This window comes from Micromonospora sp. WMMD1082, from assembly GCF_029626175.1.
In the GTDB taxonomy this organism is placed as follows: domain Bacteria; phylum Actinomycetota; class Actinomycetes; order Mycobacteriales; family Micromonosporaceae; genus Micromonospora.
This window is the reverse complement of the sequence record NZ_JARUBM010000002.1, coordinates 4,903,446-4,961,116: the sequence shown is the minus strand read 5'-3', so window position 1 is coordinate 4,961,116 and position 57,671 is coordinate 4,903,446. Positions and strand designations below refer to the sequence as shown.

51 protein-coding genes (2 of these 51 cut by a window edge) are annotated in these 57,671 nt (G+C 71.6%); 18 read left to right on the top strand and 33 right to left on the bottom strand.

The genetic code is table 11. The features are described 5' to 3' along the window. The 5 genes from sufC to O7615_RS22885 all read right to left on the bottom strand — a co-directional run. A protein-coding gene (gene sufC, locus O7615_RS22905) for a Fe-S cluster assembly ATPase SufC (protein WP_278179850.1) crosses the window boundary here: on the bottom strand, positions 1 to 401 show its 5' portion. It extends 373 nt beyond the left edge of the window; the window shows 401 of its 774 coding nt (coding positions 1–401); it begins with the start codon at positions 399 to 401; its stop codon lies off the left edge, out of view. Then, entirely contained in the window at positions 401 to 745 is a 345-nt protein-coding gene (locus O7615_RS22900) for a non-heme iron oxygenase ferredoxin subunit (protein WP_278179849.1), read from the bottom strand. The genes sufC and O7615_RS22900 overlap by 1 nt, the downstream gene beginning before the upstream one ends. Continuing rightward, positions 745 to 1,887 carry a Fe-S cluster assembly protein SufD gene (gene sufD / locus O7615_RS22895; protein ID WP_278179848.1) on the bottom strand — a complete coding sequence of 381 codons (1,143 nt, stop codon included), beginning with the start codon at positions 1,885 to 1,887 and terminating at the stop codon, positions 745 to 747. Before sufD ends, O7615_RS22900 begins: the two co-directional genes overlap by 1 nt. Before the next feature lie 87 nt (positions 1,888 to 1,974). Further along, positions 1,975 to 3,405, bottom strand: coding sequence for a Fe-S cluster assembly protein SufB (gene sufB, locus O7615_RS22890; RefSeq protein ID WP_278179847.1), 1,431 nt, complete (start codon positions 3,403 to 3,405; stop codon positions 1,975 to 1,977). Continuing rightward, positions 3,402 to 4,196 (bottom strand): transcriptional regulator, encoded by a 795-nt coding sequence (locus tag O7615_RS22885; RefSeq protein ID WP_278179846.1) that lies wholly within the window; start codon positions 4,194 to 4,196, stop codon positions 3,402 to 3,404. The genes sufB and O7615_RS22885 overlap by 4 nt, the downstream gene beginning before the upstream one ends. Positions 4,197 to 4,312: 116 nt before the next feature. Between O7615_RS22885 and O7615_RS22880 the strand changes: the two genes are divergently transcribed. Further along, positions 4,313 to 5,260: a COX15/CtaA family protein gene (locus O7615_RS22880; RefSeq protein WP_278179845.1), complete on the top strand. Its 948-nt coding sequence runs from the start codon at positions 4,313 to 4,315 to the stop codon at positions 5,258 to 5,260. A 9-nt stretch (positions 5,261 to 5,269) separates the two neighbouring features. Here the strand turns inward: O7615_RS22880 and O7615_RS22875 are convergent, their stop codons facing one another. The 3 genes from O7615_RS22875 to O7615_RS22865 form a co-directional block, all read right to left on the bottom strand. Next, positions 5,270 to 6,193 carry a hypothetical protein gene (locus tag O7615_RS22875; RefSeq protein WP_278179844.1) on the bottom strand — a complete coding sequence of 308 codons (924 nt, stop codon included), beginning with the start codon at positions 6,191 to 6,193 and terminating at the stop codon, positions 5,270 to 5,272. Positions 6,194 to 6,198: 5 nt separating this feature from the next. Continuing rightward, positions 6,199 to 6,534: a hypothetical protein gene (locus O7615_RS22870; protein ID WP_278179843.1), complete on the bottom strand. Its 336-nt coding sequence runs from the start codon at positions 6,532 to 6,534 to the stop codon at positions 6,199 to 6,201. Between the two features lie 190 nt (positions 6,535 to 6,724). After that, positions 6,725 to 7,681, bottom strand: a complete 957-nt coding sequence (locus O7615_RS22865; RefSeq protein WP_278179842.1) for a heme o synthase — start codon at positions 7,679 to 7,681, stop codon at positions 6,725 to 6,727. A gap of 267 nt (positions 7,682 to 7,948) precedes the next feature. On the opposite strand from O7615_RS22865, the gene tkt reads away from it, so the two are divergent. The 6 genes from tkt (at position 7,949) to pgl (ending at position 16,544) form a co-directional block, all read left to right on the top strand. Continuing rightward, positions 7,949 to 10,087, top strand: a complete 2,139-nt coding sequence (tkt, locus tag O7615_RS22860) for a transketolase (RefSeq protein WP_278179841.1) — start codon at positions 7,949 to 7,951, stop codon at positions 10,085 to 10,087. A 17-nt stretch (positions 10,088 to 10,104) separates the two neighbouring features. Continuing rightward, positions 10,105 to 11,286 (top strand): transaldolase, encoded by a 1,182-nt coding sequence (gene tal / locus O7615_RS22855; protein WP_278179840.1) that lies wholly within the window; start codon positions 10,105 to 10,107, stop codon positions 11,284 to 11,286. Positions 11,287 to 11,337: 51 nt separating this feature from the next. Then, complete coding sequence (locus tag O7615_RS22850) at positions 11,338 to 12,990, top strand: glucose-6-phosphate isomerase (protein ID WP_278179839.1); 1,653 nt, start codon at positions 11,338 to 11,340, stop codon at positions 12,988 to 12,990. 94 nt (positions 12,991 to 13,084) lie between these two features. Then, positions 13,085 to 14,599 carry a glucose-6-phosphate dehydrogenase gene (gene zwf / locus O7615_RS22845; RefSeq protein WP_278179838.1) on the top strand — a complete coding sequence of 505 codons (1,515 nt, stop codon included), beginning with the start codon at positions 13,085 to 13,087 and terminating at the stop codon, positions 14,597 to 14,599. Between the two features lie 112 nt (positions 14,600 to 14,711). Further along, positions 14,712 to 15,728: a glucose-6-phosphate dehydrogenase assembly protein OpcA gene (locus O7615_RS22840; RefSeq protein ID WP_278179837.1), complete on the top strand. Its 1,017-nt coding sequence runs from the start codon at positions 14,712 to 14,714 to the stop codon at positions 15,726 to 15,728. Between the two features lie 51 nt (positions 15,729 to 15,779). Beyond that, positions 15,780 to 16,544: a 6-phosphogluconolactonase gene (gene pgl / locus O7615_RS22835; protein WP_278179836.1), complete on the top strand. Its 765-nt coding sequence runs from the start codon at positions 15,780 to 15,782 to the stop codon at positions 16,542 to 16,544. 10 nt (positions 16,545 to 16,554) lie between these two features. Here the strand turns inward: pgl and O7615_RS22830 are convergent, their stop codons facing one another. From O7615_RS22830 to rapZ, 8 genes are all read right to left on the bottom strand, one after another. After that, complete coding sequence (locus O7615_RS22830; RefSeq protein WP_278179835.1) at positions 16,555 to 16,899, bottom strand: RNA polymerase-binding protein RbpA; 345 nt, start codon at positions 16,897 to 16,899, stop codon at positions 16,555 to 16,557. A 134-nt stretch (positions 16,900 to 17,033) separates the two neighbouring features. Then, positions 17,034 to 17,294: a preprotein translocase subunit SecG gene (secG, locus tag O7615_RS22825; protein WP_169596407.1), complete on the bottom strand. Its 261-nt coding sequence runs from the start codon at positions 17,292 to 17,294 to the stop codon at positions 17,034 to 17,036. Between the two features lie 95 nt (positions 17,295 to 17,389). Continuing rightward, positions 17,390 to 18,181 (bottom strand): triose-phosphate isomerase, encoded by a 792-nt coding sequence (gene tpiA, locus O7615_RS22820; RefSeq protein WP_278179834.1) that lies wholly within the window; start codon positions 18,179 to 18,181, stop codon positions 17,390 to 17,392. Next, positions 18,181 to 19,395 carry a phosphoglycerate kinase gene (locus O7615_RS22815; protein ID WP_278182199.1) on the bottom strand — a complete coding sequence of 405 codons (1,215 nt, stop codon included), beginning with the start codon at positions 19,393 to 19,395 and terminating at the stop codon, positions 18,181 to 18,183. The genes tpiA and O7615_RS22815 overlap by 1 nt, the downstream gene beginning before the upstream one ends. Before the next feature lie 61 nt (positions 19,396 to 19,456). Next, positions 19,457 to 20,461, bottom strand: coding sequence for a type I glyceraldehyde-3-phosphate dehydrogenase (gap, locus tag O7615_RS22810; RefSeq protein ID WP_278179833.1), 1,005 nt, complete (start codon positions 20,459 to 20,461; stop codon positions 19,457 to 19,459). Between the two features lie 267 nt (positions 20,462 to 20,728). Further along, complete coding sequence (whiA, locus tag O7615_RS22805; protein ID WP_278179832.1) at positions 20,729 to 21,709, bottom strand: DNA-binding protein WhiA; 981 nt, start codon at positions 21,707 to 21,709, stop codon at positions 20,729 to 20,731. A gap of 53 nt (positions 21,710 to 21,762) precedes the next feature. Then, positions 21,763 to 22,734, bottom strand: coding sequence for a uridine diphosphate-N-acetylglucosamine-binding protein YvcK (gene yvcK, locus O7615_RS22800; RefSeq protein ID WP_278179831.1), 972 nt, complete (start codon positions 22,732 to 22,734; stop codon positions 21,763 to 21,765). Continuing rightward, entirely contained in the window at positions 22,731 to 23,579 is an 849-nt protein-coding gene (rapZ, locus tag O7615_RS22795; protein WP_278182198.1) for an RNase adapter RapZ, read from the bottom strand. The genes yvcK and rapZ overlap by 4 nt, the downstream gene beginning before the upstream one ends. Before the next feature lie 284 nt (positions 23,580 to 23,863). On the opposite strand from rapZ, the gene O7615_RS22790 reads away from it, so the two are divergent. Continuing rightward, positions 23,864 to 24,520, top strand: coding sequence for a hypothetical protein (locus O7615_RS22790; protein WP_278179830.1), 657 nt, complete (start codon positions 23,864 to 23,866; stop codon positions 24,518 to 24,520). An 18-nt stretch (positions 24,521 to 24,538) separates the two neighbouring features. On the opposite strand, the gene O7615_RS22785 is transcribed toward O7615_RS22790, so the two are convergent. Then, positions 24,539 to 25,435, bottom strand: a complete 897-nt coding sequence (locus tag O7615_RS22785; RefSeq protein WP_278179829.1) for a hypothetical protein — start codon at positions 25,433 to 25,435, stop codon at positions 24,539 to 24,541. A gap of 291 nt (positions 25,436 to 25,726) precedes the next feature. Between O7615_RS22785 and recQ the strand changes: the two genes are divergently transcribed. Then, a complete protein-coding gene (gene recQ / locus O7615_RS22780; RefSeq protein WP_278179828.1) occupies positions 25,727 to 27,559 on the top strand; it encodes a DNA helicase RecQ in 1,833 nt (610 codons plus the stop codon). Between the two features lie 14 nt (positions 27,560 to 27,573). Here the strand turns inward: recQ and uvrC are convergent, their stop codons facing one another. The 4 genes from uvrC to rsgA form a co-directional block, all read right to left on the bottom strand. Next, the gene (gene uvrC / locus O7615_RS22775) at positions 27,574 to 29,610 is read right to left on the bottom strand and encodes an excinuclease ABC subunit UvrC (RefSeq protein ID WP_278179827.1); all 2,037 of its coding nucleotides are present in this window, start codon (positions 29,608 to 29,610) and stop codon (positions 27,574 to 27,576) included. 96 nt (positions 29,611 to 29,706) lie between these two features. Then, positions 29,707 to 30,198 carry a Rieske (2Fe-2S) protein gene (locus O7615_RS22770; RefSeq protein WP_278179826.1) on the bottom strand — a complete coding sequence of 164 codons (492 nt, stop codon included), beginning with the start codon at positions 30,196 to 30,198 and terminating at the stop codon, positions 29,707 to 29,709. A gap of 116 nt (positions 30,199 to 30,314) precedes the next feature. Continuing rightward, positions 30,315 to 33,257 (bottom strand): excinuclease ABC subunit UvrA, encoded by a 2,943-nt coding sequence (gene uvrA / locus O7615_RS22765; RefSeq protein WP_278179825.1) that lies wholly within the window; start codon positions 33,255 to 33,257, stop codon positions 30,315 to 30,317. A gap of 109 nt (positions 33,258 to 33,366) precedes the next feature. Further along, positions 33,367 to 34,392: a ribosome small subunit-dependent GTPase A gene (gene rsgA, locus O7615_RS22760; protein ID WP_278179824.1), complete on the bottom strand. Its 1,026-nt coding sequence runs from the start codon at positions 34,390 to 34,392 to the stop codon at positions 33,367 to 33,369. Between the two features lie 170 nt (positions 34,393 to 34,562). Between rsgA and O7615_RS22755 the strand changes: the two genes are divergently transcribed. Then, complete coding sequence (locus O7615_RS22755; protein ID WP_278179823.1) at positions 34,563 to 35,279, top strand: maleylpyruvate isomerase family mycothiol-dependent enzyme; 717 nt, start codon at positions 34,563 to 34,565, stop codon at positions 35,277 to 35,279. A gap of 6 nt (positions 35,280 to 35,285) precedes the next feature. Further along, positions 35,286 to 35,939, top strand: a complete 654-nt coding sequence (locus O7615_RS22750) for an MBL fold metallo-hydrolase (protein WP_278179822.1) — start codon at positions 35,286 to 35,288, stop codon at positions 35,937 to 35,939. A 40-nt stretch (positions 35,940 to 35,979) separates the two neighbouring features. On the opposite strand, the gene O7615_RS22745 is transcribed toward O7615_RS22750, so the two are convergent. After that, positions 35,980 to 36,600 carry a VTT domain-containing protein gene (locus tag O7615_RS22745; protein ID WP_278179821.1) on the bottom strand — a complete coding sequence of 207 codons (621 nt, stop codon included), beginning with the start codon at positions 36,598 to 36,600 and terminating at the stop codon, positions 35,980 to 35,982. A gap of 236 nt (positions 36,601 to 36,836) precedes the next feature. Here O7615_RS22745 and O7615_RS22740 point away from each other — a divergent pair, with 236 nt between their 5' ends. Then, a complete protein-coding gene (locus O7615_RS22740; protein ID WP_278179820.1) occupies positions 36,837 to 37,040 on the top strand; it encodes a cold-shock protein in 204 nt (67 codons plus the stop codon). A 58-nt stretch (positions 37,041 to 37,098) separates the two neighbouring features. Here O7615_RS22740 and O7615_RS22735 read toward each other — a convergent pair whose 3' ends face one another. Then, positions 37,099 to 37,671 (bottom strand): TetR/AcrR family transcriptional regulator, encoded by a 573-nt coding sequence (locus O7615_RS22735; protein WP_278179819.1) that lies wholly within the window; start codon positions 37,669 to 37,671, stop codon positions 37,099 to 37,101. Positions 37,672 to 37,773: 102 nt separating this feature from the next. Between O7615_RS22735 and O7615_RS22730 the strand changes: the two genes are divergently transcribed. Then, positions 37,774 to 38,523 carry an SDR family oxidoreductase gene (locus O7615_RS22730; RefSeq protein ID WP_278179818.1) on the top strand — a complete coding sequence of 250 codons (750 nt, stop codon included), beginning with the start codon at positions 37,774 to 37,776 and terminating at the stop codon, positions 38,521 to 38,523. A gap of 45 nt (positions 38,524 to 38,568) precedes the next feature. On the opposite strand, the gene O7615_RS22725 is transcribed toward O7615_RS22730, so the two are convergent. Then, the gene (locus O7615_RS22725) at positions 38,569 to 40,446 is read right to left on the bottom strand and encodes a carboxylesterase family protein (protein ID WP_278179817.1); all 1,878 of its coding nucleotides are present in this window, start codon (positions 40,444 to 40,446) and stop codon (positions 38,569 to 38,571) included. 433 nt (positions 40,447 to 40,879) lie between these two features. Between O7615_RS22725 and O7615_RS22720 the strand changes: the two genes are divergently transcribed. Next, positions 40,880 to 41,518 (top strand): TetR/AcrR family transcriptional regulator, encoded by a 639-nt coding sequence (locus O7615_RS22720; RefSeq protein WP_278179816.1) that lies wholly within the window; start codon positions 40,880 to 40,882, stop codon positions 41,516 to 41,518. A 6-nt stretch (positions 41,519 to 41,524) separates the two neighbouring features. On the opposite strand, the gene O7615_RS22715 is transcribed toward O7615_RS22720, so the two are convergent. The 8 genes from O7615_RS22715 to O7615_RS22680 form a co-directional block, all read right to left on the bottom strand. Beyond that, positions 41,525 to 43,288 (bottom strand): alpha/beta fold hydrolase, encoded by a 1,764-nt coding sequence (locus tag O7615_RS22715; RefSeq protein WP_278179815.1) that lies wholly within the window; start codon positions 43,286 to 43,288, stop codon positions 41,525 to 41,527. A 96-nt stretch (positions 43,289 to 43,384) separates the two neighbouring features. Beyond that, positions 43,385 to 44,476, bottom strand: a complete 1,092-nt coding sequence (locus tag O7615_RS22710; RefSeq protein ID WP_278179814.1) for a Gfo/Idh/MocA family oxidoreductase — start codon at positions 44,474 to 44,476, stop codon at positions 43,385 to 43,387. 142 nt (positions 44,477 to 44,618) lie between these two features. Beyond that, on the bottom strand, positions 44,619 to 45,377 hold the full coding sequence (locus tag O7615_RS22705) for a MerR family transcriptional regulator (protein ID WP_278179813.1): 759 nt from the start codon (positions 45,375 to 45,377) through the stop codon (positions 44,619 to 44,621). Positions 45,378 to 45,446: 69 nt separating this feature from the next. Continuing rightward, the gene (locus tag O7615_RS22700; RefSeq protein WP_278179812.1) at positions 45,447 to 46,418 is read right to left on the bottom strand and encodes an aldo/keto reductase; all 972 of its coding nucleotides are present in this window, start codon (positions 46,416 to 46,418) and stop codon (positions 45,447 to 45,449) included. A gap of 236 nt (positions 46,419 to 46,654) precedes the next feature. Beyond that, positions 46,655 to 47,551, bottom strand: coding sequence for a hypothetical protein (locus tag O7615_RS22695; RefSeq protein ID WP_278179811.1), 897 nt, complete (start codon positions 47,549 to 47,551; stop codon positions 46,655 to 46,657). A 163-nt stretch (positions 47,552 to 47,714) separates the two neighbouring features. After that, positions 47,715 to 49,457, bottom strand: a complete 1,743-nt coding sequence (locus O7615_RS22690; protein WP_278179810.1) for a CocE/NonD family hydrolase — start codon at positions 49,455 to 49,457, stop codon at positions 47,715 to 47,717. A 13-nt stretch (positions 49,458 to 49,470) separates the two neighbouring features. Further along, a complete protein-coding gene (locus tag O7615_RS22685) occupies positions 49,471 to 50,388 on the bottom strand; it encodes a transglycosylase SLT domain-containing protein (RefSeq protein ID WP_278179809.1) in 918 nt (305 codons plus the stop codon). A gap of 122 nt (positions 50,389 to 50,510) precedes the next feature. Then, positions 50,511 to 51,863: a DedA family protein gene (locus tag O7615_RS22680; RefSeq protein ID WP_347405096.1), complete on the bottom strand. Its 1,353-nt coding sequence runs from the start codon at positions 51,861 to 51,863 to the stop codon at positions 50,511 to 50,513. Between the two features lie 127 nt (positions 51,864 to 51,990). On the opposite strand from O7615_RS22680, the gene typA reads away from it, so the two are divergent. The 4 genes from typA to O7615_RS22660 all read left to right on the top strand — a co-directional run bounded on the left by typA (position 51,991) and on the right by O7615_RS22660 (position 57,266). Then, positions 51,991 to 53,859: a translational GTPase TypA gene (gene typA, locus O7615_RS22675; protein WP_278179808.1), complete on the top strand. Its 1,869-nt coding sequence runs from the start codon at positions 51,991 to 51,993 to the stop codon at positions 53,857 to 53,859. 56 nt (positions 53,860 to 53,915) lie between these two features. Beyond that, positions 53,916 to 54,776 (top strand): serine hydrolase, encoded by an 861-nt coding sequence (locus O7615_RS22670; RefSeq protein WP_278179807.1) that lies wholly within the window; start codon positions 53,916 to 53,918, stop codon positions 54,774 to 54,776. A gap of 420 nt (positions 54,777 to 55,196) precedes the next feature. Next, on the top strand, positions 55,197 to 56,294 hold the full coding sequence (locus O7615_RS22665) for a dipeptide epimerase (protein WP_278179806.1): 1,098 nt from the start codon (positions 55,197 to 55,199) through the stop codon (positions 56,292 to 56,294). A 54-nt stretch (positions 56,295 to 56,348) separates the two neighbouring features. Next, the gene (locus O7615_RS22660) at positions 56,349 to 57,266 is read left to right on the top strand and encodes an NlpC/P60 family protein (protein WP_278179805.1); all 918 of its coding nucleotides are present in this window, start codon (positions 56,349 to 56,351) and stop codon (positions 57,264 to 57,266) included. 20 nt (positions 57,267 to 57,286) lie between these two features. Here O7615_RS22660 and O7615_RS22655 read toward each other — a convergent pair whose 3' ends face one another. Next, positions 57,287 to 57,671, bottom strand: the final stretch of a protein-coding gene (locus tag O7615_RS22655) for a TerC family protein (RefSeq protein ID WP_278179804.1). 614 nt of this gene lie beyond the right edge of the window; only the last 385 of its 999 coding nucleotides appear in the window; its start codon lies beyond the right edge, outside the window; the stop codon is at positions 57,287 to 57,289.

Genomic DNA, 57,671 nt, shown 5'->3' with positions numbered 1-57,671 from the left:
AGACGCTCCATCGCACCGCGCAGCTCGCCGCCCCAGGTGCGCAGCTTCGGCGCCTCCCCGTCGATGGCGGTCTTGGCGGTACGCAGGAAGTTCGCCACCGAGACGCCGGGCACCTCGACCGGGTACTGCATGGCGAGGAAGAGGCCGGCGCGGGCCCGCTCGTCGACGGACAGGTCCAGCACGTCGAGCCCGTCCAGGGTCACCGAACCACCGGTGATCTCGTACTTCGGGTGGCCGGCGATCGAGTACGCCAGGGTCGACTTGCCGGAGCCGTTCGGGCCCATGATCGCGTGGGTCTCCCCCGCGCGCACGGTCAGGTCGACGCCGTGCAGGATCGGCTTGAGCTCACCCTCGGGCAGCTTCACCGACACCTGCAGGTCACGGATCTCCAGGGTGCTCATTATCGGGTCACTCCATTGCTCGGCAGCGGACGGCCGTCGGCGTCCACGGGAAGGTAGATGTCGCCGTCGCGGACGTCGACGGGATAGACGGGTACGGGTTCGGTGGCGGGCAGCCCGGTGGGCTCGCCGGTGCGCAGGTCGAAGCGGGAGCCGTGCAGCCAGCACTCCAGCGTGCACCCGTCCACCTCCCCCTCGGAGAGGGCCACGGCCGCGTGCGAGCACTCGTCGTACACGGCGTAGAACTGGTCGTCCTCGCCGTGCACGATCGCGATCTGGGTGCCGTCGACGTCCGCGCTGATCGCAGTGCCCTTCGGCACGTCCTCGGTGGCGCAGATGCGGATCATCAGGCGCCGGCCTTCGTCAGCCGGGCCTCGATCGCCTCGCCCAGGCGCTCGCGCAGCTCCTCGACCGGGATCTTGTTCAGCAGCTCGGCGAAGAAGCCGCGTACCACCAGCCGGCGCGCCTCGGCCTCCGGGATGCCCCGGGCCATCAGGTAGAACAGCTGCTCGTCGTCGAAGCGACCGGTGGCGCTCGCGTGGCCGGCGCCGGCGATCTCGCCGGTCTCGATCTCCAGGTTCGGTACGGAGTCGGCCCGCGCGCCGTCGGTGAGCAGCAGGTTCCGGTTGATCTCGTACGTGTCGGTGCCGGTCGCCTCGGCGCGGATCAACACGTCGCCGACCCAGACCGTGTGGGCGCTCTCCCCCTGCAACGCGCCCCGGTAGCCGACGTAGCTGCGGCAGTCCGGCACGCTGTGGTCGACCAGCTGGCGGTGCTCCAGGTGCTGGCCCGAGTCGGCGAAGTAGAGGCCGTACAGCTCGGCCTCGCCGCCCCGGTCGGTGTACTCGACGGTGGTGTACTGGCGGACCAGGTCGCCACCGAGGGTGACCTGCACGTGCAGCACCCGCGCGTCGCGGCCCAGCCGCACCTTCAGGTGCTGCGCCTGCACCGCGTCGTCGGCCCAGTCGGCCACCGTGACCAGGGTCAGCTTCGCCCCGTCACCCACCGCCACCTCGACATTGTCCGCCAGGGTCGTCGAGCCGACGTGCTCCAGCACCACGATCGCCTCGGCGAACCGGCCCACGTCGACGAAGGTGTGCCCGAAGGCCAGGCCCTCGGCGCCCTCGCCGACCGCCCGCAGGATGGTCGGGCCGCTCACCACGGCGTCCTGCGCGATGCGCACCAGCAGCGCCTGCCCGGCCCCGCCGTACGCGAGCGCGCTCACCCGGTCGACCGGGGTGAGCACGCTGCCCAGCCGCGGGTCCTCGTGGCCGATCCGCTCGACGGACACGCCCTCTGGCAGGTCGGCGTACTCGTGCCGGACCGTGCCGGTGGCGGCCTGGTCGTCGCCGACCAGCCCGCGCAGCCGCTTGAGCGGGGTGAAGCGCCACTCCTCCTCCAGGCCGGTGAGGGCCGGGAAGTCGGCGACATCGTACGAGCGCAGCGCCTGCGACTTGGTGCTGGGCGGCGCGGAAGCCTGGGTAGTCATCTCTTCCTTGCTGGTATGTGCGACGGCGGTGTCAGGTGAACCGGAGGCGGGCCGGGGCAGGCGCGGCCCACCGCCACGTGGGCGGGGTCAGCCGACCGCGCCCTCCATCTGCAACTCGATCAGGCGGTTGAGTTCCAGGGCGTACTCCATGGGCAGTTCCTTGGCGATCGGCTCGATGAAGCCGCGCACGATCATCGCCATCGCCTCGTCCTCGCTCAGGCCCCGGCTCATCAGGTAGAAGAGCTGGTCCTCGCTCACCTTCGAGACGGTCGCCTCGTGCCCCATCGACACGTCGTCCTCGCGGATGTCGACGTAGGGGTAGGTGTCGGAGCGGGAGATGGTGTCGACCAGCAGGGCGTCGCACTTGACCGTGCTGGCGCTGCTGTGCGAGCCCTCCAGCACCTGCACCAGGCCGCGGTACGAGGTGCGGCCGCCGCCCCGGGCGATCGACTTCGACACGATGGTGCTGCTGGTGTGCGGTGCGGCGTGCACCATCTTGGCCCCGGCGTCCTGGTGCTGGCCCTCGCCGGCCATCGCCACCGAGAGCACCTCGCCCTTGGCGTGCTCACCGGTCATGTAGACCGCCGGGTACTTCATGGTCACCTTGGAGCCGATGTTGCCGTCGATCCACTCCATGGTCGCGCCCTCGTGGCACACCGCGCGCTTGGTGACCAGGTTGTAGACGTTGTTCGACCAGTTCTGGATGGTGGTGTAGCGGCAGCGGGCGTTCTTCTTGACGATGATCTCCACCACGGCGCTGTGCAGCGAGTCCGAGGAGTAGATGGGCGCGGTGCAGCCCTCGACGTAGTGCACGTACGCACCCTCGTCGACGATGATCAGCGTCCGCTCGAACTGGCCCATGTTCTCGGTGTTGATCCGGAAGTACGCCTGCAACGGGATCTCCACGTGCACGCCCTTCGGCACGTAGATGAACGAGCCACCGGACCACACGGAGGTGTTCAGCGCGGCGAACTTGTTGTCGCCGACCGGGATCACCGTGCCGAAGTACTCCTTGAACAGGTCCTCGTGCTCCCGCAGCGCGGTGTCGGTGTCGAGGAAGACGACGCCCTGCTCCTCCAGATCCTCACGGATCTTGTGGTAGACCACCTCGGACTCGTACTGGGCGGCGACACCGGCGACCAGGCGCTGCTTCTCCGCCTCCGGGATGCCCAGCTTGTCGTAGGTGTTCTTGATGTCCTCGGGCAGGTCCTCCCAGCTGGCGGCCTGCTTCTCGGTGGAGCGTACGAAGTACTTGATGTTGTCGAAGTCGATCCCGGTGAGGTCGGCGCCCCAGGCCGGCATCGGCTTGCGCCCGAACAGCCGCAGGCCCTTCAGCCGCAGGTCGAGCATCCAGGCCGGCTCGCTCTTCTTGGCCGAGATGTCCCGCACCACCGCCTCGTTGAGGCCGCGCTGGGCCGCGGCCCCCGCGACGTCCGGGTCGGCCCAGCCGTACTCGTAGTTGCCCAGGGCGGCGAGCTGCTCCTCCTGGGTCAGGGGCTGGACGATCTGCTCGGTCATCTATCTGTCCTCACAGTGGTGACGGTCTTACCGGACTGGGCACGCGGCGGACGCGGAATGTGCGTGGTGCACACCCCGTCGCCGTGCGCGATGGTGGCCAGGCGCTGCACGTGGGTGCCGACCAGGCGGGAGATCACCGTGGTCTCGGCCTCGCACAGCGCGGGAAACTCGGCGGCCACGTGCGCCACCGGGCAGTGGTGCTGGCAGAGCTGGCCGCCGGAGGCGATCGTGGACGCACTGGCAGCGTATCCCTCGGCGGTCAGCGCTGCGGCGAGTGCCTCGGCACGGGCCATCGGATCGTCGCCGGCACCGGCCAGGGCGGCCCGGCAGCGGGCCTCCAGGGCGGCCACCTGCTCGGCGGCGAACTGCTCCACCGCCTGCGCGCCACCGGTGCGGGCGATCCAACGCAGCGCGGCGGTGGCCATGTTGTCGTAGTGGTGGGTGCCACACCGGCTGCGGGCGGCGTCGGTCAGCAGGAACACCTTGGCCGGCCGGCCCCGCCCGCGGTGGCCGCGTACGTCCTGGTCGCGGGCGACGACGTCGCCGTCGGCGAGCATCGCGTCGAGGTGCCGGCGGATCGCCGCCGGGCTGAGCCCCAGCACGCCGCCGAGCTGGGCGGCGGTGGCGGCGCGGCGCTCCAGCAGCAGCTGGGTGACCCGGTCCCGGGTCGACAGGTCGGCCGCCGGTGCGGTGGGCGTGGCATGGGGGGTGGCGTGGGCGGGCGGCACCGACCGACCGGCGGCCGCACCGGCCGCTGGCTGGTGCCCGGTGAGCCCCGCCGCCTTTTTCACAACACCCACGTTACGTAATTCAACCAGGCCCTGCAAACGCGGGGTCCGGTGATCCGAACCACCGCAGGGGCGGAGTCACCCGATCGGTGACAACTACGGTGCGTAGGATTCGCCTCGTGAAGCGACCCGTCCGGTTCCCGGTCTCCACCACCCTGCTGCGCCGCCTGGCGTTCGCCAACATCGTCGCGAACGTCGCGATCGTCGTCACCGGCGGGGCGGTCCGGCTGACCGCCTCCGGGCTGGGCTGCCCCACCTGGCCCCGGTGCACCGACGAGTCGTACACCGCCACCGCCGAGATGGGCATGCACGGCGCGATCGAGTTCGGCAACCGCCTGCTCACCTTCGTCCTGGTGCTGATCGCGGGCGCCACCCTGCTGGCCGCGCTGGCACACCGCCCGCGCCGGCGCGGTGTGGTGCCGCTCGCGCTGGCCGTCGTGCTCGGCATCGTGGCGCAGGCCGTGATCGGCGGGATCACTGTACGCACCCAGCTGCACCCCTCGATCGTGGGCATCCACTTCGTGGTCTCGATGCTGCTGCTGCTCGTCGCGTACGCCCCGTGGCGGCGGGTGGGCGAGCCGGACGGACCCACGGTCGTCCTGGTGCCACCGGCGCTGCGGGCCCTGACCTGGATCACCGTGGTGGCCAGCGCGGCGGTGATCGTCGTCGGGGTCGCGGTGACCGGCAGCGGCCCGCACGCCGGCGACGCCGACGCGGTCCGCAACGGCCTCGACCCGCAGGCCATCTCGCAGATCCACGCCGACGTGGTCTTCCTGCTCGTCGGCCTGACCGTGGGCCTCTGGCTGGCCCTGCGCGCGGTCGGCGCCCCGGCGCACACCGTGCGGGCCGCCCTGACCCTGCTCCTGGTCGAGCTGGGCCAGGGTGTGCTCGGCTTCGTGCAGTACTTCACGAACCTGCCGGAGCTGCTGGTCGGCGCCCACATGCTCGGTTCCTGCCTGGTCTGGCTCGCCACCCTGGCCGTGCTCTGGTCGACCCGCGAACGTCGTCCGGTCGAGCCGGCGCCCCCCGCGCCCGCCGTCGAGGAGCCGGTCGCGGCCCACGCCTGACGCTCCCGGTCAGGCGGTGCCGCGGGCGAGGTGGGTGACGATGGCGTCGGCGAGGCGGTCGGGGGCGCCGTCGGCGTGGCCGAGGAACAGCGACGGCTCGGTCAGCTCCAGCTCCACCAGCACCGGCGCGCCGTCCGGGCCGGGGATCAGGTCCACCCGGGCGTAGAGCAGCCGACCCGACCCGCCCGGCACCGCCGCGAGGGTCTTCTCCGCGACCGCGAGCTGGGCCGGCTGCGCCGTCCGCGCGGTGATCTCCTCGACCTTGTAGAGCCCCGCCACACCCTCGTCCGGCCCGGTCAGCATCGGCCCCTTGCGGATGGCGTGGCTGAAGGCCAGCCCCTGCGGGCCGGCGAAGTAGAGCAGCGCGGTCTCCCCGGCGGTGTCGACGGCGCTCAGGTACGGCTGGATCATGGTGACCCGGCCGGCCGCGCCGAGCCGGCGCACGTGGGCCACGGCGAGTTGCCGGTGCTCCGGATCGGCCAGGTCGTAGCGGCCGGTGTCCTGGCTGCCGGCGCTGACGGCCGGCTTGACGACGTACTCGCCCCGGTCGGCCGGCGGCTGCCACGGCTCGCCGGGCAGCACCCAGCCGGTGGGCACCGTCGGCACGCCGGCGGCGCAGAGTTCGTCGAGGTAGCGCTTGTCGGTGTTCCAGCGCACCACGTCGGCCGGGTTGACCAGCCGGGGTACGCGGCCGGCCCAGGCGACGAACTCGTCGCGGCGGGACATGTAGTCCCAGGGTGAACGGAGCACGGCCAGGTCGTACCCGGCCCAGTCGACGCCCGGATCGTCCCAGACGACGGCTTCCGCGGCGATCCCGCGTGCGGTCAGCGGGTCGAGGACGAGGCGGTCGTCCGCGTCGAGATCGGCCAGTTCGGTGCAGGTGACGAGAGCGACCCGGGGTTTCCCCCGGGCCGGCTGGTGGTGATCGGTCATGTATGTCAGCGGGCCATCGTGCGTCGGGCCATCGAGCGCCACAGGTCGTTGCTCGGGCGCATCTGGTCCATCAGCTCCCGCTCCCAGGCGTTCTCCACGGCGACCCCGGCCTGCGCGCAGGCCTCACGGGCGGCGACCGTGTCCTCGGCGAACTGGTCGCCCCACTCGCCGTCGGAGCCCACCAGGACGATGCGGGCGCCGCGCTTGCCGACGTACTCGATGACCGCCTTCGCCCCGCCGTGCCCGGCGGCGAACGACTTGATGCCCGCGACGAGCCCGTCGGGGGCCTGCGCGGAGGCGGTCTGATCGGCCGTCAGCGTCGTATCGGAACCATCTGCCATGACGCGAGCCTAAGCAGACATCTACTCACAGGGGCGAGAACCATGAAGCTTTTGTGATACCCGTTACCCGCGCGTTTAAGGAAGACCAAAGACGTTTCGCCCGCATTTATCCGGACGAAAGCGCGTGAAACCAGCGCGGCAGACCACCATCAACCGGACCATACTGATCTATGCCCCAACTCCGAAACGGTTAGAGCAGGGCGTCGAGTGCGGCGGCGGCGAAGACGATCGTCAGGTACGTCGTCGACCAGTGGAACAGCCGCATCGGCTTGACCGGCTCGCCCCGACTGGCCCGCCCGGCGAGCTTGTGCGCCTCCATCAGGAAGATCACGCCCACCACCAGCGTCGGCACGCCGTAGACCGGGCTCAGGCCCAGCGCCCAGACGGCCAGCGAGGTGAGCACCGTCAGCCAGGCGAACAGCACGATCTCGGCGTTGACCCGCCGGACCGAGGCCACCACCGGCAGCATCGGGATGCCGGCCCGGGCATAGTCGTCCTTGTACTTCATGGCCAGCGGGTAGAAATGCGGCATCTGCCAGAAGAAGACCACCCCGAACAGCGCCCACGCCACCGGCGACAACGAGCCGGTCACCGCCGCCCAGCCGATCAGCACCGGCGCGGCACCGCAGGCGCCACCCCAGAATGTGTTCGTCGCCGTCGTGCGCTTGAGCCACAGCGTGTAGACGACGTCGTAGTAGAGGATCGCGGCCAGCGTCAGCCCGGCGGCGAGCAGGTTGGTGAAGGCCGCCATCAGCGTGACGGAGACCACCGCGAGCACCAGGCCGAAGATCAACGCGTTGCGCGGCGTCACGGTGTGCGCCGGCAACGGGCGACGCTTCGTCCGCCGCATCACCTCGTCGATGTCGCGGTCGATATAGCAGTTGAGCACGCTGGCCGCGCCGGCCGCGAGCGAGCCACCGACCAGCACCACCGCGACCAGCCACAGCGACGGCATCCCACCGTGCGCGAGCATCATCGCCGGCACCGTGGTGACCAGCAGCAGTTCCACGATCCGCGGCTTGGTCAGCGTCACGTACGCCGCCAGCACCGCCCGCAGGTCGCGGGGGCGGGCCGGGACCTCCTCGGTCGCACGCACCGGCGTCTGCCCGGCAGGGTTGCTGACGGGGCGCTCGGTGATCATGCTCACGGATTGCCACCTTCCGGCGTCGGCAGGGGAGGTCGGGGCGGCGGGAACCGGCTCGGGTCCACCCACCGCCCCCACACACTACGCGTTGTCGTTTTGGCTGCCCGGGCGACCCGGTAACGGTGCCAACCGTCACACCGGCGGCTGAACCGCAGGGCCGACCGGAAACGTACAGACCAGCATGCTGAGATCCTCGGGCGCACGTTTAGCCGCGCTCGATAGGGTCACCAGTGAGGGTTCCGCCCATCTCGCCGAGGAGCACAAACCACCGTGGCTGCCAACCGACCCGAGCACCCCGCACTTGACTGGTCCGACCTCGACCGCCGCGCCGTGGACACCGTCCGCGTGTTGGCCATGGACGCCGTGGAGAAATCCGGCAACGGCCACCCGGGCACCGCGATGAGTCTCGCCCCCGCGGCGTACCTGCTGTTCAACCGGGTCATGCGGCACAACCCCGCCGATCCGAACTGGCCCGGCCGGGACCGGTTCGTCCTCTCCGCCGGCCACTCCAGCCTGACGCTCTACATCCAGCTCTTCCTCGCCGGCTACCCGCTCAGCCTGGACGACCTGAAGTCGCTGCGGCAGTGGGGCTCGCTCACCCCCGGTCACCCCGAGCACGGGCACACCCCCGGCGTGGAGACCACCACCGGGCCGCTCGGGCAGGGCCTGGGCAACGCCGTCGGCATGGCGATGGCGGCGCGACGCGAGCGCGGCCTGTTCGACCCGGAGGCCGAGGCCGGCGAGTCGGCCTTCGACCACCACATCTGGTGCATCGCCTCGGACGGCGACATCGAAGAGGGCATCAGCCACGAGGCCAGCGCGCTGGCCGGGCACCAGCAGCTGGGCAACCTCTGCGTGATCTACGACGACAACGAGATCTCGATCGAGGACGACACCCGGATCGCGTTGAGCGAGGACGTGGCGGCCCGCTACGCGGCGTACGGCTGGCACGTACAGACGGTCGACTGGCGGCGCGGCGAGGCCGAAGAGGGCGACTACCACGAGAACGCCGAGGAGTTGTACCAGGCGCTACTGGCCGCCCGGGCCGAGACCGGTCGCCCATCGTTCATCGCGCTGCGCACCATCATCGGCTGGCCGGCACCGAACAAGCAGAACACCGGCAAGATCCACGGCTCGGCGCTGGGCGCCGACGAGGTGGCCGCCACCAAGCAGATCCTCGGCTTCGACCCGGCCGGCTCGTTCGAGGTCACCGAGGAGGTGCTCGGCCACACCCGGGAGACGCTGCGCCGCGGCGAGGCCGCGCAGCAGGAGTGGACGGGCGCCTTCGACGCCTGGTCGCAGGCCAACCCGGAGCGCCGTGCCCTCTACGACCGGCTGGCCGGTCGTACGCTCCCCGAGGGCTGGACCGACGCGCTGCCGGAGTTCCCCGCCGACGCCAAGGGTGTCGCCACCCGGGCGGCCTCCGGCAAGGTGCTGGCCGCGCTCGCGCCGGTGCTGCCCGAGCTGTGGGGTGGCTCCGCCGACCTGGCCGAGAGCAACAACACCACGATGAAGGGCGAGCCCTCCTTCGTCCCCAGCCAGTACGCGACCAAGGAGTTCCCCGGCCACGAGTACGGCCGGACGCTGCACTTCGGCATCCGCGAGCACGCCATGGGCGCGATCCTCAACGGCATCGCCCTGCACGGCGGCACCCGCCCGTACGGCGGCACCTTCCTGGTGTTCAGCGACTACATGCGCCCCTCGGTGCGGCTGGCCGCGCTGATGAAGCTGCCGGTGGTCTACGTCTGGACGCACGACTCCATCGGCCTCGGCGAGGACGGCCCGACCCACCAGCCGGTGGAGCACCTGACCGCGCTGCGGGCCATCCCCGGCCTCGACGTGGTCCGGCCGGCCGACGCCAACGAGACGGTGTGGGCCTGGCGGCAGGCCCTCGAACACACCGACCGGCCGACCGCGTTGGCGCTGAGCCGCCAGGCCCTGCCGACCCTGGACCGCTCGCAGCTGGCCGGGGCCGACGGGGTCGCCAAGGGCGGCTACGTGCTGGCCGAGGCGTCCAACGGCAAGCCTCAGGTGATCATCATCGGCACCGGCTCCGAGGTGCAGCTCTGCCTGACCGCCCGGGAGCGGCTGGAGGCCGACGGCACCCCCACCCGGGTGGTCTCGATGCCCTGCCAGGAGTGGTTCCACGAGCAGGACGAGGCGTACCGGGAGTCGGTGCTGCCACGCGGGGTAAAGGCCCGGGTAAGCGTGGAGGCGGGCATCGCGATGTCCTGGCGCGGGATCGTCGGCGACTGCGGCGAGAGCGTCAGCCTGGAGCACTACGGCGCGAGTGCCCCGCACTCCGTGCTCTTCGAGCAGTTCGGCTTCACCCCCGACCGGATCGTCGCCGCCGCGCACGCGGCGCTGACCCGCGTCGGTGACATCACCGGTTTCACGACCGGCAACTGAGGGAGGCGTTGGCGCACATGACGACCGACAGGCTGGGCGAGCTGACCGCCACGGGAGTGGCGGTCTGGCTCGACGATCTTTCCCGGGTACGACTGAGCTCCGGCGGGCTGGACCAGCTGCGCACGGAGAAGCACGTCGTCGGGGTGACCACCAACCCGACGATCTTCGCGAAGGCGTTGAGCGCCGCCGACGAGTACGACTGGCAGCTGCGGGACCTGGCCGCCCGGGGCGTCGACGTGGAAGAGGCCGTCCGCATGCTCACCACGTACGACGTGCGGTGGGCCTGCGACGTGATGCGCCCGTCGTACGACGCCAGCGCGGGCGTCGACGGTCGGGTCTCCATCGAGGTGGACCCGCGGCTGGCCCACGACGCGCAGCGCACCGTGGCCGAGGCCAAGGCGCTGTGGTGGCTGGTCGACCGGCCGAACCTGTTCATCAAGATCCCGGCGACCGAGGCCGGTCTGCCGGCGATCACCGCAGCGTTGGCCGAGGGGATCAGCGTCAACGTCACGCTCATCTTCGGCCTGGACCGCTACTCGCAGGTGATGGAGGCCTTCGTGGCCGGCCTGGAGCAGGCGAAGGCGAACGGTCACGACCTGAGCACGATCGGCTCGGTGGCCTCCTTCTTCGTCTCCCGGGTCGACACCGAGGTCGACGCCCGGCTGGAGAAGCTCGGCTCGGAGCAGGCCAAGGCGCTGCGCGGCAAGGCCGCCGTGGCCAACGCCCGGTTGGCGTACGAGCGCTACAGCGAGGTCTTCGCCACCGACCGCTGGCGGGCCCTGGCCGACGCCGGGGCGCACCCGCAGCGGCCGCTGTGGGCCTCCACCTCGACCAAGAACCCGGACTACCGGGACGTCATCTATGTCGAGGAGCTGATCGCCCCCGGCACGGTCAACACCATGCCGGAGCCGGTCATCCACGCGTACGCCGAGCACGGCGAGACCCACCCCGACACCGTCACCGGCGCCTACGACGACGCACGGCAGGTCTTCGCGGACCTCGCCTCGGTGGGCGTGGACCTGGCCGACGTGATCGACACGCTGGAGCGTGAGGGCGTGGAGAAGTTCGAGTCGAGCTGGCACGAGCTGCTCGACGGCGTACGCAAGTCGCTGGCCGCAGCCGGGCAGGGCACCGGCCACCCGGGCGACGCCGCCCGGGGCAACGCCGACGCCGCCGCGCGGTCCGGAGGAAATGCGTGACGGTGCGACGACCCGGCGCCGCCCACGTCGCCACCGAATCCGGGTGGCGGCGTGGGTGAGCTGCTGGCCGCACCGGCCGAGGCCGCCGCGGGTCTCGCGGTCTACGGCGCGCGGGAGGTGGACGCCGGCGCTCCGGCGTCCACCCGGCAGGCCCTGGTCGACGCCGACGTACCGGCCCGGCTGGCGGCCAAGGACCCGACGCTGTGGGGTCCGGAGGCGGCGACCGGCGCGGCGGCCGGCCTCGGCTGGGTGGACACCCACCGCCGCAGTCGCGAGCTGCTCCCCCAGCTCGCCGAGCTGACGGCGGAGCTGGCCGACCTGGATCATGTGGTGCTCGCCGGCATGGGCGGCTCGTCGCTCGCGCCGGAGGTCATCGCCCGCACCACCGGGCGCCCGCTGACCGTGCTCGACACCACCGATCCCGGGCAGGTCCGGGCCGCGCTGAGCGACCGGCTGGAACGCACCGTGGTGGTGGTGGCCAGCAAGTCCGGCACCACGGTGGAGACCGACAGCCACCGGCGCGCCTACTGGCAGGCGTTCCTGGACGCGGGGATGACCGAGGCCGAGGCCGGCCGCCACTTCGTCATCGTCACCGACCCGGGCTCACCGCTGGAGGCGGTCGCCGCCGAGCTGGGTGCGATCACCGTGCCCGCCGACGCCGGGGTGGGCGGTCGCTACTCGGCGCTGACCGCGTTCGGGCTGGTCCCCTGCGCGCTGGCCGGCGTCGCCGTGGCCGACCTGCTCGACCAGGCCGACGCGTTCGCGGCGTCGCTGGGCCGGACGGAGGGCAACCCCGGGCTGGCGCTCGGCGCCGCCCTCGCCGCCGCGGCCACCGCCGGGCGGGACCGGGTGGTGCTGCTCGCCGACGGCACCGGCGTCGAAGGGCTCGGCGACTGGGTGGAGCAGCTGCTCGCCGAGTCCACCGGCAAGGACGGCCTCGGCATCCTGCCCGTGGTGGTCGAGTCACCGGACAGCCCCGGGGTCGGCGGCGGCGAGCTGCTCACCGTCAGCTACGGCGGCGCGCTCGCCGCCGGCGACGTGCCCGCTCCCGGGACGGCGGCGCCCGACATCGCGGTCAACGGCCCGCTCGGCGCCCAGTTCCTGGCCTGGGAGTACGCGACCGCCATCGCCGCCACGGTGCTCGGGGTCAACCCGTTCGACCAGCCGAACGTGACCGAGGCCAAGGAGCACACCGCCGCGATCCTGGCCGCGGGCGCGCCGGCGCCGGCGCCGTCCTCCGTCGAGGGCGCGATCGAGGTGTACACGGCCCCGGGCGCACCGGGTGACCTGGCCGGCGCGCTGCGCCACCTGCTCGACGGGATCGGCGACGAGGGCTACCTGGCGGTGACGGCGTACCTCGACCGGCACGCCGACGCCACCGCGGCCCGGCTGCGTCCGCTGCTGGCCGGGGCCACCGGCCGGCCGGTCACCTTCGGTTGGGGTCCGCGCTACCTGCACTCCACCGGGCAGTACCACAAGGGCGGGCCACAGGTGGGTAGCTTTCTTCAGGTAACCGGTACGGTCGGCGTTGATCTACCGGTGCCCGGAAAGCCGTACTCCTTCGGGGAACTACAGGCGGCACAGGCCGCCGGCGACCGGCAGGCCCTGGCCGGTCGCGAGCGCCCGCTGCTGCGGCTGCACCTCACCGAGCGGTCGGCGGGCCTGGCCCAACTGCTCGACGCGGTCGGGTCGCTGCGGGCATGACGATGGACGTGGACGACCAGGATCGGGAAGGCACCGTGAGCGCGAGGAGTGAGCCGATCCTGCGAGCCCCACAGTCGCGAACAGAGGAGACAGAGTGAACCCGCTGCGCGACCCGCAGGACCGGCGACTACCACGGATCCCGGAGCCCTGCGCTCTGGTGATCTTCGGGGTGACCGGTGACCTGGCCCAGAAGAAGCTGTTGCCGGCGGTCTACGACCTGGCCAACCGGGGGCTGCTACCGCCCGGTTTCGTGGTGGTCGGGTTCGCCCGGCGGGACTGGGGCGATGGCGACTTCGCCTCGCTGGCCCGCGAGGCGGCCAGGGCACACTCCCGGACGCCGTGGCGGGAGGAGGTGTGGTCGCGGCTCGAACACAACATCAAGTTCGTCGGTGGGTCGTTCGACGACGACGCCGCGTTCGACAATCTCACGCACTGTCTGGACAGCCTGCGCGACAGCCACGGCATCCACGGCAACGCGGCGTTCTACTTCTCCATCCCGCCGGCGGCCTTCCCGGTGGTGCTCAAGCAGCTGGCCCGCACCGGCATGGCCGACAACGAGAAGTGCGGCGGCTGGCGCCGGGTGGTGGTGGAGAAGCCGTTCGGCAACGACCTGCCCTCGGCCAAGGCGCTCAACGACCTGGTCGACGACGTCTTCACCCGGCAGGACGTGTTCCGCATCGACCACTACCTGGGCAAGGAGACGGTCCAGAACATCCTCGCCCTGCGCTTCGCCAACAGCCTCTTCGAGCCGCTGTGGAACTCGCAGTACGTCGACTCGGTGCAGATCACCATGGCCGAGGACGTCGGGATCGGCAGCCGGGCGGGCTTCTACGACTCGGTCGGCACCGCGCGCGACGTGTTGCAGAACCACCTGCTCCAGCTGCTCGCCCTGGTGGCGATGGAGGAGCCGACCAGCTTCGACGCCGACGAGATCCGGGCCGAGAAGCTCAAGGTGCTCAAGGCCATCACCCTGCCGGGCGACGTGGCGCAGGGCACCGTACGCGGGCAGTACCTGCCCGGCTGGGTCGGTGGCCAGCGGGCCAAGGGCTACCTGGAGGAGAACGGCGTCCCGCCGACCTCGACCACCGAGACGTACGTGGCGGTGCGGCTCGGCATCCAGAACCGCCGGTGGGCGGAGGTGCCGTTCTACATCCGGGCCGGCAAGCGGCTGCCGCGGCGGGTCACCGAGGTCGCGGTGATGTTCAAGCAGGCACCGCACCTGCCGTTCAACCCGGCCGACATGGAGATGCTCGGCAACAACCAGCTGGTGATCCGGGTCCAGCCGGACGAGGGCGTGGTGCTCAAGTTCGGTTCCAAGGTGCCGGGGACCACGATGGAGGTCCGCGACATCGCGATGGACTTCCAGTACGGCGAGGCGTTCACCGAGTCCAGCCCGGAGGCGTACGAGCGGCTGGTCCTGGACGTGCTGATCGGCGACCGGACGCTCTTCCCGGACGCCGCCGAGGTCGAGCAGAGCTGGGCCGTGGTGGATCCGCTGGAGCACGCCTGGGAGGGCACGAAGCCCGAGCCCTACCGGGCCGGCGAGTGGGGCCCCCGGGCCTCCGACGAGATGCTGGCCCGCGAGGGCCGGTCCTGGCGGCGGGCGTGAGCGAGCGGAGCGAGCGAACCATTGGGTTCAGCACCACGGCACCTTGCGTCGCCGGTGAGCGAAGCGAGGCGGCGGCGCGAGGCGGGCACGGCGAGCGAGGCAGGAGGCTGCGGTGATCGGACTGTGGGACACCACCGGCAACGAGGTGGTCAAGGCGCTCGCCGCCGAACGGCGCAGCGCCGGCGGGGTGGCCAGCGGGATGGCGCTGACCCTGATCGTGGTGGTGGACGAGAAGCGGGTCCGCGACGCGGAGGCGGCGGCCACCATCGCCGCCGCCGCGCATCCGTGCCGGCTGCTGGTGGTGGTCCGCTCGGACACCGACCGGGACCGCAACCGCCTCGACGCGGAGATCGTGGTCGGCGGGCGGCTGGGACCGTGCGAGGCCGTGGTGATGCGGATGTACGGGCGGCTGGCGCTGCACGCCGAGTCGGTGGTGATGCCGCTGCTGGTGCCGGACGTACCGGTGGTCACCTGGTGGCACGGCGAGCCGCCGGAGGAGATCGCCACGGACTTCCTCGGCGTGGTCGCCGACCGGCGCATCACCGACACCGCGCAGGCCGCCGACCCGATCGCGGCGCTGCGGCAGCGGGCCCGGGACTACGCCCCCGGCGACACCGACCTCGCGTGGACCCGGATCACCCCGTGGCGCACCCTGGTGGCCGGCGCGTTCGACACCACCGAGGCGCAGCTCACCGAGGCCGCGCTGGTCGCGCCGCCGGCCGACCCGACCGCCGCGCTGATGCGCGGCTGGCTGCGCAGCCGGCTGGGCATCAAGCCGCGCTGGGACCGGACACGGGAGTTTCCCCGGATGCGCGAGGTCCAGCTGCGCTGCGCCAACGGCGACGAGCTGACGCTGACCCGCGAGGACAGCATGGCCACCTTCCGGCGTACCGGCCAGGAGGACCGGGTCCTTCCGCTGGTGCGTCGGCCGCTCGGCGACGAACTGGCCGAGGAGTTGCGCCGGCTCGGCCCCGACCAGGTGTACGCGGAGGCGCTGGGCGCCTTCGCCGGGCTGGCGAACCTGGAGCGGCGGCCGGGCCAGCGGGTGCACATCTGGCGGGATCCGGCCACCGCCAAGCGGGCCGAGGCCGGCGTCACCGCGCACACCGCCACGAGCCCCGCCTCCTGACCCACCCCCGCAGGCACGACACCGACCGCCCCGCGGTCGCGGAAGGACAGCATGAGTGAGGCGAGTGTCGCCGTCCACGCCGACGCCGACCTGCTGGCGCAGGCGGTCGCGGCCCGGTTGGTGGTGAGGCTGCTCGACGCGCAGGCCGAACGGGGCCAGGCGTCGGTGGTGCTCACCGGCGGGCGGATCGCCGCGGCGGTCTACCGTGCGGTGGGCGCGCTGCCGGCCCGGGACGCCGTGGACTGGTCCCGGGTGGATTTCTGGTGGGGCGACGAACGGTTCCTGCCGGCCGGCGATCCGGAGCGCAACGAGACCCAGGCCCGCGCGGCGCTGCTCGACGCGCTGCCGGTGGATCCGTCCCGGGTCCACCCCGTGCCGGCCTCCGATGCCGGGGCCGACCCGGAGGAGGCCGCCGCCCGGTACGCGGCGGAACTCGCCCGGGCGGCCCGGCCCGGCACCGCCGTGCTGCCCCACTTCGATGTGCTGATGCTCGGCGTCGGCGAGGACGGGCACGTCGCCTCGGTCTTCCCGGGGCACCCGGTGCACCACGAGAGCCGGCCGGTGAGCGCGGTCCGGGGCAGCCCGAAGCCGCCGCCGGTACGCGTCACCCTCACCCTGCCGGCGATCAACACCGCCGAGGAGGTGTGGCTGGTGGCCGGCGGTGCCGACAAGGCTCACGCGGTCGGTATGGCGCTGGGCGGCGCCGGGCCGGTGCAGGTGCCGGCCGCCGGCGTGCAGGGGACCGGACGCACCCTCTGGCTGCTCGACCGCGCCGCGGCCGCCGACCTCCCCGCCCGCTTCCGCAGCCTGCGGTGACAGGAAGGGCTCAGTCAGCGCCGCGACGCTGGCGCAGCGCGGCCAGGGCCTCGGCGAGGATCGCCTCACCCTCGGCGTCGGTACGCCGTTCCTTCACGTACGCCAGGTGCGTCTTGTACGGCTCTGGCCGGGTCCGGCCGGGGGGATCCTGGGCATCCTGACCGGCCGGCAGCCCGCAGCGGGGGCAGTCCCAGACGCTCGGGGCCGCCGCGTCGGCGACGATCCGGATGTCGGTGCGGTGCCCGTTGCGGCACCAGTAGCTGACCGACCGGCACGGGACCGGCTGGTGACGTTCGGGGTGGCGGGGAGGCGCGGACCCGACCCGGGCGCCCCGGATGACGTGGCCGTTCGGCACGGCGCTAGCTCCTGTCGTCGGAGGGGACCGCCGTCGGGGGGTGACGGCGGGCGACGCGGTGCAGCGGGTGAAACGGACTGCGCGCGGCCCGTCGGTGACGGACCGCGCGCAGATTGTACGCCTCGGGGGCCTGCTCAGACGCCCGTACCTACCTCAAGCCGGAGCCAGAGCCCGAGCCCGATGATGCAGGCGAACCAGACGATGCCCACCAGAACGGTGTAGCGGTCGAGGTTCTTCTCGGCCACCGACGAGCCAGCCAGGCTGGAGCTGACGCCACCGCCGAACATGCTGGACATACCACCGCCCTTGCCGCGGTGCAGCAGGATGAGCAGGACGAGCAGGAAGCTCGTGATGACCAGCAACACGATCAACGTGTAGGCGAACCAGATCGGCATGGCGGGGGTCAGTCCTCTCGTTACGATCCGAGCCCGGGCAGTTCGGGCACGGCGGCACCGACCGGCGGACGGGCGGAGTCAAGGATAGCGAGCGATCAGCCGGTGATGTGCTCCGGGAAGCGGCAGATCTTCGCGAACTCCTCGGCGTCCAGGCTGGCGCCACCGACCAGGGCGCCGTCCACGTCCGGCTGGGCCATGATCGAGGCGACGTTCGACGACTTCACCGAGCCGCCGTAGAGGATCCGGACCTGGTCGGCGGTGCCCTGGTCGAGGGTCTCGGCCAGCCGGGCCCGCAGCGCGCCGCACACCTCCTGGGCATCCTCCGGGGTGGCCGTCTTGCCGGTGCCGATCGCCCAGACCGGCTCGTAGGCGACCACCACCGCGGTCACCTGCTCCGGGCTCAGCCCCTTCAGCGCCGCGTCGAGCTGGTCGGTGCAGTGCGCCACGTGGGTGCCCTGCTCCCGGACGTCCAGCCCCTCCCCCACGCAGAGGATCGGGGTGAGCCCGTGGGCCAGCGCCGCCTGCACCTTGGCACCGACCAGCGCGTCGTCCTCGCGGTGGTAGGCCCGCCGCTCGGAGTGCCCGACCACCACGTACGTGCAGCCCAGCTTGGCCAGCATCGGCCCGGCGATCTCGCCGGTGTAGGCGCCCGACGCGTGCGGGGAGAGATCCTGCGCGCCGTAGCCGATGAGCAGCTTGTCGCCCTCCACCACGGTCTGCACCGTACGCAGGTCGGTGTACGGCGGCAGGACCACCGTCTCGACCTCGGTCAGCTGCTTCTCGGTGAGGCTGGCGGCCAGCTTCTGCACCAGCAGGTTCGCCTCGAGGTGGTTGAGGTTCATCTTCCAGTTGCCGGCCATCAGCGGCCGGCGGGGAGCGGGTGCCATCAGTTCTCCAGGGCCGCGATGCCGGGGAGGGTCTTGCCCTCCAGGTATTCCAGGGAGGCGCCACCGCCGGTGGAGATGTGCCCGAAGGACTTCTCGTCCAGCCCCAGCGCCCGCACCGCGGCGGCCGAGTCACCGCCACCGACCACGCTGAAGGCGTCGGAGGCCGCGATCGCCTCGGCGACGCCCCGGGTGCCGTTGGCGAACGCCGCCATCTCGAACACGCCCATCGGGCCGTTCCAGAAGATCGTCCGCGCGTTGGTGGGGCCACCCTCCGAACCGCGCAGCGCGGCGGCGAACCCGGCGACGGTCTCCGGCCCGATGTCGAGCCCCACCCGGTGGCTGGGGATGCCGTCGGCGGGCACCACGTCGTGCGCGGCGTCCGGGGCGAAGGCGTCCGCGGCCACCACGTCGACCGGGAGCAGGATCTTGCCGTCGGCGCGCTCCAGCAGGTTGCGGCAGGTCTCGACCATGTCCTTCTCGAGCAGCGAGGTGCCCACCTCGTGGCCCTGCGCCTTGAGGAAGGTGAAGCACATGCCGCCGCCGATGAGCAGCCGGTCGACGGTCGGCAGCAGCGCCTCGATCACCGCGAGCTTGTCGGAGACCTTGGAGCCACCCAGCACCACCACGTACGGCCGCTCGGGGTCGCCGGTGAGCGTGGAGAGGACCTCCACCTCCCGCAGCACCAGGCGGCCGGCGACGTGCGGCAGCCGCGCGGGCACGTCGTAGACGCTGGCGTGCTTGCGGTGCACGGCACCGAACGCGTCGTCGACGTACGCGTCGCCGAACGCGGCGAGCTGGTCCGCGAAGGCGCCCCGCTCGGCGTCGTCCTTGCTGGTCTCACCCTTGTTGAAGCGGAGATTCTCCAGCAGCGCCACCTCGCCGTCGGCGAGCGCCGCCACGGTGGCGGTGGCCGACTCGCCGACCGTGTCGGTGGCGAAGTGCACCGGCGTGCCGAGCAGTTCGCCGAGCCGGCCGGCGACCGGGCCGAGGCTGAACTGCGGATCCGGCGCGCCCTTCGGCCGGCCCAGGTGCGAGCAGACGACCACCTTGGCACCGGCCTCGGTGAGCGCACCCAGGGTCGGCAGCACCGCGCGGATCCTGCCGTCATCAGTGATCTCGCCGGTCTGCTTGTCGAGCGGGACGTTCAGGTCGGCGCGCACCAGCACGCGCCGACCCGACACCCCCTCGGCGAGCAGGTCGTCGAGGGTGCGGATGCCACTCACAGAGCTAGCCTTCCGTTCGTGACTGCGGGGCTCGCAAGCTCACTCCTCGCACTCACAGCGACGAACCCACGAGCTTCACGAGGTCGACCAGGCGGTTCGAGTAGCCCCACTCGTTGTCGTACCAGCCGACCACCTTGACCTGGTTGCCGATGACCTTGGTCAGCGGCGCGTCGAAGATGCACGACGCCGGGTCGGTGACGATGTCGGCGGAGACGATCGGGTCCTCGTTGTAGGTCAGGATGCCCCTCAGCGGGCCGTCCGCGGCGGCCTTCAGCGCGGCGTTGACCTCGTCCACCGTGGTCTCCCGGCCGACGGTGACGGTGAGGTCGGTGGCGGAGCCGGTGGGGATCGGCACCCGCAGCGCGTACCCGTCGAGCTTGCCCTTCAGATCCGGCAGCACCAGGCCGATGGCCTTCGCGGCGCCGGTCGAGGTCGGCACGATGTTCAGCGCGGCGGCCCGGGCCCGGCGCAGGTCCTTGTGCGGCGCGTCCTGGAGGTTCTGGTCCTGGGTGTACGCGTGGATGGTGGTCATCAGACCACGCTCGATGCCGAACGTGTCGTGCAGCACCTTCGCCATCGGGGCGAGGCAGTTGGTGGTGCAGGAGGCGTTCGAGATGATGGTGTGCTGGGCCGGGTCGTAGGCGTCCTGGTTGACGCCGAGCACGATGGTGACGTCCTCGTTCTTGGCCGGCGCCGAGATGATGACCTTCTTGGCCCCACCGTCGATGTGCGCCCGCGCCTTGGTGGCGTCGGTGAAGAAGCCGGTGGACTCGATGACCACGTCCGCGCCGACGTCGCCCCACGGCAGCGCCGCCGGGTCCTTCTCGGCGTACGCCTTGATGCTCTTGCCACCGACGGTGATCTCGTCGGCGGTGGCCTTGACCTCCTGCGGGAGGCGACCCAGGATGCTGTCGTACTTGACAAGGTGGGCGAGCGTGCCGTTGTCGGTGAGGTCGTTGACCGCCACGACCTCGATGTCAGCGCCGGACGCCAGCACTGCCCGGAAGAAGTTACGGCCGATCCGGCCGAAGCCGTTGATGCCAACCCGGATGGTCACAGGTCCCATCTCCTCGCGTTCTGGTCCGCCGGCGGGGAGACCCTCGGCCGGCGAAGTGGTGTGCGCCGACCGTTGGGGCCGGCCGTTGACGGTTCATCTCGGCCACCCCGCCGCGGTCCGAGGGACCTGACCGCCGTCGAGGCGGTGGGCACGGCGGGGAGCGCCGGTGTCGGCCCCCTTGCCGTACGCAGCGACCATATCCGAGCGCGCCGAGCCACGCTGCGCCGGGTGGCTGCCCTGCCCGCGCGGTGACGGCCCACCGTCCTATCAGACCACGAGCATGTCGGGCGTGACGGCCGCTTCGGTATCCGGGATGCCCAGGTCGCGCGCCCGCTTGTCGGCCAGGGCCAGCAACCGGCGGATCCGGCCCGCGATGGCGTCCTTGGTCAGCGGCGGGTCCGCCAGCGCGCCCAGTTCCTCCAGGGACGCCTGCCGGTGCTCCAGCCGTAGCCGGCCGGCCGAGGTCAGGTGCTCCGGCGCGTCGTCGGCGAGGATCTCCAGTGCCCGGGTCACCCGGGCCGCGGCGGCCACCGCCGCGCGGGCCGAGCGCCGCAGGTTGGCGTCGTCGAAGTTCGCCAGCCGGTTGGCCGTCGCGCGCACCTCGCGCCGCACCCGGCGCTCCTCCCAGGCCAGCACGCTGGCGTGGGCGCCGATCCGGGTCAGCAGCGCGGCGATCGCGTCGCCGTCCTTGACCACCACCCGGTCGACGCCGCGTACCTCGCGGTTCTTGGCGGTGATGCCGATCCGCCGCGCCGCGCCGACCAGGGCGAGCGCGGACTCCGGGCCCGGGCAGGTGATCTCCAGGGCGCTGGAGCGGCCCGGCTCGGTCAGCGAACCGTGCGCCATGAACGCGCCCCGCCAGGCCGACACCGCGCAGCACACGCTGGCCGCGACCACGTGCGGTGGAAGCCCCCGCACCGGCCGACCCCGCACGTCCAGCAGGCCGGTCTGCCGGGCCAGCGCCTCGCCGTCCTTGACGACCCGGACGATGAAGTGGCTGCCCTTGCGCAGCCCGCCGGAGGCGAGCACGTGGATCTCGCTCGGATAGCCGTAGACCTCGGCGATCTCGCGCCGCAGCCGGCGGGCCACCGCACCCGTGTCGAGTTCCGCCTCCACCACCACCCGGCCGGAGACGATGTGCAGCCCACCGGCGAACCGCAGCAGCGCCGCCATCTCCGCCCGCCGGCAGCAGGGCTTGGGCACGTCGACCCGACTCAGCTCGTCCTTGACCGCAGCCGTCATCGCCATGTGCGTCCCCTCACGGACCCGTTCCGGCGTGTCGCCGGAGATTACGTACGTGTCTAACGATCGGCGCCCAGTACGGGCACCAGGGCGGCGCCCAGAGCAGCAGGATCATGACGGGGAGTACCGTCGTCGACCGCGACGGGGGCGAGGACCAGTCGGGCTCCCAGCGATTCTGCCGCACGGTTGACGGGCTCGGGGTCACCGACCGCCTTGGCGTCGGCGAGCACGAAGTCGGCCGTCAGCTCCGGCAGGTACCACCGCAGCGCCGCCAGGTGGTCGGCGACGGAGAGGCCGAGGGTTTCCTTCTCGGCGGCGAGGTTGAGGGTGACCAGCCGCCGGGCCGGGCTGGCCAGGATCGCCGCGGCCAGCTGCGGCACCAGCAGGTGCGGCAGGACGCTGGTGTACCAGCTGCCCGGCCCGAAGATCAGCCAGTCGGCGGTGCCGATCGTGGCGACCGCCTCCGCGCACGCCGCCGGCGCCTGCGGGGTGAGTCGCAGCGACTCGACCCGCCCCGTGGTGACCGCGACCTGGTGCTGGCCGCGTACGGTGCACACCTCGTCGGGCCGGCCCGGGTCCGCCCCGCGTACCTGGGCCTCGATGTCGACCGGCTGGCGGGACATCGGCAGCACCCGGCCGACCGCACCGAGCATCGCCCCCGCGTGCTCCAGCGCGGCCACCGGATCGCCCAGCAGCTCCATCAGCCCGCAGAGCAGCAGGTTGCCCACCGCGTGCCCGGCCAGCCCGTCGCCCCGACCGTCGACCGTCGCCTCGACGAACCGGTGCTGGAAGAGCCCGGCGCTGCGCCGGGTCGCGGGATGGTCGCCGGCCAACGCGACCAGCGCCTGCCGCAGGTCGCCGGGGGGCAGGCCGCCCCGCTCGGCGCGCAGCCGGCCGCTGGATCCGCCGTCGTCACCGACGGTCACCACCGCCGTGATGTCCAGGTCCAGCTCGGGGGCGCAGCGACGCAACGCGCGCAGCGAGGCGGACAGGCCGTGGCCGCCGCCGAACGCCACCACCCGGATCGTCATTCCCGCCCCAGGTCCCGGTGCTGGGCGTTGGCGGCCAACCCGGTGTGGCGCAGCCGGGCCGCCAGCTCCTCGGCGATCGCCACGCTGCGGTGCTTGCCACCGGTGCAGCCGACCGCCACGGTCAGGTACCGCTTGCCCTCCCGCTCGAAGCCGGCCGTGGTGGCGTTCACCAGATCCGCGTACGCGGTGACGAAGGCGTCCGCCCCCTCCTGCCCCAGCACGTACGCGCTGACCGCCTCCTCCCGCCCGGTGTGCTCGCGCAACTCGGGCACCCAGTACGGGTTGGGCAGGAACCGGGCGTCGAGGACGAAGTCGGCGTCCGGCGGCAGGCCGTACTTGAAGCCGAAGGAGATCACCGTCAGCCGCAGCCGGCGGGCGTCCTCCCCGCCGAACAGCTCCTCGATCCGGCGGCGCAGCTGGTTGACGTTGAGATGGCTGGTGTCGATGATCACATCGGCCTGGTCGCGGGCCTCCTCCAGCAGGCCCCGCTCGACCGCGATGCCGTCGGCGAGCCGCCCGTCGCCCTGCAACGGATGCGAGCGCCGCACGCTCTCGAACCGGCGGATGAGCACCTCGTCGTCGGCGTCGACGAAGACCACGCGGGGGGCGTAGCCGCGCTCCTTCAGCTGCCGGATCGCCTCGGCCAGGTCGGTGGAGAAGGCCCGGGAGCGTACGTCCAGCACCATCGCGGTGCGCCGCGCCGCGCCACCGGCCTTCACCGCCAGCTCGGCCATGTCCAGCAGCAGCGCCTGCGGCAGGTTGTCGACGACGTAGAAGCCCACGTTCTCCAGGGCCCGGGCCACCGTGCTGCGCCCGCCACCGGACAGGCCGGTGACCACGACCAGTGTGGTGTCCGTCTCGGCCGCCGGCCCGGTCTGCTCGCCGGCTGCGCCGGCCCGGTGACCGGTCGTGTGCGCCTCGCCCACCCGTCAAACCCCCCAACCGTGGCGCCACGGTCGATGCCGACCGGGCATGGTCAGCAGCGACTCTAACGCGCCGGTGTCGGCGCGGCGGGACGCACCGCCACTCGCGTCCGTTGCCGCTGGCCTGCGGGACCGGGGGCCCTTCCGGGCACTGACGTGTCGGCTTGCTGACGGTGCGTGGCCGGCGGTGCGGCTATCCTCCGGCCATGGGCAGGCACGGGGCGCGGCTGCGCTGGGTGGTGGCCCTCGTGTCGGTCACGGTCGCCGTGCTGGCCACGGTCGACCGGTTCGTCGAGCGCGAACGCGAGTGGGCAGGCGGCGGCGACCAGGTCGCGGTGACCGTCGAGGCCCGCCTGCCGGAACCGGACCAGGTGCCCGCCACCGCCGCCGCGCTCGGCTGGCCCGACGCGGAGAACCAGGTTCGCGGCGATCCCGAGAACCAGTCGGTGGTGTTGCGACTGCGCTGGTCCGGACCGAGTCGGGTCGGCAGATACCAGGTCATCCTGCTGGACGGCCGGGACACTCCCGCCCGTGTCGTCCGCCCGTACGCCGGCTGGGACGCCGCCGGGGGCACCGGATACAACTGGGCGGGGACGTACGAGGTGCTGGCCGAGCGGTACAGCTGGCTCGCCGGCACCGCCTCTCGGGTAACACCGGACGGATCGGTCACCGCCCCGCCGGACGCCGGTGCGGTGGGCACCCGCGCGCTCGGCGACGGCAGCCTGGTCGCCGTCTTCCGGCTCGGGCCCCGGGCCCTGCCGCTGGACGACCCGTCGCGCCTGGTGGTGGCGTTCTGCTACGTCGACCCCGACGGCGACGTGCGCTGGGCCAAGCAGGTGCTGGTTCCGCCGGCCCATGACTGAGCGACGGCCGGCCCCTGATCAGCGGCGACGCAGCGCCTTGACCCGGTCGCGGCCGAGCAGACCGAGATAGTCCCACGGCTCGTCGAGACAGGAGTCGACCTCCGCCGCCGCGATGATCTCCGTCAGCCGGGCGGCCAGCTCGTCGGGGTCCGGTTGCACCTGCTCGCAGAGCTGGACGTGGGCCGCGCGCAGCGCGTCACCGATCTCGGCCGGCTCGTCCTCGTAGGTCTCCCAGGCGTCGTGGAGGTAGCCAGCCAACCCGTCCCACGCGCGGGCCGCCCGCTCGACCACGAGGACCGCCTCGATGCTCGCCGGTCGTTGGGCCAGCACCCGCACCTCCTCGACGATCGCCCGGCCGGCCTTCTCCACGTCGTGCAGGTCCCAACGGCTGCCGTTGGTCGCCTCGTGGGCCAGGTTGTCGATGGTCCGGCGGACGTCGGCCAGTGCGGCGTCGGTGACCGGCGCAAGCCGCCCCGCGTACGCCAGCAGCCGGGACTCCAGCACGCGATCGGTGACCGCCCACTCGGCGAGCAGCAGCGCCAGCCGCCGGGCGGGGATGGTGTGCGCGAGTGCGGCCAACTCGGCCACCCGGGGCTCGACCTCCACGGCCGATGGCGGCGTGGCCAGGGACGACCACGCGAACTCCTCCGCCAGGGCGGCGACGGCGAGCGCCACCGCGTGAGCGCACAACTCCTCCGGCGCGGGGCAGTCACACTCGGCGGTGAATCCGTCCGCCGCGATCCCCACCCAGACGTCCAGCGGCGCCTGCCCGGCCGCCCGGATCGTGCCGGACGCTCCCCCACCGGCCGGGCTGATCACGTCCGGTTGCCCGGCCGCCCGGAGCTTGTCCGCCGCGTCGCAGACCACGGACCCGGCCGCGTCTCGCAGGGCGTCAACATCGATACGTACCGCCACCCGGCCATCTAACCGCACGGCCCCGCCCGGCTCCGCACCGCGGCACTGTAGGCGGTCGACACGCCGGGCCGACACCACCGGAACTGCCACAGATCGAGCGCCGCCGAGATCAGCAGTTCTCGAAGGATGAGATACGGATGCGAGATCATGGACAGTTTCCGTTAGCGCGGAACGAGAACTGTCCAAGATCTGGACCGAACGCCGTAGCAAGCTCCGGATTACCAGCGTGCGGTTCCTCGCCGACGCCGAACCGCTCGGTGCCACCGTCACGAAAGCTCGTAGAATCCCGGGATGCTCTCCCCCACCGCACCGCCCGCCGACGCCGTGCTGGAGACGCTGCGGCGGGTCTTCGGGTACGACTCCTTCCGGGGTTTCCAGCGGGAGGTGATCGACCACGTGGTGGCCGGCGGCGACGCGCTGGTGCTGATGCCGACCGGTGGCGGCAAGTCGCTGTGCTACCAGATCCCGGCGCTGCTCCGCGACGGCGTCGCCGTGGTGATCTCGCCGCTGATCGCGCTGATGCAGGACCAGGTGGACGCGCTGACCGCCGTCGGCGTGCGGGCCGGCTTCCTGAACTCGACGCTGGATCTCGACACTCGGCGGTTGGTCGAGGCGGAGTTCGTGGCCGGGGAGATCGACCTGCTCTACCTGGCGCCGGAGGCGCTGGCCAGCCGGGCGACGTTGAGTCTGCTGGACCGGGGGCGGATCGGGTTGTTCGCCATCGACGAGGCGCACTGCGTGTCGCAGTGGGGCCACGACTTCCGACCGGACTACCTGAACCTGTCGATGCTGCACGAGCGCTGGCCGGGCGTACCGCGCATCGCGCTGACCGCCACCGCGACCAGCGCGACCCGGGCGGAGATCGCCACCCGGCTCAAGCTCACCGAGGCGCGGCACTTCGTGGCCAGCTTCGACCGGCCCAACATCCAGTACCGGATCGCGCCGAAGCGGGAGGCCCGCAAGCAACTGCTCGCGCTGCTGCGCGACGAGCATCCGGGCGAGGCGGGCATCGTCTACTGCCTGTCCCGCGCCTCGGTGGAGAAGACCGCGGAGTTCCTGCTCGCCAACGGCATCGACGCGTTGCCGTACCACGCCGGTCTGGACGCGGCCACCCGCACCGCGAACCAGCAGCGCTTCCTGCGCGCCGACGGGGTCGTGATGGTCGCGACCATCGCCTTCGGCATGGGCATCGACAAGCCCGACGTCCGGTTCGTCGCCCACCTCGACCTGCCGAAGTCGGTCGAGGGCTACTACCAGGAGACCGGCCGCGCCGGCCGGGACGGGCTACCGTCCACCGCCTGGCTGGCGTACGGGCTGCAGGACGTCGTGCAGCAGCGCAAGATGATCGACACGTCCGAGGGCGACCTGGCCCACCGGCGTAACCTCGCCGCCCACCTCGACGCGATGCTGGCGCTGTGCGAGACGGTCCGCTGCCGGCGGGTGCAACTGCTCGACTACTTCGGTCAGACGCTGGACGGCAGCTGCGGCAACTGCGACACCTGCCTGGAGCCGCCCGAGTCCTGGGACGGCACGGTCGCCGCGCAGAAGCTGCTCTCCACGGTGTACCGGCTGGACCGGGAGCGTAACCAGCGGTTCGGCGCCGGGCACTGCATCGACATCCTGCTGGGCCGTGGCACCGACAAGATCACCCAGCACCGGCACGACTCGCTGACCGTGTTCGGCATCGGCGGCGAGTTGGGCGAGGCGGAGTGGCGCGGGGTGGTACGGCAGTTGCTCGCCGAGGGCCTGCTCGCCGTCGAGGGTGACTATGGCACCCTGGCCCTGACCGAGGCCAGCGCCGAGGTGCTCGGCCGGCGGCGCACCGTGATGCTGCGCCGCGAGCAGGCGCGCCCGGCGCGGGTGGCCAAGCCCCGGGGCGCGGCCACGGTGGTCGCCGAGTTGCCGGCCGAGGCGGCCGGCACGTTCGAGCGGCTGCGTGCCTGGCGGGCGGCGACCGCGAAGGAGCAGGGCGTACCCGCGTACGTGATCTTCCACGACGCGACGCTGCGGCAGATCGCCGCCGACGCCCCGTCCTCACTGGCCGAGCTGTCCCGGATCAGCGGCGTCGGCGAGAACAAGCTCGCCAAGTACGGCGAGCAGATCCTCGGCGTGCTCGCCTCCTGACAGCCCACTCATGATCAACCCGGAGGGGTGGGGGTGGCGGAGGGCTCGGTGAGGGCGGTGAGGATGGCTTCGGCGGTGCGGCGGCCGACGCCGGGGACCTCGGTGATCTCCTCCACGGTGGCGGCGGAGAGGCGCTTGAGCGAGCCGAAGTGGCGCAGCAGCGCCTTGCGGCGCACCTCACCGAGGCCCGGAACGCTGTCCAGTGCCGAGGTCGTCATCCGCTTCGAGCGGCGCTGCCGGTGGAAGGTGATGGCGAAGCGGTGCGCCTCGTCGCGTACCCGTTGCAGCAGGTAGAGCCCCTCCGAGGTGCGCGGCAGGATGACCGGGAAGTCGTCGTCGGGCAGCCAGACCTCCTCCAGCCGCTTGGCCAGCCCGCAGAGCGCCACGTCGTCGATGCCCAGCTCGGCGAGGGTCTGTGCGGCGGCGGCCACCTGCGGCGCGCCGCCGTCGACCACCACCAGCTGCGGCGGGTACGCGAACTTGCGCGGACGCCCGGTGGTCGGGTCTACCAGCGTGCCCACCCTCGGCTCGTCCCCGCCCGCCCCGCCGATTCCGTCGAGCGCGTCGACGCCGTCGAGCGCGGCGGTCGGTGCGGCCGAATCCGCCGCGGCGGCGAGGTCGGCGGCCGACTCGACGCCGGCCTCACCGGTCTCGGCGCGGGCGTCGAGGTAGCGGGCGAAGCGTCGGCGCAGCACCTCGGACATCGCCGAGAGGTCGTCGGTGGCGCCCCGGATGACGAACCGGCGGTACTCGCTCTTGCGGGCCAGCCCGTCCTCGAAGACGACCATGCTCGCCACCACGTCGGTGCCCTGGATCTGGGAGATGTCGAAGCACTCGATGCGCAGCGGCGCCGTCCGCAGACCGAGCGCCTCGGTGATCTCGTCGAGGGCCTTGCTGCGCGTGGTCAGGTCGCCGGCCCGCTTGAGCTTGTGCCGGGCCAGGGCGTCCTTCGCGTTGCGCTCGACCGTCTCCATCAGGGCCCGCTTGTCGCCGCGCTGCGGCACCCGCAGCGTAGCCCGGCTGCCCCGGTGGGTGGTGAGCCAGTCGGCCAGCGCGTCGGCGTCGGCGGGCAACTCCGGCACCAGCAGCTCGCGCGGCACGTCGGACTCGCCGTGCTCGCCGCCGTAGACCTGGGTGCAGAAGTGGTGCACGAGGTCGCCGACGGTGAGGTCCTCGGTCTTCTCCACCACCCAGCCGCGCTGGCCGCGCACCCGGCCGCCCCGGACGTGGAAGACCTGGACCGCGGCTTCGAGGGGGTCGTCGGCGAAGGCGACCACATCGGCGTCGGTGCCGTCGCCGAGCACCACCGTCTGCTTCTCCATCGCCCGGCGCAGCGCGGCGACGTCGTCGCGCAGCCGCGCCGCCCGCTCGAACTCCAGCTCGGCGCTGGCCTCGGCCATCTCGCGTTCCAGCTTGCGGACCATGGTGTCGGTGCGGCCGGCCATGAAGTCGCAGAAGTCGTCGACGATCTCGCGGTGCCGCTGCGCCGTGACGCTGCCCACGCAGGGCGCCGAGCACTTGCCGATGTAGCCGAGCAGGCACGGGCGACCGACCTGGCCGGCCCGCTTGAACACCCCGGCCGAGCAGGTCCGCGCCGGGAAGACCCGCAGCAGCAGGTCGAGCGTCTCGCGGATCGCCCAGGCGTGGGAGTACGGCCCGAAGTAGCGCACCCCCTTGCGCTTGGCGCCGCGCATCACCTGTAGCCGTGGGTATTCCTCGTCGAGGGTCACCGCCAGGTAGGGGTAGGACTTGTCGTCGCGGTAGCGGACGTTGAACCTCGGGTCGTACTGCTTGATCCAGAGGTATTCGAGCTGGAGCGCCTCGACCTCGGTCCCGACGGTGACCCAGTCGACGGACTCGGCGGTGGTGACCATCTGCTGGGTGCGCTGGTGCAGCCCCCACAGGTCGGCGAAGTACGAGTTGAGCCTGCTGCGCAGGTTCTTCGCCTTGCCGACGTAGATCACCCGGCCGGTGCCGTCGTAGAAGCGGTAGACCCCCGGCGCCTCGGGGATCGTGCCCGGCGCGGGACGGTAGGTCGACGGATCAGCCACACACCGAGACTAGTCGCCACCCCCGACAGCCCGGATCGTCCCCGGTTGACCGATCTCGGCCGGCGTGGCGACCACGGCGGCCCCTGCGACCCGGCCTCAGGCCAGCGAGATCTGGTCGCCGTCGACCTTGACCTCCTTGGCCGGCAACGGCGTGGTGGCCGGCCCCGCCTTGACGGACCCGTCCTCGATGGAGAACTTGCTGCCGTGGCAGGTGCAGTTGATGGTGCCGCCGTCGACGTTCGACACCGGACAGCCCTGGTGCGTACAGACCGGGTCGAAGCCCTTGAACTCCCCCGCGGTGGGCTGGGTGATCACCACGCCCTGCGCGACGAAGACCGCGCCACCGCCGACCGGGATGTCCGTGGTCTTGGCCAGCGACTGGGCGCCCTCGCGGTCCCCGCCGCCCGCGTCGCCGGTGCCGGTGACCCCCGGCCCGGGGCTGATCGGCGCCGCACCGTCGCCGGCGTCCTCGCCGCCGCACGCGGCCAGGACCACGGCCGCGCCGACCGCTCCCGCACCCGTGAGCACGGCTCGGCGGGTACGCGTCTCCGGCCCGGCCAGCACCTGGTCCTCACTGCGCTCGCTCATGCCTCGCCTCTCCGTTGAGCTACCACCGTGCATGATCTGTGGCTACCTTTCCCTCCACGCACCACTCTGCCCGGCGGTTCACCCGATCGGCTACCCGAGGACGCTGGCCAACCGGGTCAGCGCGCCGCGGCGGTGGCCTTCCGGCCGCCCCGCGCCTTGGTTCCGTTGGCCCTGGCCGCACGGGCGGTCGCCGCCGCCGCACCCTGTGCCGCGCCGTCGAGCTTGAGGACGGTACGCAGGAACTGCCCCGTGTGGCTCTCGACGACCTCGGCGACCTCCTCCGGGCTGCCGGTGGCGAGCACCGTGCCGCCCCGGTGGCCGCCCTCCGGGCCCATGTCGATCAACCAGTCGGCGCTCTTGATCACGTCGAGGTTGTGCTCGATCGTGATCACCGTGTTGCCCTTGTCGACCAGGCCCTCCAGCACCAGCAGCAGCTTGCGGATGTCCTCGAAGTGCAGGCCGGTGGTCGGCTCGTCGAGCACGTAGACCGTCCGCCCGGTGGAGCGCTTCTGCAGCTCGGAGGCGAGCTTGACCCGCTGCGCCTCGCCGCCGGAGAGGGTCGGCGCCGGCTGACCCAGCCGCACGTAGCCCAGGCCCACGTCGACCAGCGTCTTGAGGTGCCGGTGGATGGCCGGGATGGCGGAGAAGAACTCGGCCGCCTCCTCGATCGGCATCTCCAGCACGTCGGAGACGGTCTTGCCCTTGTAGTGCACCTCCAGGGTCTCCCTGTTGTAGCGGGCGCCCTTGCACACCTCGCAGGGGACGTACACGTCGGGCAGGAAGTTCATCTCGATCTTGATCGTGCCGTCGCCGGAGCACGCCTCGCAGCGGCCACCCTTGACGTTGAACGAGAACCGGCCGGGGCCGTACCCCCGGACCTTGGCCTCGGTGGTCTCGGCGAACAGCTTGCGCACGTGGTCCCAGACCCCGGTGTAGGTGGCCGGGTTCGACCGGGGCGTGCGGCCGATCGGCGACTGGTCGACCCCGACGACCTTGTCCACGTGCTCCAGCCCGGAGACCCGGGTGTGTCGGCCGGGCACCAGCCGGGCGCCGTTGATCTGGTTGGCCAGCACGGCGTGGAGGATGTCGTTGACCAGGGTCGACTTGCCGGAGCCGCTGACCCCGGTGACGGCGATCAGCTGGCCCAGCGGGAAGCTCACGGTCAGGTTGCGCAGGTTGTGTTCGCGGGCCCCGTGCACCACCAGCTCCCGCCCGGGGGTCTGCGGCCGACGCCCCTTCGGCGTCGGGATCTCCCGCCGGCCGGAGAGGTAGGCCCCGGTCGTCGACTCCGGGTTGGCCAGCAGCGCCGGCACCGAACCGCTGTGCACGATCTGGCCACCGTGCTCGCCGGCGCCGGGACCGATGTCGACGATCCAGTCGGCGGTCCGGATGGTGTCCTCGTCGTGTTCCACCACGATCAGCGTGTTGCCCAGGCCACGCAGCCGGAGCAGGGTCTCGATCAGCCGGTGGTTGTCCCGCTGGTGCAGCCCGATCGACGGCTCGTCCAGCACGTAGAGCACCCCGACCAGACCGGAACCGATCTGGGTGGCCAGCCGGATCCGCTGCGCCTCGCCGCCGGAGAGGGTGCCCGCCGGCCGGTCCAGGGAGAGGTAGTCCAGCCCGACGTCGAGCAGGAAGCGCAGCCGGGCGTTGATCTCCTTGAGCACCCGCTCGGCGATCAGCTTCTGCCGGTCGGTCAGCTCGATGCCGGCCAGCAGGTCGGCGCACTCACCCACGGACAGGTTGCAGACCTCGGCGATGCTGCGCCCGGCCAGCGTGACGGCGAGCACCTCGGGCTTGAGCCGGGCACCGCCGCAGGCCGCGCACGGCACGTCGCGCATGTAGCCCTCGTACTTCTCCCGCGACCACTCCGACTCGGTGTCGGAGTGCCGGCGCTCGATCCACTGCATCACGCCCTCGAAGCCGGTGTAGTACGAGCGCTCCCGGCCGTACTTGTTGCGGTAGCGCACGTGCACCTGGTCGTCGGAGCCGTGCAGGATCGTCTTCTGCGCCCGGGACGGCAGCGCACGCCAGGGCGTGTCGACGTCGAAGTGCTCCGCCTCACCGAGCGCCTCCAGCAGGCGGACGAAGTATTCCAGGTTGTGCCCGGTCGCCCAGGGCTGGATCGCCCCCTCACGCAGGCTGCGCTCCGGATCGGGGACGACCAGTTCCGGGTCGACCTCCTTCTTCGTGCCGAGACCGGTGCACTCCGGGCAGGCGCCGTAGGGCGCGTTGAACGAGAAGACCCGGGGTTCCAGGTCCTCGATCGCCAGGGGGTGGTCGTTCGGACAGGCCAGGTGCTCGGAGTAGCGGCGCTCCCGGTCGGGGTCGTCCTCGGGCAGATCGACGAAGTCCAGCAGCACCAGCCCGCCGGAGAGCCCCAGCGCCGCCTCGACCGAGTCGGTCAGCCGCTGCTTAGCGCTGGGCTTGACGCTGAGCCGGTCGATCACCACCTCGATGGTGTGTTTCTCCTGCTTCTTGAGCTTCGGCGGCTCGGTCAGCTGGTGCACCACACCGTCGACCCGGGCCCGGGCGTACCCCTTGGCCTGTAGTTCGGCGAAGAGGTCGACGTACTCGCCCTTGCGCCCCCGCACGACCGGGGCGAGCACCATGAACCTGGTCCCCTCGGCCATCGCGAGCAACCGGTCGACGATCTGCTGCGGGCTCTGCCGGGAGATCCGCTCGCCGCAGACCGGGCAGTGCGGCTCGCCCACCCGGGCGAACAGCAGCCGGAGGTAGTCGTAGACCTCGGTGATCGTGCCGACGGTGGAGCGCGGGTTGCGCGAGGTCGACTTCTGGTCGATGGAGACCGCGGGGCTCAACCCCTCGATGAAGTCGACGTCCGGCTTGTCCATCTGGCCGAGGAACTGCCGGGCGTACGACGACAGCGACTCGACGTACCGGCGCTGCCCCTCGGCGAAGATCGTGTCGAAGGCCAGGCTCGACTTGCCCGACCCGGACAGCCCGGTGAACACGATCAGGGCGTCCCGGGGCAGGTCGAGGCTGACGTCACGCAGGTTGTGCTCGCGTGCGCCACGGATGATCAAACGGTCGGCCACGGTCCGTGTACTCCCGGGTGAGGATGGCAAGGAGGATCTGTCCGCTTTTGGGGTGAACCCAGCGGTTGTACCGGCGCGGAGAGTGCGCCCCGGCAACTGTAGACCCGCCCTACGACAACTTTCCCCGGCGGCGGGCCGGGCGGGTGGCGCGGCGGCGGGTCTCGTGGGCGATCTCTCGCTGTAGCCGCCGCCAGCTCTCCCACCGTCGGGCGGTCAGCACACCGGACTCCAGCGCCTCCCGCACCGCGCAGCCCGGCTCCGCCTCGTGCCCGCAGTCGCCGTACCGGCAGCCGGTGGCGAGATCGGCGATGTCGCCGAAGGCCCGGTCGAGCCCGGTCGCGCCGTCCAGCAGGCCGACCGCCCGGACCCCGGGCGTGTCCAGCACCGCGCCGCCGCCGGGCAGCGGCACCAGCGACCGCCAGGTGGTGGTGTGCCGGCCCTTGCCGTCGACCCGCCGGATCGCCTGGGTGGGCATCACCACCGCGCCAGCGAGCGCGTTGACCAGGCTCGACTTGCCGGCGCCGGAGGGCCCGAGCAGGCCTAGCGTCCGACCCGGGCCGGCGGCGGCCCGCAGCGGCGCCAGCCCGGTGCCGTGCTCGGCGCTGACCGGCAGCACCGGCACCCCGGGCGCGACCGCCGTCAGCTGACGCGCCACCGCCGCCGGGTCGGCCGCCAGATCGGCCTTGGTCAGCACCACCAGCGGCCGGGCGCCCGACTCGTGGACCAGGGAGAGCAGCCGCTCGATGCGGGCGGCGTCCGGCGCCGGGTGCACCGGCTCCACCACCGCGGCGGTGTCCAGGTTGGCGGCGAGCAGCTGACCGCTGGCGTCCTTGCCGGCGGTGCGCCGGATCAGGGCGGTACGCCGGGGCAGCACCGCCTCCACCGTCACCCGGGCGTCGGGCCAGGCGCACAGCAGCACCCAGTCACCGACGCCCGGCAGCCGGGTGGCATCGCCCCCGGCGGCGGCCAGCACGGCCCCACCGGTCGAGGCGCGCAGCGGCCCGTCCTCGGTGAGCACGGTGCAGACGCCACGGTCGACCCGGGCCACCCGGCCGGGACGGTGATCGGTACGGATACGTCGCAGGTGGGCCGCCCGGTCGGTGTCCCAACCCAGGGCGGTCAGTGCGATGGTCATGGCTCCTCGCTCAGTGTCGGTGCGGGTGATACACGGATGCGGTGACCGGCATGACCACCACCTCCTCCGCTCCGGCGCCGCGATACGACACCGACGGTAGGCCGGGGGGTGCCGCACCGGAAGTGAATTCCCCGGCGACGCGGTCGGCGCGGGCGGCTAGGGTCGGATACGTGACCACGGATCCCCTCCTGCTGACCGGCGAGGTGGACGACGCCACCGCTCGCCTGCTGCGGACGGCCGCCACCTTCGACGCCGCCGACCTCGCGGCGCCGTCGCTGCTGCCGGGTTGGAGCCGGGGCCACGTGCTCGCCCATCTCGCCCGCAACGCCGACGGTCTCGTCAACCTGCTCACCTCGGCGCGTACCGGCGAGCGGATCCCGATGTACGCCAGCGCCGAGGCCCGGGAGGCCGACATCTCCGCCGGCGCGCCCCGCCCGCCCGAGGAGCACCTGGACGACCTGCGGCGCAGCGCGGACCGGTTCGCCGCGGCGGTGGCCGCGATGCCGGTGTCGGCGTGGGCCGCCACGGTCGAGACCCGGCAGGGCCCCTGGCCGGCCACGCTGCTCGTCTGGGGGCGGCTGCGCGAGCTGGAGATCCATCACGTCGACCTGGCCGCCGGCTACCGGCCGGCGGACTGGTCACCCGACTTCGGTCACCGGCTGCTACGCGAGGTGGCCACCGGCCTCGCCGACCGCGTCGACGCACCGGCGATGGTGCTGCGCTTCGACGGCAGCAGCCACGAACTGGTGGTCGGCGACCGCGAGCGGGCGCCGGTCGTCGCCGGTTCCGCCGCCGACCTCGCCGCCTGGCTGACCGGCCGCGACCCGGGCACCACCCTGACCGTCACCCCCGACGGCCGCCTGCCCCGCCCACCCGAATGGATCTAGGGAGCCATGACCTACACCGGAGATGTCACCCCCGGCGGCCCACCGGCCGTACGCGAACTCGACCGGCTGACCATCACCAAGGTGTCGGTCGGGCCGATGGACAACAACGCGTACCTGCTGCGCTGCGCGAACACCGGTGACCAGGTGCTGATCGACGCGGCGAACGAGGCGCCCCGCCTGCTGGAACTGGTCGGCGACGCGGGGCTGGGCGCGGTGGTCACCACCCACCAGCACATGGATCACTGGGTGGGGCTGGAGGAGGTCGTGGCCAAGACCGGCGCCCGCGCGCTGGTGCACGCCGACGACGCCGACGGGTTGCCGATCGAGGCGCAGACCCTGGCCGACGGCGACACCGTGCGGGTCGGCGACTGTGTCCTGGAGGTCATCCACATCAGGGGGCACACCCCCGGCTCGGTGGCCCTGCTCTATCGCGACCCGGCCGGCATCCCGCATCTCTTCACCGGCGACAGTCTCTTTCCCGGTGGAGTCGGCAACACCAACCAGGATCCGGAACGCTTCGCCACGCTCATCGACGACGTCGAGCACAAGCTGTTCGACCGGCTGCCCGACGAGACCTGGTTCTACCCGGGGCACGGCCGGGACTCGACGCTCGGCGCGGAGCGCCCGCAGCTGGCGCAGTGGCGTGCCCGCGGCTGGTGACGGGCGACGGATCATGGCGGACCCGACGCCGCGCCGCGGTTCAGGTGGGCGGAGGGGCGGTGACCGCGCGCAGCCGGCGGCGGGTGCCGAGCAGCACCAGGGTGGCCAGCACCAGCCCGCCGGCCATGGTCACCAGCAGCGGGCTCGCGCCGGCCGGGAGCAGGCCGGCCAGCCACCGCGACGCGGTGCCCACCACGAGGTAGAGCCCGGCCCACGCGGTCGCACCGAGCGCCGCGAAGCCGAGGAAGCGCCGGTACGACATGTGCAGGCCGCCGGCCGCGAGGGGCAGCAGCGCGTTGAACACCGGCAGGAAGGGCGCGATCAGCACCAACCGGCCGCCGTTGCGGCGCAGGATCCCCTCCGCCGCCGCCCAACGGGCCTCGCCGACCCAGCCGCCGAACCGGCTGTGTCGCAGGCGGTCGCCCCACCGCCGGCCGACCAGGAAGCTCAGCGACCAGCCGGCGAGGCAGCCGGCGACCACGGCGACCACGGCCGCCAGCCCGGTGGCGGGGCTGCCGACCGCCACCGCGGCGAGCACCGCCACGTCACCGGGGACGAGCACGCCGAACAGCGGCACCGCGTCGAAGAGCATGACCACCCCGAGGATCCCCATCAGCAGGGCCACGGGAAGCTCGCCGATCTGCGCCAGCTGATCCGCCATGTCTCGTACGCTAGGGCCTGGCCGCCACCGTGGACATCGGGTTTCCTCCCCAGCCTCGCGCGGTCCCTCTCGGGGTGATCCCTGATGCTCGCCCTCCGGCAGAGCCGCATCCCGCCGTACCGCCTGAGGCGCTTCGCCCGGCAAACGCGCTTTCCACCGGTTACTGTCGTGGAGGTATTGGGCGATCACCGGCGCGGAGCCGGCGGTCGCCCGCGCGAAACAAGGAGAGAGTACGCATGGCAACCGGCACCGTGAAGTGGTTCAACTCCGAAAAGGGCTTCGGCTTCATCGAGCAGGACGGCGGCGGCCCCGACGTCTTCGTCCACTACTCGGCGATCTCGTCGAGTGGCTACCGGGAACTCACCGAGGGGCAGAAGGTCGAGTTCGACGTGACCCAGGGGCAGAAGGGACCGCAGGCGGACAACGTCCGCTCGCTCTGATTCGTGCCGAGGCGGCGGCCGGTCACCGGCCGCCGCCGTGGTTTCCGGACGACACCGGTCAGGCGCCGATGCCGTGGAACAGGTTGTCGACGAGTGTGTCGACGAACCTGTGGTCGAGGGGTTCGTCGGGTAGCAGGAGTCGGTGGTAGCAGGCTCCCCAGAGCTGGTCGACGACCGATTCGCAATCGAGTCCGTAGCGGAGCTGCCCGGCGTCGATCGCGGTCTGGAGCCGGGCGACGGCGAGGTCGCGGCGAGGTCGGGAGTAGGCGCTCAGGTACGCCTCGTGCAGGGCGCGATCGGTCTGCGCCGCGCCGATCAGCTCCGCGACGACACGACCGGTGCCGTCGCCGGTGAGCACGTCGACGAAGGCGTGCAGTTGCGTGCGCAGGTCGGCCTCGATGTCGCCGGTGTCGGGGAAGCTCAGGGCCTGCTCGACCGAGGCGAAGTAGCCCTCCATGGCGAGGGTGCCCTTGGAAGGCCACATCTTGTAGATCGTGACCTTGCTCGCGCCGGAGGCGGCCGCGACCTTCTCCACGGTGAACCCCGCCATCCCCTGCTCCCGCAGTACGCGTCCGGCCGCCGCCAGGACATCCCGGCGCACCTCCCCGGCGGGTCGTCGCCCTCTGCCCATCTCCTCCTTCTTCCGGCACTATTGAACCTGACGTTCATATATGATTATATGAACTCATCGTACACAAGGCGGGTCGAGACCGTCGAGACCGGAGGAGGGACCATGACCAGCACCGATACCACCCGCGTCGCTCTTGTCACCGGTGGATCCGGCGGTATCGGCCGGGCGATCGCGGAGCGACTGGCCGCGGACGGGATGGCCGTCGGCGTGCACTACTCCGGCAACCGGGACCGCGCCGAGGACGTCGTCGCCGCCATCACCGCGTCTGGCGGCCGGGCGATCGCGGTCGGAGGGGACGTCGCCGACCTCGATGAGGTCACTGCCACGTTCGACAGGGTCGAAGAGGCCTTCGGCGGCATCGACGTGGTGGTGCACACCGCCGGCATCATGCTGCTGGCGCCGCTGGCCGAACTCGACCTGTCCGAGGGTGGCGAGTTCGACCGGATGCACCGCATCAATGTGCGCGGCACCTTCGTCATCGCCCAGCAGGCCGCGCGCCGGGTGCGAGACGGCGGCGCGATCATCACCTTCTCCTCGTCGGTGGTCAAGCTCGCGCTGCCCACGTACACCGCGTACGCCGCCACGAAGGGCGCGGTCGACGCGGTCACGATGATCCTGGCCAAGGAGCTGCGCGGGCGGGACGTCACCGTCAACGCCGTAGCGCCCGGCCCGACCGCGACCCCCCTGTTCCTCGAAGGCAAGCCGCAGGAGGTCATCGACCGGCTGGCCTCGATGAGCCCGCTGGAGCGTCTCGGCGAGCCCGGCGACATCGCGGAGACCGTCGCCCACCTTGCCGGGCCCGCGCGCTGGATCAACGGCCAGGTGCTCTACCTCAACGGCGGCGTCGGCTGATCCAGGATCGCGCGGGATCGCTCAGACACCACCCAGCAGCCCTCGTCAGGGAATGGGGCCGTCGTAGTCCAGCCAGAAGTCGATCGCCTCGGCACGAGGGCGGGGCGCCATACCGCTGTCGGCGCTGAACTCCATGACCTCCTCGGGTGACTGCTCGACCGTCGGCCAGGCCGGAAGGTCCGGCCCGTTCGGGTCTCCCGTGCGCACGAAGTTGACCCAGTACCCGCTCATGATGTCGCGCAGCCGATAGTCGGTCTCCGTATAGTCCGCGCTGCCGTCGGCACCGAGGTTGTCCAACGCGTACGCGAGCTCGGCACCGTGATAGGCCCCGAATCTCTCGAGCCCGCGCTCCGGCGGGACGTGGGAGAAGAAGTAGAGATAGGCGTCCGCGTCACCCGTCTCGGTCTGGAGCCGAGCCCACCGGAGCATGCCGCGCGTCATGACGCTGTCCGTCTGCGCCTGCAGGGTGGACGCGAGCACCTGGTCTGTCGTGTCACCGGGATACAGGTCGAGAAAGCGTTCGGCGTCCGAGCCGTGCGTCTCCCGGACGCGATCGCGGTACTCGTCGACATCGGCCTCCGGAGGGGCCGCAAGCGCGAGGGAGGCTTCGTCCGCCGTACTGCCGACGAGCGTCGGGACGTCGAGTTGGTCGCCGGCGGCGTAGATCTCCGCCGGGGGCCGGTCGAGGACGTGACCGTCGACGGAGGGACGCCAGTGCGGGCCCAGCTCGCCCGCTGCTGCGCGGATGCGCTCGACCGGCATGTCGCGCATCTCCTCGATGGTCGCGCCGCCGAGCAGTTCGGCCAGCCGCGTGCCGGCCCGCTCGGCGACCTCGCGAGTATCGCCCTGATCACCGTCCTCGGTGTTGCCCGTCGTGCCCATACACGCTCCGCTGCCGCCGATGATGCCGTCGACGAGGCCCTCGGCCAGCGGCGTCGCCCCGAGGACGCAGACGCTCTCCCCGCCCGCGGACTCGCCCGCCACGGTCACCCGGTCCGGATCCCCGCCGAACGCGCCGATGTTCTCCTTCACCCACCGGAGAGCGGCGATCTGGTCGAGGATCCCGTAGTTGCCCGAGGCGCCGTACGCCGACTCGGCGGCGAGATCCGGATGGGAGAGGAACCCGAAGACCCCGAGCCGGTAGTTGACGGTGACGGTGATCACGTTGCCCCGGGAGGCGAGTGCCTCACCGTCGTACAGCGGCAGCGCACCGGACCCGGTCGCGAAGCCTCCGCCCGGGATGTAGACGAACACGGGAAGGCGGTCCGAGTCCGGCGTCGCGCTCCGCCACACGTTGAGGGTCAGGCTGTCCTCACTCACCGGGTAGGGGTTGAGGAGCGTCCCCTCCAGCGGCACCTCGACGATCCGCGACAGCGCCCTGCTGGAGAACGTCGACGTGCTCTGGATCGGCACCGCGGAGAACCGATCCGCGACGAACACGCCGTCGCGTGGCGCGAGGGGTTCGGGCGCCCGCCAGCGGAGCTCGCCGACGGGAGGCCGTGCATAGGGGATTCCGGCGAAGATCTCGACGGTGCGGGCGTCGTTGACGACCCCCCGTACGACCCCTTCGCGCGTCGACACCGGTGCGGACGGCCGCGGGTCATCGCCTCCCGCAACGCGCGTCTGCAGCGGTGGATAGGCCACGATCGCCGTCGCGCACACGAGCACCGCGGACAGGATCCACGCGGCGATCCGGACGAGGACGTGCCTGCGGCGCCACCAGTGCACGGCCACGCCGACCCCGGTGAGCAGCGCGATGACCAGCGCCCAGCCCCACCACGGGCTGCGGTTGAGCCACCCGAGGACGCCGGCGACCACGACGAGCGGCACGAGTGGCAGCCACGCGAGGAGCCACCTGACTCCCCGTCGGCGCGGGCCGGGTGCGTCCTCCGTCCCGGACGGATGCTGCGGGTCGGTTGTCATCTTCCACATCACTTCACGGTCGAGAGTTGTCCGGTGCACACCCCCGCTGCCGGGGCAGGGCCGCCACTCGGAGACGGCCCGCCGGCAAGTGCACACCGTGTCGTGGGAACGGGGTCAAACTGATGATCGCGAGCATCGTCCGCGTGACGGCTTCGCCGGCGGCTCCCGCGCCCCAGTTGCCGTTCTCGGGGCTCTTTCGCGCGCGTGATGACGGGCGTCTTCCAGGATCGGGTCCGCGGCCGGCACCGACTCTCCAGGTCTGCGAGGGTCGTCACCGAAGTGCTGTTCCTCGGGTTGGTTCGCCATCCTTCATCTTCCTTCGTTCATCGGTCCACGTGGTCGTCAATCCACACATTCTGTTTCGCCACGCGTCAGGATCTCACCCGACGCAGCGGATGTGTACCTGTCGGTACTTAAGCGGTAAGCTTGAGGGATGGCGTCGACAGGGACTGGTCGCGTTGGGCGACCCAGAGAGTTCGATACCGACGAAGCCTTGGAGCGCGCGCTCGAGGTCTTCTGGGAGAAGGGCTACGAGGGCGCCAGCCTCTCAGAACTGACCGGAGCCATGGGCATCACGAAGACGAGCATGTACGCAGCCTTCGGTAACAAGGAACAGCTGTTCAGGAAGGTGGTGGAGCGGTACACCGCCGGGCCTGCCTCCTACGGCATGCGCGCTCTGGAGGAGCCGACTGCGCGGAGAGTCTCGGAGGCACTGCTCCACGGGGCGGTTCGAGCGACCACGCGAGCAGAAGTCCCCTCGGGGTGTCTTGGCGTGCAAAGCGCATTGACGACCGGCGAAAGCGGGCTGCCCGCGCGCGAGGCTTTGATCGACTGGCGCAACGACGCGAGAGTCCGGCTGGAGGAGCGTTTTGAGCGCGCCCAGACCGAAGGCGATCTCCCGAAGAACCAGGATCCACACGGCCTTGCCATGTTCGTGATGACGGTGGCGTACGGTATCGCCGTCCAAGCGGCCAGCGGTCGAAGCAGCGAGGAGCTTCACGGCGTCGCGGACGCCGCACTCGGCGCGATCGGCTGGCCGGATAGCGAGACGAACATAACCCATCTCTCGTAAGTGGTGTCAGCCAACTCGCCCGACCCGTGCCGGCATGGTCGGGTCCGTGAACTGCGGAACGGCTCCGGCGTGGTCGGCGTCGGCGTCGAGAGGCACCCACGACTCGAACGTGGACTGCTCCAGCGGCAATGGCTTGCCAGCGGCCACGATCGTCTGTGCAGGACGGTCGCCGCCGAGGAGGAAGTCGATCACCGGACGGTCGACCTCCTCGGTGCCGTACGGGAAGACGCCGTGGACGCTCTCGTTGTCGACCGCGATCAGGCTGGTGTTCGGCAGGCCGGTGCCGGCGGCCCGGCCCTGCTCGAACGGCGTCATCGAATCGAGCTCGCTCTGCAGGACGATGGTCTCCGGGAAGCTGTCCCCCAGCGCCGGCATCTTCGACTCCGTCGGCCAGAACGCGCAGACCTGCGGCACGTCGAGGAGCTTGAGTTGAGCCGACAGCGGGGCGACGAGCGCCGTGCGTTCGTTGAAGTGCTCCCAGTAGTCGAGTCCTTGCTCCCACTGGCCGTCGGTGCACTTGGTGAAGTCGATCAGGTAGTCGTACGTGTCTCGGATCGTCTCGCCTGGTCCGCCGGCGGGCGGCGCCGACAGCGCACCGAGCCGTTCGTGCGCTGCGGCACGCTGCTCGTCGGTCAGCTCGATCATTCCATCGATGATGCGGGCCGCCGATTCGGTGGGGACCACCGGTCGGTCGGCCGCCTCGCCCTCGGTGATGATGCGTGATACCAGGCTCGCGGCGAACGGGTATCCGACCGGACTTGAGAATGCGAGATTGACGTTTGTCGCGGTCCACGCGTAGTACGCGGCCGTCGACATCTCGGTATCGCCGGTGGCCGCGAAGTAGCGTCTCCAGATGGTTTCCGGGTCGGCTCCGAGGCCGTAGGTCGCGTCGTTGCGCGCGATCCAGTTCATCATGTGCAGCCGGAACTGCCGATCGCGTCCCTCGTGGGCGGCGTCGTAGTTGTGCTGGATCGATGCTCGTGTCGAGTCGGTCGACGAGTCGAAGACCATCCGCTCGATGTTGTCCGCGAAGAGGCTGCCGAACCATGTGCCGATCCAGGTGCCGTACGAGTAGCCCATGTACATAACCGAGTCGAGCCCGAGGAGGTGCCGGATGAAGTCCATATCGAATGCGGCCTGCTCGGTCGTCATCGTCGCCACATCGGGATCCTGCGAGCACGCCTCGCCGATCGCCTGGACGACTGCGATGTCGCCGTCGGCCGGGTCGTACTCGTACTCGCACGAGGCATGGCTCGACTGCCCGAGTCCTCGCTGATCGAAGCTCACGTAGTTCGTGGTCGGACGCAGCTCGGGCGTGTACATCTGGACGGTCGCGCTGTACGAGAGCCCGGATGTGAAGGGACCGCCGGGATGCGTGATGATCGTTGTGTGGTAGTCGGGATCCTCGGGATCGATGTTGAGGGCCTGCGAGATATGGACCTCCCACGTCGTCTCCAGGTCCGGATCGTGCCAGTTCCGCGGGACCTCGATCGTCGAACACTCGACGTTCGAGAGGTCCGCGCCGGGTATGGGCGGACCGTCGTCGCTGAACTCGCACTCCCCCCAGATCAAGTCTTGATCAGCGAGCGGGCCTGCGAGCGCGGCGACATCCGGCGTCGCGTCCGCGGTTGCGTCGGCGTTGTTCTGGGAGACGATGGTGACCGCCGCCGGGCTGGCGGCGATGATGGCAATCAGTGCGAGTAGCGCAATCAGAAGTCTGGATCTATGGGTGCGCCTTTCGGCAGACCGGACGCTCATGTCGCTGGACACGGATGGTCTCCTCCTCGGTCGTTCGATCGGCACACGGTCAAACGCGACCGGCCACTGGCGCCCTTCGCTGTCCTCCAAGGAGCCGAGGTTGGCGTGTCACTGTCGCTTTCCGGATGTGGCGGCCTCCTCGATCCGCGCGATGAGGCGGCTGTTGTGGAGGGCGTGCTCGAAGCCGGGAGTGTCGTAGGTGCCGTTCGCGATGTCGCGTGCGAGGCTCGCGTACACCTCGCCGACGTTGATGGAGGCGCCGGCCCAGAACTTGTCGGCCGTTGGCCCGGTGCCGGAGGCGACGGGGCTGTCCGGCGCCGCGAAGTCGGCGCTGGAGGTCAGCTCGAGGTCTCCCACCTGCACGCCGGCGGGATGGTTCCCGGTGATCTTCAGCCATCCGTCGGACCCGCGGACCTCCAGGCTGAAGTGCGAATCGGGGACAGGGATTCCTGCGAGGACTTGCACGGAAACCGGTGCTCCTGACGCGGTCCGGGCGATCAGGTCGATGTGGTCGGGGATCTCGCGGACGGAGACGTCTCCGGTGTCGACCAGCTTCACTTCGGGCCACAGAAGCTCGGTGCGGGCGTCGACCTCCGTGATGTTGCCCAGAACCGCTTCGATCACGTCCACCACATGCGCCGTCGTGATCGTGAGGAAGCTGGCCCCGGCCGCCTCCTTGTTGAAGTAGTCATAGGCGCTCACGGACTCTGGGCCGTATCCGAAGGTCGTCGCGTGGACGCGAGCCGAGAGCGGCCGACCGATTCCTCCTTCCGTAATGATCTGTGCGGCGCGCCGCACGGCGGGGTTCAGCCGTCCCTGCAGTCCGATGGCCGTGTGCGACCTGCCGACCGCCGCCGCCATCTCCTCGGTCTCCGCCAGGTTCGCGCCCAGCGGGGACTCCGAGTAGACGGCCTTGCCGGCGGCGAGGGCGGCCATCACGAGCTCACGATGGGCGGGAACCTTCACCGCGACGGTGACGAGATCGATCGACGGGTCGTTGATGAGCTCGTACGGGTCCGAGAACCATCGCTTGGCACCGAAGGCCTCGGCGGCGCGGCGTGCACTCTCCTCCCGCCGCGTCGCCACCGCCTCCAGGGAGAACTGCGGTTGCGCCGCGAGAGCGGGGATGTGGGACGCCCCCGCCCAGCTCGCCTTCGTGTCCGCGCCGATGATGCCGACGCGAATCGGGTTGCTCGCCACTTCTTGACTCCTTACTCGGTGATCGTGAGCAGTCGCGTTAAGTACCGCTCGGTACAGTATAGCTCCGCAGGAGTCGCGGCCGGGCCCTGGAGCCAGTAGAAGCCGTGTTCTCGGAACAGGGTCAAGTCACCAGCGGGCGACTTCACTCGATGTCGTCGTCCGCAGGGCGGCGAGCTTGCAGGTACTCGTCGGCGAGGTTCCTGGCTCGCGCGAACACATCGAGCTGGGCAGGGTTGTACAGATCCACCATTGCCTGGATGAAGGTCTGCTGGGTGATGCGCCCGCTCTTCGCCAGCCGTGCCGCCGGGTCCCTCATCCAGGGGTAGTCCGCCAGGTTCTGTGCGAGACTCGGTGCGAGTCTCTCCGCGAGGTGCTGCCGTGTTGCCTCATCCGCGTCGGGAGCAAGTGCGTTGATGTCATCGCCGACGGCGCGGGCGTCAGCATCGGTTTCCACCATCCGCCGTACATCTTCGAGCGCTTCCTCGTCGTAGAGCAGGGTGTAGATGTGGATCATCGAGGTGTCGGCATCGGAGAGGCGCGACGCGACTGACTCAAAGCCTGCGGCTATATCGGCGGGCGCACCCTCCCGCAGGATGGCCGCGATGTCGTGGCGGGCCCGCCCCAGGCGCTTGATGCTCTCCGCGAGTTCTGTGTCCAGTTTTCTCAGCATGTCCGGCGTGGCGTCGCTGTGCGCGCTGGCCTCGCCAATCCGGGAGAGGGGCACGCCCAGGTCCGCGAGGCGCCGGATGCGCAGGAGTCGCACGAGATGCCGTACTTCGTACTCCTTGTATCCGTTGGACCTGCGCTCGGGCTCTTCAAGCAGACCCAGCCGGTGATAGTGCCGGACCGTGTTCACCGTTGTGCCTGCCAGATCGGCGAGTTCACGCGTACTCCAGGCCACGCCATCTCCTTCCAGTGTTCACGTGGGCACGGAGAGCGCCGACCCTGGTCTCGTCCACCAGAGACCCGGCTAGCGATCGATCGTCTCCATGTCGGGCTCGCGGTGACGCTCGCCGGACGGCACGGGCAGTGCGTTCAGCCGCGCGAACTGATCGGAGGTGAGCTGGATGCCGTCGGCAGCCACGTTCTCCTCCACTCGTTCGACTCTCGTCGTGCCGGGGATGGGAGCGATGCCCTCGCCCTGGCCGAGCAGCCACGCCAGCGCGATCTGCGCGGGCGTGGCCTCCGCCTCGGTTGCCACGGCGTGCACCTCGTCGACGATTCGGAGATTGCGTTCGAGATTGCCGCCCGTGAAGCGGGGATTCGTGCGGCGCCAATCATGCGCGTCCAAGCCCTTCAGGGACCGGATGGTGCCGGTGAGGAAGCCGTGTCCGAGCGGCGAGTAGGGGACGAGACCAATCCGCAGCTCGCGAAGCAACGGCAGAATCTCCGCCTCGGGGTCACGAGTCCACAATGAGTACTCGGTCTGCACGGCGGCGATCGGGTGAATCGCGTGGGCGCGTCGAATCGTCGACGGTCCCGCCTCGGAGAGGCCGATCTGACGGATCTTGCCCTCGGCCACGAGATCGGCCAGGGTGCTCATCGTCGCCTCGATGGGCGTATCAGGATCCACTCGGTGCTGATAGTAGAGATCGATGACATCCGTGCCGAGACGCCGGAGAGACCCCTCCACGGCCACGCGGACATTGGCCGGGGTGCTGTCCATCCCGGGTCGGCCATTGTGCGAGATGAGACCGAACTTGGTGGCGAGGACGACGTGATCGCGACGTCCTTTCAGAGCCCTGCCCACGAGTTCCTCGTTGACATACGGACCGTAGACCTCGGCCGTGTCGACGTGATTGACGCCGAGGTCGAGCGCGCGATGGATCGTGCGGATCGCCTCCTCCTCGTTCCGTCCCGCGCCGGTGTAGAACGCCGACATTCCCATAGCCCCGAACCCGATGCGCGAGACCTTGAGCCCGCCGAGTGACGTGGTTCTCATGGGTGCCCTCTTCCTGCTGGTTGTTGACCGCGCCGTCCGTCGTCGGCAACCCTGCAGGCCGGCGGCGGCAGCGTCTCGTGTGCGGCCATCCGACTTCCGTGCCGATCGGTACACAACCGTATCACGCGGCGCATGTTCCCTTATCTGCTTCCGCGAGGGGCAACAATCATGGCGCGACGGCTGTCGCGCCATGATTGTTGCCGGATTCCGTCACCGAACGTGTCGGGTCGGGTCGGTCAGGCCGCCAGGCGCCGGCTCAGTTCCCGCACGACCTGATCGGCCACGGTCGGCGGGATCGCCGCGGCGATCTCCTGCGGGGTCAGGCCGGCGAGCACGCCGGAGATGATCGCCTGCTCGTCGGTGAAGTCGTGGTTGACCAGCGACTCCACCGCCGTCTGCAGCGCGGTGAGCTGGGCGCCGATGCTGCGCAGCGTCGGGTGCGAGACCTGGAACTTCGGATCGGTGTGATCCTCGCCCATCGCCATCCGGGTGTAGGTCTGCCCGACCGGGTTGCGCCCGTCCAGGACGGTGAGGTTGCGGTGAACGGTCTTGAGCCAGTTGTGCTCCTCGGGTGTCATGTCGCTCGTCCCCTCCTCCGACTTCACGAGTCCGATAGTGGTCAGGTAGCGGCGGAACAGCGGCCGCTGGTCGCGGTTCGCCTTGATCGAGTCGCGGAAAAAACTGAAGTGGGTGTGCCACAGATGGGACCGGTCGCCGGTGCTCCGCCGACCGAGCCGGTCCCAGCGCCGGACCACGTTGCCGTCCGGTGAATAGATGATCTCGCGGATGTCCCGGGTGTCCGGGGCGTTGGCGACGCACTGGGCAACGCACCAGGCCGAGAACGTGAACAGGTTGTGGTTGCGGCCGCCGGAGCTGACGCGGAACATGCCCACGTCCAGGGCGGCGGCGTCGAGGGTCAGGCCGTTGCGGTCCCGGGACGACTCGACCACGGAGTAGTCGTTCGCGACGACCCGGTCCGACCCGCAGTGGTAGCCCCCTCGGTGGTTGGCGTCACCGACGATGCCGACCTCGTTGGGTTCGAGATCCTCGTCGCGCGCCCGGTTGGGATCACGGTTGAGGTGCTCGAGCAGCAGACTGCGGACGGCCATGAGGTTTGCCGGTGCCCGCGTCATGGTTCCCCCTTTGCTTCTGTCGTCGGGGGCCGGGCACGACGGTGACACCGCGTACGCGGTGGTGAGGCCTCACAGGCGGGCCCGGCCATCGGGTGCACGGCGCCGGGCGTGCCCCAACGATAGCCCGGAAAACCGATGAATGCCCAGCTCAGAGCTGCCCTATTCAGCTTGGAACAGGCTGAGAGACAGAGTGGACGACCGGTAGGACCACTGCGGACGGATGATCCGGATCATGCATGATCTCCCGGTATCCACCACGGAGTGTGACGGCCGCGCCGAGCGGCTCACCGGTGCCGGGGTTGCGGGCGTACCGCGGGTGGGCACCGCCGGAGATCTGCAACCGCAGCCGGTGCCCGGGGGCGAACCGGTGGGCGGCGGGCCACAGTTCCACCGGCACCGCGACGGCGCCCGTGGCGTCGGCGGGAAACCGCTCCGGGTCGAGCCGGACCAGCCCGTCGCAGATGTTCCAGGAGCGACCCCGGTGGTCCACGTCGCACAGTCGCACGAAGACATCCAGATGGCGCAGCTCGCTGCGCAGGTGGATCTCCGCTCGCACCGGGCCGATCACCTCGACCCCGGCGGCGAGCGGCTCACTGGTCCAGGTCAGCACGTCGGGGCGGGCCTCGACCGGACGGTTGTCGACCGGCCCGGCGCGCTGGGCCACCAGCAGCGGACCGCCCAGCGAGGGGGTCGGGTCGGTCGGGTCGTACCAGAACCCGTCCGGCGGTGACGGCACCGGCGCCGAGGTGCGCAACCCGGCGCCCGGGTGCAGGAACCACCGGGTGGCGGTGGCGGGTGGGGGCCAGTCGGGCAGGTCACGCCAGCCCCCACCGTCGCCGCCGACATGCACCCGCACCGGGGCCTCCGCCACGGCGCCAACCCGGGCGGCCGGACCATCGGCGTCGGTGTCCGCGTCGGTGCCCGTGCCCGTGTCGGCGTCGGCGTCGGCGTCCCGACCATCGGTGGACAGGTGTGCGTCGAGCCAGCACAGCCCCTCCCGCAGCGCGGCCACGAACAGCCCCGGGCTGCCGTGCGTCCACGGCCCGACGACCAGCCGCGGCCGGGCCCCGCGGGCGCGCAGCGCCGCGTAGTCGCGCAGTTGGGCCGGCAGGAAGATGTCGTGCCAGCCGCTGACCATCGCCACCGGCGCCCGCACCAGGTGCAGCCGGTCGTCGAAGACCCGACTGCGCCAGTAGTCGGCCTGTGGTGTGTGGTGACGCAGCCACTCCTGGAAGAACGGCACGGTCGCCCCGGTGGCGACCCGGTCGGCCTCGACCAGCGGCAGGTGTGCCAGGGCGGCGATCAGCCGCGGCTGCCCCCGCTTGAGTTCCCACTGCCGGGCCAGCCACGGCACGGTCTGCGCCTGCAGCAGCTCCACCCAGGTCAGCACCGTGTCCAGGGCGAACGACTCCCCCGCGTAGGTGGAGTCGCGGGTGGTCGAGGCGGTCGCCACCGCGACCATCGCCCGCAGCTCCGGGCCCGCGTCCGCCGCCAGGGCCCACTGTACGAAGCCCTGGTAGCTGGCGCCGAACATGCCGAACGCGCCGCTCCACCAGCGCTGCCGGCGCAGCCAGTCGAGGGTGTCCAGCCCGTCGTCGCGCTCGTGCACGAACGGATCGAACGAGCCGTCCGAGCCACCGGTGCCCCGGCAGGACTGGATGACCACGTGGAACCCGCGCTCGGCCGCGAGCCGGCAGAGCAGCCGCATCGGCCCGCCCCGGCCGTAGGGGGTGCGGATCAGGACGGTGGGCGCGCCGGGCAGGTCGGGGGCGTAGTGGTCGGTCCGCAGGACCACCCCGTCGCGGACCCGCAGCGCGATGTCCCGGGTGACGGCGATCCGTCGGGTACGCGCCGGGGGCAGCCGCAGCGCGGCGGCGGCGAGTCCGGACGCCAGACCGTCCAGCAACGGTTTCCTCCGCTCAGAACCCGAGGCAGACACACTCCGTCATCAGTGCCCGGACGTTGCGCACGTAGCTCGCGTTGGGGATGGCCAGCGGCTGCCCCTCCCGGGCCACCGCCCCATGACCGTAGTTGTACGCCGCGATGACCGCGTTGAGCAGGCAGGAGTTCAGTTCCCCGGTGGTGCACAGGTCGGCGTCGAGCCGGTAGTCGGCGTCGAAGTACATGTCGCCGATGTACTTGGTGAGCCAGGCCAGGTAGGTGCCGCCGAGGTAGGCGTTGTCCCGGTAGTCCCACACGTCGTAGCTCTGCCCGAAGCGCTGGTTCATCCAGGTCGCGGTGTCCGGCATCACCTGCATCAGGCCGATGCCCCCGTCACAGGCGACGATGTTGGACTGCCACCCGCTCTCCTGCCACGCCGTCGCCTTGATCAGGCTCAGCGGGATGCGGATGTCCGGTGCCGACGTCGGCCAGTACGTCCGCCCGGCCGCGTCGGTCAGCGCCGCCTTGGCCTGCGCACGGCTGGCCTGGTCGCCCCGGTAGCTGGGCTGACAGCCGCTCGGCGCCGGCTTCGGCGGGGCCGGTGGCACCTTGGTCTCGGTCGGCGGCTTCGGCACCGCCCGCGGGGCGGTCGGTGCGGTGCGCTTGGGCTTCGGGCTCGGCTTCGCCGACGACGGTGCCGGCTCCGGCGTCGCGCTGGCGCTCGGGGTGGCCTTCGGCGCGGCACCCATCGATTCCACCGCCACCGGCGTCGCGATCAGGTCATCCGGCACGGGCGACCCGCTCGGCTCCACGGTCACCTCCGGCAGCTCCTCCGGGAGCGCGACCGGGGCGGGCAGCTCCCGCGCCGGAGCGTCCACTCTGGCGCATCCGCCGCCGGTCAGCAGCAGCATCCCGGCGATCACCGCGACGCCCCACCGCGTGACGCTGCGCCCCATGTTGACCCCTCCCGGCAGTGACGAACCCGCCGCACACTAACAGCTACCGGCCGTCGCCGGGGTACCGTACGGCGGCGCCCGGACCACCCGCACGACATCAGCCAGGTCATGGCCCGCAGGACTCATCGCGTCGCCGCGCCGCCGGCGGCCACCGCGCGGTCCCGGGTGGCCCAGGCGACCATGAACACCGCCGTCCAGGCGGCACCGAGCAGCACCGCGCCCACGGTGCCGCTGGCCGTGCTCAGTCCGAGGTAGAGCCGCGCACCGCCGATGGCGACCACGCCGGCCGCCGCGACGGTCCAGGCGGCCACCGCGACCGGCCACCGCGCGCCCCGCGACAGCAGCCAGGCCAGCGTGCACAGGCTGGCGGTCACCACCGCGTTCTGGGTGGAGAACAGCACCACCCGGCCCCCGGCCGCCAGGTCGGCCACCGCCGCCAGCACCACCAGCGGCACGAACGCGCCGATCGTGCCGACGACGCTGAGCAGGTCGGCTCGCCACGGCCGGTGCCGCCACGCCTGGATCAGGGCCACCACCGCCACCACCGCGATCAGCGACGAGCCGCGCAGCACCGCCACCGCCGCCTGCGTCGCCTCCACCGCGTCGGGCGTACGCCGGGCCGCGAACCAGCTCGCGATCGCCCCGTCGACCAGGGACAGCCCGCTGTGCCGGACCACTGCCCGCAGCGTCCACGCGATGGCCAACCCGACGGCGAACAGCAGCAGCACCCCGGCCGCCAGGTTCGCCAGCAACGCCCAGGCCGGCCCGAGGCGGAGGCTGAGCAGGAAGAACAGCAGCCCGTACCGGGCCGACAGCCAGCGCACCGGCGGCACACCGGCGGCCCGGGCCAGCAACGCCCGCGCCGGGTCCGGGTTGCGCCCCAGCCACCGGCCGGTCAGCACCACCGCAACCAGCGCGGCCACCAGGACCAGCACCGCTCCGGTCGCCCGACCGAGCAGCCGGGACACCGTCTCGTACGACTCGCCGGCCAGGTGCCCGACCAGCACGGAACTGCCGGCCCAGGTGATCACCCCGGCCAGGTTCCACGGCGCGAACCGCCGGTACGGCATGCCGGACGCCCCGGCGAGCCGGGGCACCAGCGTACGGACGAAGGCGACCCACCGGGCGGTCAGCACGCCACGGCCGCCCATCCGCACGAGCATCGCGTCGGCACGGGCCCACCGGTGCGGCCCCACCCGGGCGCCCCAGCGGCTGGCCCGCAGCCGCGGACCGTACCGCCGGCCGGCGCGGAACGCCACCGCGTCCCCCGCCACGGCGGCGATGATCATCACCAGCAGCGCCGGGCCGAGCCGCAGCGTGCCGGTGTACGTGAGGAAGCCCACCAGCAGCAGGGTGGCCTCCGCGGGCGCCACCAGCCCGATGATCAACGCCGTCTCGGCGGCGACGACCAGCGCCGCCACCAGATAGATCAGCGACGGCGGCAGGTTCTGTAGCGAGTTCAGCAGATCGTGCACGGCGCCCCCGGATCACCTCAGCCAGACTGCCCTGTAAGTGTGACAGCGGTCTCTGTGGGGAACCGGTACGCACCCACGGTGACCCCCGACGCCGCGCCGCAACCGAAGAGGCGGGAGGATGGATCCCATGCAGCTGCGCACCGACCTCCGCAACGTCGCCATCATCGCTCACGTCGACCACGGCAAGACCACCCTGGTCGACGCCATGCTGCGGCAGGCCGGCGCCTATGGCGCCCGGGGCGAGGTGACCGAGCGGGTGATGGACTCGATGGACCTCGAACGGGAGAAGGGCATCACCATCCTGGCCAAGAACACCGGCGTGCGCTACCTGCCGGCGGACGGCTCGGACCCGGTCACCATCAACATCATCGACACCCCCGGCCACGCCGACTTCGGCGGCGAGGTCGAGCGCGGCCTGACCATGGTCGACGGCGTGGTGCTGCTGGTCGACGCCAGCGAGGGGCCGCTGCCGCAGACCCGGTTCGTGCTCCGCAAGGCCCTCAAGGCCCGGATGCCGATCATCCTGGTGATCAACAAGGTGGACCGTCCCGACGCCCGGATCAAGGAGGTCGTCGACGACACCTACGAGCTCTTCCTCGACCTCGACGCCGACGAGGAGCAGATCGACTTCCCGATCGTCTACGCCTGCGCCCGCGACGGCATCGCCTCGCTGACCCAGCCCGCCGACGGGTCGGTCCCGGACGACAGCCAGAGCCTGGAGCCGCTGTTCCGCACCCTGCTGGACACCATCCCGCCGCCCGCGTACGACGAGAGCGCCCCGCTCCAGGCGCACGTCACCAACCTCGACGCCTCCCCCTTCCTCGGCCGGCTCGCGCTGTGCCGGGTGCGCCAGGGCACCATCGCCAAGGGCCAGTCGGTGGCCTGGTGCCGCACCGACGGCAGCACCCAGCGGGTCCGCATCTCCGAGCTGTTGATGACCGAGGGCCTGGAGCGCAAGCCCGCCGACAGCGCGGGGCCGGGCGACATCATCGCCGTCGCCGGCATCCCCGAGATCATGATCGGTGAGACCCTCGCCGACGCGGAGAACCCGATCCCGCTGCCCCTGATCACCGTGGACGAGCCGGCGATCTCGATGACCATCGGCACCAACAACTCCCCGCTGGTCGGCCGGGTCAAGGGTGCCAAGGTCACCGCCCGGATGGTCAAGGACCGGCTCGACAAGGAACTGGTCGGCAACGTCTCGCTGCGGGTGCTGCCCACCGAGCGTCCCGACGCCTGGGAGGTGCAGGGCCGCGGCGAGCTGGCCCTGGCCATCCTGGTCGAGCAGATGCGCCGCGAGTCCTTCGAGCTCACCGTCGGCAAGCCGCAGGTGGTCACCCGGGAGATCGACGGGCGGACCTGCGAGCCGGTGGAGCGCCTCACCATCGACGCGCCCGACGAGTACCTCGGCGCGATCACCCAGCTGCTGGCCACCCGCAAGGGCCGGATGGAGCAGCTGGTCAACCACGGCACCGGCTGGATCCGGATGGAGTGGCTGGTCCCGGCGCGCGGTCTGATCGGCTTCCGCACCGAGTTCCTCACCGAGACCCGGGGCACCGGCATCCTGCACCACGTCTTCGAGTCGTACGAGCCGTGGTTCGGCGAGCTGCGCACCCGCAACAACGGCTCGCTGGTCGCCGACCGCGCCGGCAGCGTCACCGCGTTCGCGATGACCAACCTCCAGGAGCGCGGCCAGCTCTTCGTCGAGCCCGGCACCGAGGTGTACGAGGGCATGATCGTCGGGGAGAACTCCCGCTCCGACGACATGGACGTCAACATCACCAAGGAGAAGAAGCTCACCAACATGCGCTCCTCCACGGCCGACGAGACCGAGAAGCTGATCCCGCCGCGGAAGCTGTCGCTGGAGCAGGCCCTGGAGTTCTGCCGCGAGGACGAGTGCGTCGAGGTCACCCCGGCCGCCGTACGCATCCGCAAGGTCGTGCTCGACCAGACCCAGCGGGCCCGCACCGCCGCCCGCCGCAAGCACGCCGGCTGACGGCGGGCCGGGGCCCCTCGTGGTCCCGGCCCGCCGGCTCGGCTACGGTCGGGCTCGTGACGCCGGACGACCTGGACGCCTTCCCCGGCACGGTCTCGGTGTACGCGGGACCGCTCGACGCCCCGCCCGCCTGGACCCGGCACGCCGAGGCCACCCACTACGCGGCGAGCACGATGAAGCTGGCCGTGCTCGCCGCGCTGCACCACGCCGCCGACACCGGTCGCCTCGACCCGGACGCCCCGGTCGAGGTCGTCAACCGGTTCACCTCTGCCCGGCCGGACGCGCCGCCGTTCTCCTGCGCCCGCGAGTACGACAACGACGCCGCCGTGTGGGAGCGGCTCGGCCGGCGGGAGACCCTGCGCTGGCTCGCCGAGCGGATGATCGTCCGCTCCAGCAATTTCGCCACCAACCTGGTCCTCGAACACGTCGGCCGGCCCGCCGTGGCACAGGTCTGGGAGCGGGCCGGCGCCCGGCACAGCGTCACCGCACGCGGTATCGAGGACTTCGCCGCCCGCGAGGCGGGGATCACCAACCTGGTCACCGCCGCCGACCTGGCCGCCCTGCTCGGCGCCGTCGCCACCGGCGCCCACCGCCCCGGCCCGATCGCCTCGCCCGCCGCCTGCGCCGCGATGCTCGACGTCCTCTGCGCCCAGCAGATCCGCCAGGACGTCGCCGAGGGGCTGCCCGCCGGCACCCGGCTCGCCCACAAGAACGGCTGGGTACGCGGCGTACGGCACGGCGCGGCGGTGGTCTTCCCCGACGACGCCGACGCGTACCTGCTCGTCGTCTGCACCACCATCGACGACGAGCAGATCGGCGGCCCGACCGACACCGACGCCCGCCAACTCGCGGCCGACATCTCCGCCCAGGTCTGGCAGGCCCGCCACGATCTCAGCACCCTCACGTCCCATCCTTAGGCCGCCTAGGCCGGCGGGTGCGTCCCCTGTTCCGTCGCGTCGGGATCCGCATGCTCGGTTGCGCGGCGGTGGTGTCTCCGGCTGTGCAATACGTGCCCTGTCGAGCTGAGCCGTCTGTGCTGTCACCCGGGGAATCTCCACTAAGGTCATGATCAACGTTTCGTGGGCGCCCGTCGTGTGTGGGCGACTGCGATCGCGGCATGCCGCAGGTGGTGCCTTCCGCCAGGGTGACGGCCCGTCGGCGAGCTGGTCGGCGCGGCCGTCGGGGGCGGCGCCGGTGGTCTCGCTCAGGTCGGCGTGGCCCTCCGGGGCGGGGCCGGGGTGGTGATAGCACAGACGGTTCAGCTCGACAGGGCCGACAACCCGACAGGTGGCCTGCCGCGCCGCCCCAGGAATTCGGCAGGCCCTAGGGTGCCGCACATGACGATCGTCGCGGTACGCACCCACCGCCTGACCGCTCCCCTGCACACCCCGTTCGTCACCGCCCTGCGCCGCGCCACCACGGTGGACACGCTGGTCGTGGAGGTGGTCGACGCGGACGGCCGCTCCGGTTTCGGCGAGGCGCCGCAGGTGTGGCAGGTGACCGGCGCCTCGGTGGCCGGTGCCGAGGCGTGCGTACGCGAACTGCTCGGCCCCACGCTGACCGGCCGGAATCCGGACGACCTGACGGCCCGGTGCGCCGAGGTGCGGCGGTCGGTCGCCGGCAACGAGGCCGCCCGGTGCGCGGTCGACGTGGCCCTGCACGACCTGGCCGCCCGGCGGCTCGGCGTACCGCTGGTCCGGCTGCTCGGTGGCACCCGCCTGCGGGTGCCCACGGACGTCACGGTGGCCGCCGGAGACCCGGCGGAGATCGCGGCGGCGGCCCGGCGGCGGCACGCCGAGGGTTTCGGGGTGCTCAAACTGAAGGTCGGCACGGACGCCGCCGGCGACCTGGACCGGGTCCGCGCGGTGCGCGGCGCGGTCGGCGGCGGGGTGCGCATCCGGCTGGACGCGAACCAGGGCTGGACCCCGCGCGAGGCGGTCCGGGTCATCCGCGGCATCGAGGACGCCGGCCTCGGCGTCGAGCTGGTCGAGCAGCCGGTCGACCGGCGGGACCTGGACGGGATGGCCTGGGTGAGCGAGCGGGTGCAGATCCCGATCCTCGCCGACGAGTCGGTCTTCGATCTGCGGGACCTGGTGGAGGTGATCCGCCGCCGGGCGGCGGACCTGGTCAACGTGAAGCTGGCCAAGTGCGGCGGCCTGTCCACCGCGCGGACCCTGCTGGAGGTCGCCGCCGCGTACGGCGTAGGCACCGTGGTCGGCTCGATGATGGAGACTCAGGTGGGCGTCGGCGCCGCCGCCAGCCTGGTCGCCGCCCACCCCGCGACGGGAACCGCCGACCTCGACGCGGCCTGGTGGCTGGCCCGCTCGCCGGTCGTCGGCGGCATCCGGTACGACGCGGCGAGCATCGTCCTGCCGGACGCGCCCGGCCTCGGCATCGCCTCGGTCTCTGAAGTAAAGATTCAGGACAAGGATTGATAGCTGGCGGAAACTTTCATATGGTCCGAACAACGGGGGTGCGACCGACCGGGGGTGGATGTGCGGCAGGGTGCGGAAGCGGTGGTCGGGGTCGCCATCGCCGCCCTGTGGAGATCCCCCGACGCGGTCCGACCGGTGGACGCCCCGGCGCTCGGCTCACCCGCCGACGTCGGGGCGTGGGTCGCCGGCATGGACGCCGACCAGCAGGTCGGTGACGGCGTACTGAGCCAGCTGCTGCTCGGCGAGCGGGTGCTGGTCACCGAGGTCCGCCCCGACGGCTGGGCGCACGTGGTGGCGGTCGAGCAACCGTCGGCCCTCGACCCGCGCGGCTACCCGGGCTGGCTGCCCACGTCCCAGCTGACCCCGGCCGGTGTCGACACCGACGCCACGCCACGGGTGGTCGTCGACGCCACCGTCACCGCCCTGCACGCCGAGGCCGACGGCCCGGTCGCCCTGCCCGGGGTCGTCCTCGGCACCCGGCTGACCCCGGCCGGCCACCCGGTCGACGGATGGCACCCGGTCCACGCTCCCGGACACACCAGGCCACTGTGGCTGCCGGCGGCGCACGTGGTGTCCGTGCCGACCGCCGCACCCACCCCGGAGCAGGTGCTGACCGTGGCGACCCGCCTGGTCGGCGTCGGCTATCTGTGGGGTGGGTTGTCCGCGTACGGGATCGACTGCTCGGGGCTGGTGCACCTGGTGTGGCGGCGGCTCGGCGTGCCGGTCCCCCGGGACGCCAGCGACCAGGCCAGCGCCGCCCACCGGGTGCCGCTGGGCTCGGAGCGCGCCGGCGACCTGTACAGCTTCGCCCGGCCGGGCAGCCGGATCCACCACATCGGCATCGTCACCGCCGCCGCGCCGGATCCCACCGAACGGCGCATGCTGCACGCCTGCTACCGGCGTCGGCGGGTGCTGGAGGAGCCGCTGACCACCGAGCGCACCGCCACCCTGGTCGGCGCCCACCGCATCTGAGCCGGCCGGCGCGAGCCGTCTCAGCGGCGGGATTCGGTCAGCTCGCGCCGCCGGTCCCGGGACGACCTGATCAGGCTCGCCACCGTGGCCACCGCCAGGGTGCCCAGGATGACCAGCAGCGACAGCCAGATCGGGATGTGCGGCGCCCAGCCGACGTGCTCGCCGTGGTTGACGAACGGCAGGCTGTTCTCCGCCAGCGCCTCCAGGATCAGTTTCACCCCGATGAACCCGAGCACCACCGCGAGCCCGTAACTCAGATAGATCAACCGGTTCAGCAGCCCACCGAGCAGGAAGTAGAGCTGTCGCAGTCCCATCAGCGCGAACACGTTGGCGGTGAAGACGAGGTACGGCTCGTGGGTGATGCCGAAGATCGCCGGAATCGAGTCGAGAGCGAAGATCAGGTCT

What these genes read in the sequence shown, in the direction of transcription:
- O7615_RS22900 (WP_278179849.1), bottom strand. Translation starts at nt 745, where the DNA reads ATGATCCGCATCTGCGCCACCGAGGACGTGCCGAAGGGCACTGCGATC.
- sufD (WP_278179848.1), bottom strand. Translation starts at nt 1,887, where the DNA reads ATGACTACCCAGGCTTCCGCGCCGCCCAGCACCAAGTCGCAGGCGCTG.
- sufB (WP_278179847.1), bottom strand. Translation starts at nt 3,405, where the DNA reads ATGACCGAGCAGATCGTCCAGCCCCTGACCCAGGAGGAGCAGCTCGCC.
- O7615_RS22875 (WP_278179844.1), bottom strand. Translation starts at nt 6,193, where the DNA reads ATGACCGATCACCACCAGCCGGCCCGGGGGAAACCCCGGGTCGCTCTC.
- O7615_RS22870 (WP_278179843.1), bottom strand. Translation starts at nt 6,534, where the DNA reads ATGGCAGATGGTTCCGATACGACGCTGACGGCCGATCAGACCGCCTCC.
- tal (WP_278179840.1), top strand. Translation starts at nt 10,105, where the DNA reads ATGACGACCGACAGGCTGGGCGAGCTGACCGCCACGGGAGTGGCGGTC.
- pgl (WP_278179836.1), top strand. Translation starts at nt 15,780, where the DNA reads ATGAGTGAGGCGAGTGTCGCCGTCCACGCCGACGCCGACCTGCTGGCG.
- secG (WP_169596407.1), bottom strand. Translation starts at nt 17,294, where the DNA reads ATGCCGATCTGGTTCGCCTACACGTTGATCGTGTTGCTGGTCATCACG.
- tpiA (WP_278179834.1), bottom strand. Translation starts at nt 18,181, where the DNA reads ATGGCACCCGCTCCCCGCCGGCCGCTGATGGCCGGCAACTGGAAGATG.
- whiA (WP_278179832.1), bottom strand. Translation starts at nt 21,709, where the DNA reads ATGGCGATGACGGCTGCGGTCAAGGACGAGCTGAGTCGGGTCGACGTG.
- yvcK (WP_278179831.1), bottom strand. Translation starts at nt 22,734, where the DNA reads ATGACGATCCGGGTGGTGGCGTTCGGCGGCGGCCACGGCCTGTCCGCC.
- O7615_RS22790 (WP_278179830.1), top strand. Translation starts at nt 23,864, where the DNA reads ATGGGCAGGCACGGGGCGCGGCTGCGCTGGGTGGTGGCCCTCGTGTCG.
- recQ (WP_278179828.1), top strand. Translation starts at nt 25,727, where the DNA reads ATGCTCTCCCCCACCGCACCGCCCGCCGACGCCGTGCTGGAGACGCTG.
- O7615_RS22770 (WP_278179826.1), bottom strand. Translation starts at nt 30,198, where the DNA reads ATGAGCGAGCGCAGTGAGGACCAGGTGCTGGCCGGGCCGGAGACGCGT.
- rsgA (WP_278179824.1), bottom strand. Translation starts at nt 34,392, where the DNA reads ATGACCATCGCACTGACCGCCCTGGGTTGGGACACCGACCGGGCGGCC.
- O7615_RS22750 (WP_278179822.1), top strand. Translation starts at nt 35,286, where the DNA reads ATGACCTACACCGGAGATGTCACCCCCGGCGGCCCACCGGCCGTACGC.
- O7615_RS22745 (WP_278179821.1), bottom strand. Translation starts at nt 36,600, where the DNA reads ATGGCGGATCAGCTGGCGCAGATCGGCGAGCTTCCCGTGGCCCTGCTG.
- O7615_RS22740 (WP_278179820.1), top strand. Translation starts at nt 36,837, where the DNA reads ATGGCAACCGGCACCGTGAAGTGGTTCAACTCCGAAAAGGGCTTCGGC.
- O7615_RS22735 (WP_278179819.1), bottom strand. Translation starts at nt 37,671, where the DNA reads ATGGGCAGAGGGCGACGACCCGCCGGGGAGGTGCGCCGGGATGTCCTG.
- O7615_RS22730 (WP_278179818.1), top strand. Translation starts at nt 37,774, where the DNA reads ATGACCAGCACCGATACCACCCGCGTCGCTCTTGTCACCGGTGGATCC.
- O7615_RS22725 (WP_278179817.1), bottom strand. Translation starts at nt 40,446, where the DNA reads ATGACAACCGACCCGCAGCATCCGTCCGGGACGGAGGACGCACCCGGC.
- O7615_RS22720 (WP_278179816.1), top strand. Translation starts at nt 40,880, where the DNA reads ATGGCGTCGACAGGGACTGGTCGCGTTGGGCGACCCAGAGAGTTCGAT.
- O7615_RS22700 (WP_278179812.1), bottom strand. Translation starts at nt 46,418, where the DNA reads ATGAGAACCACGTCACTCGGCGGGCTCAAGGTCTCGCGCATCGGGTTC.
- O7615_RS22695 (WP_278179811.1), bottom strand. Translation starts at nt 47,551, where the DNA reads ATGACGCGGGCACCGGCAAACCTCATGGCCGTCCGCAGTCTGCTGCTC.
- O7615_RS22685 (WP_278179809.1), bottom strand. Translation starts at nt 50,388, where the DNA reads ATGGGGCGCAGCGTCACGCGGTGGGGCGTCGCGGTGATCGCCGGGATG.
- typA (WP_278179808.1), top strand. Translation starts at nt 51,991, where the DNA reads ATGCAGCTGCGCACCGACCTCCGCAACGTCGCCATCATCGCTCACGTC.
- O7615_RS22665 (WP_278179806.1), top strand. Translation starts at nt 55,197, where the DNA reads ATGACGATCGTCGCGGTACGCACCCACCGCCTGACCGCTCCCCTGCAC.